Genomic DNA, 41,966 nt, shown 5'->3' on the forward strand with positions numbered 1-41,966 from the left:
CTCCACAGTAGGGGTAGAGAAGAATGGGAAAAGGCGCGATCGCATCCTCCCTAAAGAGCACACGATCGCGCCTTCCGCTCAATCCTGTGGCGGGCTACGGTTTATAAATCACTGTTGATGGCGGTGCGCTATCACTGGAAAATGACGCTTCCAGTTCTCCCCGTTTGGGTTTCGGCATGAACCAGCGACCAAACCGCGCATAGAGCGCCGGAATCACCAGCAGCGTCAGGGCGGTGGAGGTGAACAAGCCCCCCAGCACCACGATCGCTAATGGCTGGAGGATTTCGTTACCCGCGCCGCTGGCGATCGCCAGCGGCAGCATTCCCAGCGCGGAGGTCAGGGCCGTCATTAGAATGGCGTTCACCCGCTCTAGGGAACCGTGGAACACCGCTTTCTTCAGGGGCAGCCCCTCAGCGAATTTGGCGTTGTAGTTGTCTACCAGCAGCAGGCCGTTGCGGACGGCAACCCCAAACAGGGTAATGAAGCCAATGAGGGAGGCCACCGACATCACCCCGCCCGTCAGCAAGATGGAGACAATGCCGCCCACCAGGGCCAGGGGCAGGTTGATCATGATTGCCGCCGTCGCAGGCAGTGACTTGACGGAGAAGAACATCAACACCGCGATCGCGATCGCCGCCACGATGCTGTACACCAGCAGGTTGTTCGTCGCGTTTTGCTCCGCCTCAAACTGGCCGCCGTACTGAATGAAGTACCCGTTGGGCAGTTGCACATTCTCCCGAATCTGGGCCTGAATGTCGCCGACGACGCTGCCCAGATCGCGATCGGCGACGTTGGCCGACACCACAATCAGGCGCGACACATCTTCCCGGTTCACTACGTTCGCCCCCCTGCCCTTCGGTCAGCGGGTGAGACGCTACGCCTTATTGAGCGTTCCCATTGGCGCGATCGCCACAGCCTTTGTCTGGGATGGCCAGGTCAGCCGCTTCGAGGGGGCTGTACTGGTGGGGTTCTACATTCTCTATGTAGCGGTGATCTGGATCGTTGAACGGCATCCGCCTACCCTGGGAGAAACCGAGGAAATTGAAGAGGCAGAAGCCAAACTGGCCCACGGTCAAATCGCTGATTCCCGTCGAGTCAGTCAGGACTTGCTGCTGGTGCTAGCTGGACTCGTAGCAATGGCGATTGGGGCGACGCTATTGGTAGAAGCGGTGCGCCAGATCAGTAGTGTCGAGGCAACCCAGACCAAGCTGGGACTGACCCTGGTGGGGTTTGCAACGGCCTTTGAACTGGTGGTGCTGGCCTGGTCATCGGCACGACGAGGCATTTCTGAAGCCGTGGTCGCCGGTGTAGTGGGCTCGTTTGCCTACAACGTCACCATGACCCTGGGGATGGCGGCGGTGATTCGTCCGCTGCAGGTGCTGGACGCGGCTCATTTGCATCTCCCCTTGCTGCTCATGATGGCTGCTCTGCTCCTGGTCATTGGTCTAGCCTTGCCACAAAGGGAATTGAATCGCATTACGGGCAGTATTTTGTTGGTTACTTATCCGGTGGTGGTGGTTATTTTCCTCCTTTAGGCAATCTCCTCGGTCTGCGTGTAGGCAAAACCAAATTTCAGCCACCTCATTAAAAGCAAAAAGGCAAAATATACAGGCTACCGCTAATTATGAAAGGATTATGAAACAAAGATACAATCTAGTAAGCTGGAGATTATGAAATAATTATGAAAAGCAATGAATTGGCATGGACAGCGGCGATCGCTACTTGGGGCAGGACTTTTAGGTGTCGGCACCTGGTTGGGGCAGCGATTTAGCCAGACCGATTTAGCCCAAACGAGTGCGTCCACCATTTCGGCTGCGATGCACCAGGGAATGACCACTTTAGGCGAGGTCGATTACCACCAGAATGGCTTTAATCCCCATACATTACTAACCCAATGGGATGGTGGTGAGGTGTCGCAGTTGCCGACAGGGCAACGGCTACGGGAATACACTATTACAGCCATTGAGCGAGAGATCGAGGTGGCTCCTGGGGTCATGTATCCCGCCTGGACTTATAACGGCCAGGTACCAGGGCCGACGATTCGCGCGACCGAGGGCGATCGCATTCGGATTCGCTTTACCAATCGGGGCTCGCATCTGCACACCCTGCATTTTCATGGCATCCACGGCGCTAAGCAGGATGGTATTCCTGGCATTTTAGAGGCGGCACCGGGGCAAACGGTAACCTATGAATTTGACGCGAAGCCCTTTGGCTGTCACCTCTATCACTGTCATTCCGTGCCGTTTAAGCGCCACCTGCATAAGGGTTTATATGGCGCATTCATTGTCGATCCAGACCCGTCGCGGCATCCAGAGCAGGTAGAAATGGCGCGATCGCGGGTTTTGGGTACGCCAGAAAACCAGCGCTGGCAAGAGTTCCTGATGGTGATGAACGGCTTCGATACCAATTTTGATGAGGAAAACGAAGTCTATGCGGTCAACACCATTCCCCATGCCTATATGAAGCAGCCCATTCAGGTGCAGCGCGATCGCCCCATTCGCATTTATTTAATTAACGTCACTGAGTTCGACCCAATCAACTCCTTTCATCTGCACGCTAACTTTTTCGACTACTACGACCACGGCACTACCTTGACTCCAACTTTGCGCATGGTCGATACGGTGATGCTGTGCCAGGGGCAACGGGGAATCATCGAGTGCTCCTTTGCAGACTTTGCTCCCGGCATCTATATGTTTCATGCCCATCAGGCTGAATTCGCCGAACTTGGTTGGATGAGTGCGTTTGAGGTGGTGGCATGAAAATCTTCTCAAAGACGTTCCCCTGGCGCTGGGTTTTACCCCCAGTGCTGCTAGGCGGACTGCTGGCCCTGCTGCTAACGGTCAATCCAGCGCGCTTGCTCAATGTCAATGCTCCGCCGCTGGAATCCCTCACCGTTGAGCGTACCGTTCTCAACCAGGACGGCATTACACTCCAGGTGCGGGCTGAAGGATCAGAGCCCATAAACCTAGCTCAAGTGCAAGTCGATGGCGCGTACTGGGCTTTCACCCAGCATCCCTCCGGTACGATTCCACGACTGGCAACGGCAACCGTCCAAATTCCCTACCCCTGGGTCGAGGGAGAAGCCCATCACCTTACGTTGCTTACAAACACAGGCATCACATTTGCTCACACGGTTGACGTGGCCCTGCCCACCCCTGAATTCTCCCTAGCAACCCTGCTGAGCTACGGTTGGCTGGGGCTTTATGTGGGGCTGATACCTGTCGGGTTGGGCATGTTGTGCTATCCCTATTTGCGAGTGTTGGGGCAGCGGGGACTGGCATTCGTGCTGACCCTGACGCTGGGAATGCTAGCATTTCTCCTAGTCGATACTTTGCAAGAGGGGCTGGAACTGGCCGCGAGAGCTGCGATCGCATTTCAAGGTCAAGCGCTAGTCTGGTTGTCTGCAACGGTTGCATTTTTGACCTTACTGGCTGTGGGTCGTCGCCAGGGCAAGGCTCCTGAAGGTACCGCCCTATCTACCTACATGGCGCTGGGCATTGGTTTGCACAATCTGGGGGAGGGGTTAGCCATTGGTACTGCCTTTGCCCTGGGCGAGCTGGCATTGGGCTCGTTTCTAGTGATTGGCTTCACGCTCCACAACCTGACGGAAGGCTTGGGGATTATCGTACCCCTACTGAAGCAAAAATTACGCTGGCCAACTTTCGTCATGCTGGCGGCCCTGGCAGGACTACCCGCTGTAGTGGGTCTTTGGATCGGAGCCTTTGCGTTTTCGCCCCATTGGGCCGCCCTGTTTCTCGGAATTGGTGCGGGCTCCATTCTGCAAGTTATTGTCGAAGTGGGCAGCTACCTGCAACGACAATTGCGCCAGTCAGCTCTTTTGGGATGGTCAGGGTTAAGCTTAATCGGTTTCACCACTGGACTCCTGGTCATGTACAGCACCGCCCTACTCGTGAAGTTTTAGCTCCCAATCAACGACCGCCCTGACTCTGATGATTGGCCCCCTGCTAAAGCTACCGATTTTGGTTCTGGTGTCCCAGGGACTCTTACGGCTCTGGCCTCAGACTTCACCGTAAACCTTCGAGCACATAGCCAGGAGCGCTGCTGCTTCAACAGCATGAACTGAAATGAATCAGCGAAAGCGGTCTGAGGAGCAATCTTCCGGGTGATGGATGTCTCCTGGTGGGATGTCGGTGAAGATTAACCTTTCTGGCGGGAACCCAAAGTTGACCTCAGCGGCTTGCAACCCGCAGATCTTTTCTGAGAATTAGGCAGTCATGAATAGCCAACTCATCCAAGTTATTGGCTTGGCACTCCTACCAGCGATCGGCAACTTTGGGGGAGGCGTGCTGGCAGAATGGCTACGCCCATCCAAAAGAACCTTGAACTATGCCCTCCACGCTGCTGCCGGGATTGTCATCGCAGTGATAGCCGTGGAGGTAATGCCCGAGGCATTGCAGGACACATCCACCTGGTTACTGGCACTGGCGTTTTTGCTGGGCGGACTCGCCTATTTGATGGTCAAAGGCCGGATTGAGCGATGGCAGCAGAAGCAACCGGAGGGGGCTGGGGCCGGGGCCTGGATGGTTTATGTGGCTGTCGCCACCGACCTGGTGGGAGATGGCCTGTTGATTGGCAGCGGCTCTGCGGTGTCGAGTAGTTTGGCCCTGGTGCTGGCCCTGGGGCAGGTGCTAGCCGACATTCCCGAAGGCTTTGCAGTCAATGCCAATTTTCGCAACAAGGGAGTGGGTCGAGCCAGAAGGCTGCTGATCTCGGCCTCTTTTGTCATTCCGGTGGTGGGTACCGCTCTGATTGCCTATTTCGGCCTGCGGGGACAGGCCGAGTCTCTCCAGATGGCCGCATTAGTCTTTGTGGCGGGGCTCTATACCCTGGCGGCAGTGGAGGATATGTTGGAGGAAGCCCACGAGTCGAACGAAGACACCCAATGGTCAGCGATTAGTTTTCTGGTGGGGTTTGCCCTTTTTTTGCTGGTTTCAGGCGGGTTAGGCTAGCTGGAGACACTTTGACCTAAAGCTCTTGTTGCACGTACTGCAAGATACTGGAAGCGATCGCCCCTAAACCTAACACCATCTGAACAAGCTTTCAGGTGGTAATGATTCTCAGTATTATAGGAGGAATGCTGAGAGCAAATGATTCATGGCTAAGTCCCGTCCCGCTAAAGAACCGCCGATGCACAATACCGATGCTCCGGCGTGTGAAGAGTCCCTGGTGCATTTGGAGAATGTGCGGCTGGTGCAGTCTCTGGTGCTGGAGACGGACAGAGCTCAGCGCATGGCGGAGTTTTTCAGTGCCCTGGCTGACCCCCACCGCCTGAAGCTGCTCTCGGCCCTGGCCCAGCAGGAACTGTGCGTCTGCGATCTGGCGGCGGCGGTGAAAATGGGGGAGTCAGCCGTATCCCATCAGTTGCGGGTGCTGCGATCGCAGCGTCTGGTCACCTATCGTCGCCAGGGCCGCAACGTCTACTACGGCTTGGCAGACGACCACATCATGTCTCTCTATCGAGAAGTGGCCGCGCACCTGGATGAGTGAGAGTCAGCCCACCGCCGATACTGCCATTACCCCCCACACCACATCAAACCGGACTCGCTGGGTACGGTCGATGCAAAACCCCGCAGCCTGGAACAGCCCACGCAGCTCCGCCTCGGTGTAGCACTGCTGATAGGCCGGGTCCAGGCGTTTAAGTACCCAGTCGCACACCCGGCACAGCAGAAAATCCTTACTCCAGTCCAGTATCACCACAGTGCCCCCCGGTTTTAGCACCCGCTTCATTTCCTGGAGAGCCACCCCCGGTTGAGGAAAGTAGTGAAAGGCATTGGCCGATACCACTACCTCAAAAGACTGGTCGGGGAATGGTAGCTGCGAGGCGGTCGCCTGGTGAAAGCTCACGTTCTTATAGCCGGACAGTTTTTGTCGAGCCTTCGACAGCATTTGCTCTGAAAGATCAACGCCAACAATAACCTGAGCCGGATTGTCGTTGAGTAGCAATCGCTCCAGTTCCCCTGTGCCACAAGCGACATCCAGTACCGCAGCAGTGGGCGGAATGTCGGCCCAAGCTTTGAAGAAGGCCAGGGTGTTGGCAATGTACCGACCCCAGCGCCAGTCATAGATTTGTGCTAGCTGGTTGTACTGTTCTTGAATGGTCGATTCATGGGGATGCATAGGGCAACAGTTCGCGGGAAGATCTGAGGGCAGGGCTCTAGGTTCAAGCTAGCACTTGGAGGGCCTGTTGCTGTCTCCCCACTGCAACACAGTCGCAATGGCACACAAAAAGACTACACCTGCAACGCCAGCCAGGGGGTTTTGATTAATTCCCGTAACCCAGTCGGGTACTACCTGGGTGTAGCGGGCTAAGTCTCCCACCCCCACCAGGTAGTAGCCCCACACCAACCCCCCATGCAAACCAATAGCCATCCCCAGGCGACCCCGGGTGCGCTGGCGTGCCCATCCTAGGGTCAACCCTAACAACAAAAGTCCTGGAAAACTCGGCAGCTCGTTTACAATAGCCTGCCAGGGCTTGATGAAATGGAGCGCAGCGTAGACAACACTGCTAGCCCACAGCGCCCTTGAACAACCCCAGTCATAGCGCAACTCATCCCATAACCAGCCTCGAAACACAAGTTCCTCAGCCAGACCAACCCCTAACCCCACCAGCAATCCTTCATGCAAGATACGCCAGACGTTTGGGGGAAATGTCTGCCACTCCAGCCAGCCCAGCCAGCCTTCCAGCCAAAAGAGTAAGCCTAAACTCACTAGCCCCAGCGTGGTCCCCGCGCATAGTTCTCGTCCATTTTGAACAGATTTAACCAGTCCGTGGGCTTGCAGAGGATTGGGAATCCGGTGAACTTGTTTACCCCACACCTGGAGCCATGCAACAAAAAGACCGTACAACAAAATCAGCGGCACCACACTTAGCGATGTCGTGGTGCCCAACCATACGTATAGCGGCAGCGCAATCGGCAGCCAGAACAACGCCAAAACCACCAGAAAGCCCAGCACCCGAATTAGAGCCGCAGCGCCAGACAATTGAGCCACAATCCGATAAAGCTGATTAATCTGTTTGCTGGGTTTCATACCTCGCTCTCACTAGCTGGGTTTTTACACATCGCTTTCACTACCAGGTCCAGCCCAACTGAGTTGCCATTGTCCCACTTGTGGCAGACCAATCACTATCATGTATCATCTGAATAGTATTTCAGATGTTCAGTCAGTATTGCAGGGGACTTCAAATGGCAGACTCCCACTCCCACGGCGCTCATGCCCACAAATCCACTGGGTGCTGCTGCGGCAACGAATTATCCCCCCGTCCGACAGTGACGACTCCGCCAGTAGAAACTCAGGGTGGGTGCTGCGGTCACGACCACGGGCACACCCACGATCGCGACAATTTTGACCTGCGGAAGGAGCTAACGCCGATTGTCATTGCGGCGGTGCTGTTTCTGATCGGATTCATTTTTAACGAACCGCTGCACAATACTCCCTTCGCCATCGCTGAGTATGCTGTCCTAATACCGGCTTATCTGATCAGCGGCTGGGGGGTGCTCACCACCGCCGGACGCAACATTGTGCGAGGGCGCATCTTTGATGAGAATTTTTTGATGACCATCGCGACATTGGGGGCGATCGCCATCCACGAAATTCCCGAAGCGGTGGCGGTGATGCTGTTCTTCCAGGTGGGGGAACTGTTTCAGGGCTATTCTGTGGGGCGATCGCGCCGCTCCATCAAGGCCCTGCTGGAGGTGCGCCCCGATACCGCCAACCTGAAGGTGGATGGAGACGTGCGGGAAGTATCGCCAGAATCTGTCAGCGTCGGCGATTTAATTCTGGTGCGCCCCGGCGAAAAGGTGCCCCTGGATGGTGACATTCTGGAGGGCAAGTCCCTGGTGGATACCTCCGCCCTGACGGGGGAATCGGTGCCCCGCACGGTGAATACTGGAGACACCGTGCTGGCGGGCATGATCAACCAGTCGGGTGCCCTCACAGTGCAGGTCACGAAACCCTTCGCCGAGTCATCCATTTCCCGCATTCTGGAACTGGTGGAAAACGCCAGCAGCAAAAAAGCCGACACCGAAAAATTTATTACCCGCTTTGCCCGCTACTACACCCCGGTGGTGGTGTTTCTGTCCCTGGCGGTGGCCATTCTGCCGCCGCTGCTGTTGCCAGGGGCGACCCAGGCCGTATGGCAACTACCGAGCGCTGGTGCTGCTGGTCATTTCCTGCCCCTGCGGGCTGGTGATTAGCATTCCCCTAGGCTACTTTGGCGGCGTCGGGGGGGCAGCTAAGCGCGGCATTCTGGTGAAAGGATCGACGTTTCTGGATGCCCTGACCCAGGTGAAAACGGTAGTCTTCGACAAAACGGGTACCCTCACCCAGGGCAATTTCCGCGTGACGAATGTCGTCACCCACAACGGTTTGAGCCAGCCTCAACTGCTGGAGTTGGCCGCCCAGGTCGAATCGCAGTCTAACCATCCGGTGGCTCAATCCATTCGCCAAGCTTACGGTCAGTCTATCGATACCTCTGGGGTGGAGGACTATGAAGAAATTTCGGGCCACGGCATTCGGGCTCAGGTAAATGGCCGTACCGTGCTGGCCGGGAACGATCGCCTACTGCACCGAGAGAATATCCCCCACGATGTCTGCAGCGTAGACGGCACGGTTGCCCACGTTGCCGTGGATGGCACCTATAGTGGACGCATCCTGATTGCCGATGAGCTGAAGGAAGATGCAGCTGAGGCGATTTGCGCTCTCCATGCTCAGGGAATTCAGACGGCGATGCTGACTGGGGATAGCCAATCGGTAGCGGATAGTATTGCCCGCAAACTGGGTTTAGACCAGTATCGGGCTGAACTGCTGCCAGAGGACAAAGTCGATGCACTAGAGGAATTCCTCAATCGTGCGAATCGGGGCAAGGTCGCCTTTGTCGGCGATGGCATTAACGATGCCCCGGTTATTGCCCGCGCTGATGTAGGGATGGCCATGGGCGGCCTGGGGTCTGATGCGGCGATTGAAACCGCCGATGTGGTGATCATGACCGATGCTCCGTCGAAAGTGGCCGAAGCCATTCAGATTGCCCACAAAACGCTGCGCGTGGTCTGGCAGAACATCATTTTTGCCATGGTAATTAAGGCTGTCTTCATTGCCCTGGGGGCGATTGGGGTTGCCACCCTCTGGGAAGCGGTGTTTGCCGATGTAGGCGTAGCGCTGCTCGCCATCCTGAATGCTGGGCGGATTATCCGCAATCCACGATAGATGGATGAGCGTTAGCTACCAACACCCACCATATCCACCGTGATGGGTGCCGCCGTGATGCCAGAGCAGTATGTTACTGGCGATTTCTGGAGAGTTCAAAACAGTTGAGTTGTCGTGACTCCACGAGATCGCTGGAGTGAGCAGTACCAGTCCGGTTGCCAGAGCGGTACTAATCAAAGAAGTCCGTTTCATCAGAACCCCCTTATTACTGAGTATTTATACTCTGATCCTAGCTCTCTGATTTTGGCTCAGCCCTACCCGTTACAGGATTTCACACTCCTCGCTGTATTTAGGAGCATCTCCCAAAACATGGCTGCTACCATCCAAATCTTGTTGGGCACGTTGGCCTTCAGCCTGATTCACATCCTCATTCCGACCCACTGGGTGCCGTTGGTCGCCATCGGCAAGGCCGAAGCCTGGTCTCGCCAGGAGACCCTGTGGACGACCGCCATCACCGGGTTAACACACACGATCAGCACCCTGCTACTGGGTATCGTGGTCGGCCTGCTGAGCTATCACCTGTCCGACCACTACGAAGCCCTCACCCAGTTGCTCACGCCGCTGGTGCTAGTGGGGCTGGGCGCGTTTTATCTCAGTCAGGGGCAGGGGCAGGCTGACACAACCCATGACCATGCCATGCTCGAACCAGTTGCCCGCCAGCCCGACCGGAGCAAGTGGGCCGTGATCCTACCGTTGGTCACGGCGATGTTTTTCTCCCCCTGCCTGGAGGTCGGCGCGTTTTATTTATCCGCTGGTAGCCTCGGCTGGCTGGAAATTGCCCTGGTTTCTGCCGTATATCTCGGGGTGACGGTGCTGGGCATGGTGCTGATGGTGAACTGGGGCTGGTGCCAGACCGAACAGCTTTCTACTGCTGGCCACTCCCTGGGACGGTTCGATGGTCATACATTAACCGGGGCGATTTTGATCGCTTTGGGTTGTTTCAATGTTGTTTATCAGGTGTTAGGAAATGCCGCGTCGTAAAAAGGAAAGTCCCTGGATTTACCGCTATACCCGCCCCCTGCTGGCCGGGTTAGCTACCATCGGGGCTGTCGTTACTGCTTACTTAACGATCAGTAAGCTCACAGGCAGTTCCACCGCCTGCCCCACTAAAGGCTGTGATATTGTCCTCTCCAGCCCCTACGCCACGGTGTTCGGGCAGCCCCTGGCACTGTTCGGCTTCCTGGCTTATGTAGGCATGATAGTGCTGGCGATCGCGCCTCTCCTCCTAAGAGGATCTGAGCAGAAAGAGCTACGCACCAAAATCACCACCTGGACCCAACCGCTGCTCCTGATTGGTGGCACCGCCATGATGGTCTTCAGCGGCTACCTGATGTATCTGCTCACAGCAGAAATCCAGGCCGCCTGTCTGTACTGCATTGGGTCAGCGCTCCTATCAACCGCACTGTTTGTGCTGGCCCTAATTGGGCAAGACTGGTCGGATCGCTCACAACCGCTGTTTATCGGCCTCATCACCGCCGTGGTGATTTTCGTTAGTACCCTGGGCGTTTACGCTAACGTCAACAATTCCACCACGGCAACCGGATCTGATGGGCAACCCACCATTGAAATCACGACCCAGTCTGGCCCTGCCGAAATTGCCCTGGCTCAACACTTAGCAGACACTGGCGCAATCTTTTACGGAGCCTGGTGGTGCCCCCACTGTCATGACCAGAAGCAGCTCTTTGGGAAAGAAGCGGCCCAAATCATCAACTATGTCGAATGCTCCCAAGCCGACGGGCAGGGCCAAACCCCTGAATGCCAGGAAGCAGGCATTACGGGCTATCCCACCTGGGAAATTAATGGCGAACGACTATCGGGAACTCAATCCCTGGAAGAGTTAGCCCAACTTACAGGTTATGACGGCCCGATGAATTTCCAAAATTCGATTTAGTAAAGGATAAACATTGAAACGCATGGATAAGGTATTGAGTCCGCTCGGTTTGGTCATGGGGGGCCTTTTGGTTTTCGCATCCCCGGTTTTAGCCCACACCCCTGGGCAATCGCTGAGTGATCAGGCTCGACTAAATGAACTGACCGACTTATTAGAGTCTGGAGAAGAGCTAGTTGAGTCAGGCAGTCTGGCAGAAGCGCTATCCCGGTATCAGCACGCCGTCAGTTTGGATAGCGAAAATCCAAAAATCTTCTCTGCCATCGGCTACTTGCAGGCCCGTCAGGGCAATTTTCAAGAATCCATTGCTGCGTTCCAAACAGCCCTTGAATTAGATCCAAAAAATTTACCGTTTCTCTTCGGCTTAGCCTATGCCCAAAGCCAACTCAGTGACTACGAGGCGACCGCAAACACCTATCGTCAGATTCTTCGCTTACAAGCCGATAATTTAGAAGCGCAGATGGGTTTGGGGGCGATGTTGTTTCAACTGGAAGCCTTTGAGGAGGCATCAGAGGTTTATGCCAATATTCTGGAAGCCAATCCAGAGAACCTGCAAGCGGCTGAGTCATTAGGGCTGCTCCTGCTTCAACAGGGAAAAGTTGACGCCGCTATTACAGCCTTAGAACAGGCTGCTGAACTTGCTCCTCAAACCAGCCAAATCCAAATGAATTTAGGCATTGCCTATCTCAAAGCAGGAAATACAGATGCTGGACTTGCTGTGTTAGAAGCAGCTGCTCAGGTCGATCTTCTCAATGCAGATTTGCGGCTGCAAATTGGTGCTGTCCTTTGGCAGCAGGGCTATCGAGAGGCTGCATTACAGCGCTATCGGGAAGTTACTCGTTTGCAACCTGATTCAGTGATTGCTCGCGATGCGATCGCAGATCTCTACTTCGAGCAGCAAAATTTAATGATGACTATCGTGGCTCACCGGGAACTGTTGGAGTTAGACCCAGATCATGCTTCCGGCTACTACCATCTTGGTATTGCCTTAGATGCATGGGGTCACACTCCAGAAGCTGTTGAGGCTTTACAAAAAGCAAAATTTTTATTCTTGGCACAAGAAAATATTAAAGATGCAAAGGTGGTCAACACTTTACTCCAGGAACTAAATTCTACATAGCCTGGTCAGATCGAAAAGCTTAAGAGAAAAAATCTCACCTGAAGAAGAGGGTAGGATTCAAGCTAGTAGGGAGAGTGAAAAAAGTGGGGGAATGGCTGAAAATTCATTCTGGATCAGCACACGAAAAAATGCTCCGGCAACTAGCCGGAGCATCATCAAACTCATTTGTGTATGGGATAGCGCCTACGGATGACTATAAATCACACCATCCTTGAAGCCTTGAAACTCCGCTTTAAGCTGCTGATGCTCCAACGATTGCTGCTCTGCCATCCATCGTGATCGCTCTTGCTGGAGTAGTGCGTCAACCTGAGATTGGGTTAGGGTGGGCTCTTGCGGCTTCGTTTTGAATGACTGAATGAGCAGAAGTAGCGCTACAAAAAAGCAGGTTGCTGAGATCGCAGCTCTCAACGTATCCAAATTGATGCCAGATTTTGGAACGGTAAACACTCCGACTTGTTCATGTGGCTCTATCAGTTCAGCTTGAATCGGCTGCGACGATCGCGCCAGCGGCTGCACTGCAACAACTGGAGTAGAGGTGGGCAGTTGCTTCTGATTGCCGTCGAGATTGATGTTGATATTGATAGGGTTCATAATGTCCTCGTCTCTGTTACTGGAGATAGGGCAGGGGCTACTTTTGCGGGTTCCCCTGCCTGCTAACTACTGACTCGTTAATTTGATAATGATGGCTGCGATCGCAAGCCCGATAATCAGTTCACACATGGGATAGTCCTCAGTGGTTTACGGCAGCCAGCCACATGCCAGCCATTAATGCAGGGATGAGTAACAGGGCAGAATATCCACTCATGCCAACTGCGATCGCACATCCGACCGGGATAATCGCAACCAGCAGTCCATAAAGTAGGGTGCGACCGATGAACCGCAGTCGCTCGTCGAGCCGAACGATGGCGATGTGTTCACCCAAATAACGGCTCATGGCTTCATCACTGGCCTGCGTCAGGCAAAAGCCTTTGTAGTTCTGATCGAGCCGCTGCGAGTAACTAGACTCAGCCACATCGAACTGAAGATCGGCCATGTGCTCACCAATTGCGATCGCAAGGGTTGGGTCGAACTTGTCAGGGATTTGCTCAATGTCGTTATTCATCAGCTTCACCCTCGTCTGGAGCGGTGATGTAGGCGCTGCGGATACTGCCTGCTTTAACCGCCATTCCGTTGAACAGTGTCGCCATCATGTAGTTAGTGCGCTTCACCAGCTGCTGGCCCCGTTCTTTGAACCGCACCTCCATTCCGTGTTCAGCCGCATCAAAGGCAGCATCAACTAATTCAGTTCCACCCTGGACAAGCTGAGCGGGTTCAAACTGTTCAACGTCTACGTTCACATTTGGGTTCTCAGTCTGGACGGCTGGAGGGCGATACGGCTTTGATGTGGTCTGCGATCGCGCCATCTTGCCAGCGCTGGAGGTATCGACGGAACGGGCTAGGCTGGCCTGCTGGTCTGCGGTCTTAGCGGGTTTGTTGTCGTTCGTGGTCATGGATCAAAGTCTCCTATGCGACGGTGCTAGATACATTGATGGTTTCTTGCTGGATACGGCGCTGGTTGCGCTTGATGAGCATTTCCTCGATCCCGGCGTTGCAGTCTTCCTGCGAGCCACCGGCTAACGTGACAACTGCCCAGATCTCCTCATCCGTGCTGTTGTTGATGAAGTCGAGGATTTCACTCGTCAAGACCTGATATCGTCCCCTGGCATACTGCACATGGCGAAACATGGCGACGCAGTACAGAGTTCTAACCTGCGTCTCGGTGAGCAGTGAGAAGGAGTGACGGTCAGGCCAGAGGGCGTTACAGTCACGGCTCAATTGGTGCTGAGATGCCCCCAGCATTTGCGCTACTTCAACCTGCCGGAATCCCTCTACAAGGTTGGTCGGCTGGGGGACTCGCGTTGTCGCTGGTCTTCTGTGTCTAGGCATGGAATTCAATCTCCGTAAGGCTTTTGCAACGTTTCGATTTTTATCGCAAGTCAATCGGCTTTTGGGGGAGAAATTGCAACGATTAGAACGTATGCTTCAGGTTTGCAACGATACTTCCCTTTGACTTGCAATTCAGAATGGTTCCGACAAAGCTCGAAACAGGCTTTTAGGTTGAGGTTCAGCGACTTATCGCAACTCTCGACTTGCTATAGCAACTCAATCAGGGAAATTGCCGCTGTCGCCAAAATCGGTATTGGGGGAATGATTTTCAGGGTGTTCTTGAATAGTCAGCTCTAGAAGCTCCTTCGTTATCTCTAGAAACTCCTGTTGTGCGGCTGCCCATCCCTCATCACCTTCAGTCACGTTCCAGACGCGACTAATGATGTAGGTGGGCGATCTCCCCTTGTTGCGTAACTCACAGATGCGATCGCGTTTCTGCTCTCGCGTGAGTTTGGCGATTTTTGGAAAGCACCATTCTTTCAGGTCACTGATGGAGGTGTCATAGGCTTGCAATCGCACGGGCTCCTCTCCACCGCGACGGGCCAGCATGTCACCTTTACCGAGCAGCCGTTCACAGCCTGCCTGCTGGATGACCAGCTCAGAGTCTTTATCCCGCTGGAGCAACAGGCCAATCCTATGGCCGATTTTGGCATCGACCTGGCGATGGATGGTTTTGCGATCGGGCGCTTGGGTGCAGAACAGAATCAGCCAGCCAAAGGTAGCCGCAACGGACATGACGTCTGATAAACGTTTCACCTGTGTGGGTTTACCGTCGATGACCATGCTCTCTTTCCGCATATCAGGGAAGCCGATGTGGGACTCATCGAGAATCCACACCTTGTAGTCAGCTTTGGTGACGCCTTCAAGATGGTTAAAGTCCTCAATGTTGGACACTCCCTGATAGGCGAATAGGCTGCGACGGTTTTCAATGTCCTGCTCGACCCACTGGAGCTGGAGTTCTGCGTCCTCCTCTGAATGTCCGACCAGTCGGTTAGCCGTCGATGGCCATTCCGCCAGATAGGGAGAGTTTTTAAGCGGGTTCAGTTCTGTGCCTTTGCCGTCGAAGACGAGGAACTGAATGTGACGGTACGAGTAGTTTTTGGCGGCAAAGCCGATCATCTGTCGAATCAGATTGGTCTTACCCGCCACACGGGGCAGACCACCGATTAGAACGGCCTCCATCTGTTTACCGTCGAGGTGGATGTAATGACGAATCTCTTTCAGGTCAACGCCCAAAAATAGTGACGGTCGTTTGGGGACTGGGATCTCGTCGATTTCCTCTGCCAGCTTTCGCAGCTCCCGATCGGGACGGGCCAGTGATAGGGATAAGAACCCATGCTCGTTATCCGACATCGGCAGTTTGGGCAGGTGCAAACTGGCCTGGACAATCGACGGAGTTCGATCAATGGCTTCCGGTAATTTCTTGGGATCTCGCATCTCCAGAATGAACTGGATAAACGATGGGCCTTTGAAACAGGTCACGTAGTCAGTGTAGTAATTCGCCTTGTGAATTGCCTTCAGCGTCGCCTGCAAAAGTCCGTGCACGGTTGGATCGTCGGGCGGATTCGGTATCCGTGGCTCAGAGGTATCGTTCTCCCGTGACACGGCTTGAGCGGGTAACGCTTCCGGTTGTGGAGTGCTCAACGCTTTTAGTTCAGCCACGTCAATGCCGAGAATTGCCGCGATTTCATCATCACCCTTTTCTTCAGCTCGTAGGTTTTCGACAACTTGAGCTATTTTCAGCATCTCAGAACTGGCCAGCAGCTGCCGCTGGAGTTCTTCCTGCTCTCGAACCGCGCGCAGTCGTAGTTCATGATTGAGCTGGCGCAACAGTTCCCGCTCATCTTTTTCGGCTAACTTACTGGTTTGGTATGCCTTACCAAAACCTGCGATCGCAATCATGATGCCAGCCATCTTCGACCAGCTATCCGGTGCATAAATGGCCGCAATTTGAGCACGATTCGTGATCGCCCAATGCGGCAACCGCTGACCAGCCGGGGTGACGACGGTTGGATCAAGCCGTCCCCAGGAAGCAATTAGCAGACCAAATACGCCTGCCGCTTGATAGATCAAGATGGATTGTCGGTGGATTGAGAAGTCCATTGTTGTAAGTACGCTTGCCACGCAGCGTCATAGGCTTTTTCGGATTGGGATTGCTGCGACTCGACCTGAGGTTGCTGCTGCGCTTTGGGCCGTCGAGCATTGAAGAACACTCGAAATAGCCCAGCACTGAGCACAAACCCAATCGCAACAATGGCGACTTTTCCTAATGCCGTCCCCTGGTGATAGAACAGGCCCAGCAGTAAATCCCAACTGGCCAGCAGCGTCGCGATGATGACGCCAAAAGCGGTGATACCCACCAACGTGAACAGGTTGGGATGACCTGCGATCGCAACGTAGAAACAGGCCAGCAATCCGGCTCCAGCCAGAATCAGGTAGATAAACGCGAAGTCAGGCAGGAGCCGAGCTAAGAACGTCAAGAACATCCAACTGCCGACCAGCAGACCAAACATCGAACCCGCTCGGTTAATGGTGTGAAAGTTCCAAGTGGGAACTTCAGGGTGAGGAGCGACTGCGATCGCAGATTCTTGCAGCGCTCGAAGCCGCTCTAGTTCAGGATTATGTTGCTCTGCATACATAAGCAACTCCCTATGCAACCAAATTCAGAATACGCTGGAATGGGCCTGGAGCTTTGCTCGTGTTGGGCGTATAGTCATCAGCTCGGATGTAGTGCTTAAGGGCAATTTCTTCCTGTTTTTGCAGCTCTTTAGCAGCAGCCTTCTGCCGAGCATCGTCGAGCTTCATCTGGGTCTCCTTGCCCGCGCTAGTGCCCATCTGCTGGAGCTTTGAGGCTTGGAGCTGTCGAGCCTGTTGTGCTTTTAACTGATACTTGGTCGTGAGCGTATCGCGTTCCATCTGACCTTGTTCTGCGATCGCACTTAAGCCCAACTGGGTGGCATGAGCAGTAGTTTGCAAGCCTTGCATGTACTGGCCCGTTTGCAGCTGGGCACGGCTGACCAGGTTATCGACCGCTTTTGCACCTTCTAATCCCTTAGCAAGCAGGTCAGTACGCAGTTCTTCAATCGTCACCTTGCTCTTAATCACGTCCTCGCTAGCCGTCTTGTATTGTTTGGCCAGCACAACCTGCTGACGGAGATCCTTAGCCAGTTGGGACTGGGCACGAACCTCAGACGGGGTAAGGCGACCAAGCTTATTGGTATCAACGCGAAATTCATCATTGACGCGAGCTGCGCCACCCGATGAAACGCCAGTTTGTCCGACTCTCCAATTCATCTGCGGAGGGCTACCTGTTGCGAGTGCCATAAATCCTGTTCCTCATGTTGCGATTTGTAGCGATAGACGCAAGATCTGCAAAAGCTGCAAATCTGTTCGAGCAAATGCTAACATATCGCTAAGCGATTGCATAGCGATAACTTAGTTTCACTAGATTTAAACTATGTAGCGCTTATTGATGGCTTATGATTGAGGCGAGCCAGTATGAGAGAAGAAGATCCAGTGAGTAAGAAGACGCTGGTTACATTGCCAGACGCTGTTTATGACGAACTCAAGGAATGGGCAGACCAGCAAGGGAGGCCACTAGCCAACCTTTGTTCTTATTTGCTTGAAAAGTCGTTAGAGCAGGCTAAAAAGGATAAAGATTTTGAGCCATTGTCCAGCTCTGATAAGAAGTGAGGCGCGATCGCAGATGCCAGAAGCAAGCCGAGATTACATACAGAGTTCGATTGAGATGTTCGATTCGCGCATTCAGGTGATGGATCGCCACATGGAATCCCTCACCGAAAAAGTTGAAGCGTTAACCGAGCAAGTCGGCAAATTGTCCGAGCACACCATCGAGACACAAAACATCATGCGCCAGCAAGGTGATCGCATGGACAGAGCAATGGATCGGATGGATGCGACGCTGAACCGGATTGAAACGTTGATTCAGCAGCAAGGTCAACAGCAGGTCGCGCTGATGCAACAACTTGACTCGACGATAAAACAGCAGGGTCAACAGCAGCATCAGTTAATGCTGCAACAACTTTCGATTATTCAAGCTCTGATTACAGGACGATTAAATGGAGAAGCGGTTTAGCGATCGCAGCCGTTGCGAGTTCCGATCGCACTTAATATTTATCCAGCCGATACCGCTACAATGATCGGCTATACAGGCTTTGACCGATTCCGACAGGAGGTGATGAAGATGTGAAACTAACCCAGAAAGTCAAAACCCCCGATTGCGCGAACAACCGAGGGATTTAAAGACTTTCGTTTTATTTGGAAATTAAACCGGGAACCTAACTACTTGCTTTGGACGGCGACAAGTTAGGACTCCATAGAGTTGTGCGCTCTTCGCGCATCTGTGTTTATGCTAGCACAGGTTTTTGCGGAATCAACATTTTTTGCGCATAACTCTCTAACGCTTACCACCACAAGCGTAGAGAGCTTTTAAATGCTCTCTGTTTTCCTCCCTCTACAGTTTTAGGAAATAGAGAACTATGAATGACACCCCCCCTTCATCGTCCCGCTCAAACCGTGTTCAACCTTCATCACAAGCCGTCTTACCCGCCGATGCCAACGGTCAGTGGCTGTGCCAGACCTTTAACTATTCCTGGTGTTTTCTATACGCCGATGCCGTTGACCCCACCAGCAAGATCAACTGGGAAACCATTTCACGCTATCCCCTACGCCCCAGAGCACTCTGGGAGAGATGGAGCGATCCAGAGCAGCTAATCGGCGTCCGCTTTGATCACACCACCCACTATGGACTGCTCGATATCGATCAAGGTAGCAGCTACCTCAACCTCGACTCCATCACCGAGATCAAAATCGCCCTCGAAACCATCGGCATCTGCCGCATCCTCCCCACCCAATCCAGCTGGAGCGGCGGCCTCCACCTGTACCTGCCCCTACCCGAAGCCGTCAACACCTTCAACCTGGCCTGTGCGCTCAAATACTGCCTCGAAGCGCACGGATTTGAACTCAAAGCCGGACAGCTGGAAATCCTGCCCAACATCAAAACCTGGGGCAATCATCATCAAGGCCAATTCACCCACTACCAAGGCCATCGTCTGCCCCTGCAACCCAACAGCGGCTCCCTGCTCCTCGACGCCGACCTGAACCCCCAACCCTACGGCGACTCGCTCAGCCAACTGCGCCATCAATGGGAACAAACCGCCCACTGCCAAGACATCGATCTGCTCACCAGCGCCCTCAGCAAAGGCCGCCAGCATCAGAGCAAACGCCAGCGCAAGCGTAGCGCCACCCGAACCAAGCTCAGCGAATGGCAAGCCGACCTCGAAAGCGAAATCCGAGACGGCTGGAGCGGCCCCAGCCAAACCAATGCCCTCTTAAAAGCAATCGGCTGCTACGGCGTCGTCTTTGAAGGACTGAGCGGAGACGAACTCGCCGACTACATCGAACGCACTGCCACCAGCCGCCCCGGCTACGAGCGCTGGTGTCGCCATCAACACGAAATCAAAATCCGTGCCCGCGCCTGGGCTCGCGCCGCCGAAAACTACTACTGGCCCATTGGCCATCACCCCAAACGAACCCACACCCTCCATCACCTCGACGGCCAAAACAACATCCTCAACTTCAACGACCAACGTGCCCAAGACGCCCAGGAGCGCATCCAAAACGCCGTCACCACCCTCAGCCAAAGTCATCAACTGCCCGAGAGCGTCACCGCCCGAGCCGCCCTCCTCACCCAGCAGGCCAACACCAGTCGAAAAACCCTCTACAAACCCGACAACCTTCCCCTATGGCATCCCCATCATCAACCTGACAGCGATCCCCCAACCGAAGAAACAGCCGACCGAATCAATCTTCCCTCCCAAAGGTGTAAACCACCCGAGCCCATAAGCGATTCAGCCATTTTAGAGTCCCCAGCTAACCCAACCCCTGAACCGCCAGAACAACCGAATATCAAGAAATTACACACCAATCCCCAAAATATGAAATGTAGAGAGCCCTCAGATGAAGCTTCTCCGAACAAAGAAAATTTATCTCCGGAAAAAGGGGGGGATGCAAGGGGGGGAGATTGTCGTTTTCCACAGGCTGTGCGGTTGGATTGGACGGATGAGATTGCCTTGATTCAGGTGCACTTGAGATTGCTGCGATGGACACCTGCTGAAATCAAACAGCAGATCGCCAACTGGTTCAACGGTAAGCAGCTATCGCAGTTGCTAGATAGCGAACTAGAAGCACTGCTGTCGTTTCTTCAGTGCCGGTTACAGGAGTAGGTCAAGATCATCTGCTGGATGTCATTGTGGCCAGACTAGGTGCAATCTCAGAAGTAGCTAATAACAGTATCAACCTCTCAACTAGGACACAGTTTTATCTGTTCTAGCTCCTTTTGGTAAAAGCTTCTTGGAACCAAGCAAGAATGGCACTTTGCATACCTTAAACCAAATTTTGATGGGTCTCTTTGATTGCCTTTTCCATTAGCTTTAATCTTAGGCAATTTTTCTTCTGCTTATATTTCACTTTCTACTCCCAAATAGTTATCTATTTGGGAGTAGAAAGTGATGTCTATATTGTCCATGAAACCGTGCTGTTTACTAAACTTAATATTTAGTACATAAGGTGTGAATAAGCAGTTTTTACCCTCTATTGACTTTTCCTAGTACTGGATCTAACTTCTTTCTATGCCTGTGACACATTTAGTTTTGTCGTTTAGCTTAGTGAGTATTTCAGGTGGCAGTAAATTCTCCAGAACTCATTTCAGTTCGTTTGGATAAGGATAATTTTCAGAAGCTTCAGCTTGCTAGATGTAGCAGAGCACCTAATCGTAATCGTTTAATTAATCATGCTATTGCAGAGTATTTTAGGAGGCATGAAGATTTGATAGATGCTAAGAAAACCCCAGCTCAATAGGTGCGCTAACACCTTGAACTGAGGTTTTCTCGTTCTATGTATATCTGAATATGGTTCCGCAGCTTAGGAAACCATATTCAGGCTAATGTGCCACGTTAACGTGGCATGAATTTGCTATGGATATTTTAACCTCTGAATTGTGGTTTGACCAGAGGATCAATTCAACGATCCGTGTTTGTTTTTTAGCCGCACAGCTTGAGGAGGGAGATGTATGACTGACTATTTCCCTTCCCGGATTTCGTATGTTCAGACATTCTCTGAATCAATTCAGGTTCAAAGAGATCTGTTGGATTGGATTGAGGAAGAACGTATTAAAAGCGCAATCTCCAAGTCATTGTGGGATGCCAATATTGAGTTTTTACATGGCGACATGGCGCAAGAATACTTGCTCGGCGATAAGCTGGCTAGTTTTGGAGGCCATAGCGATCAATACGCCACAAAGCCAGTGCGAGATTTGCTGAAGCGCTATGAAAATCTGCGTGATGGCATTTGGGCTTTTCGTGGCGAGGGTGTACCCTACTGTAAGCCGATTAACCCACGTCCAGACTGGAAGAAGCCTGGGAAATTGATTAAGTATGAAACAGCACCCGGCGCGATCGCCTCTCCTATCCTCCCTGTAATCGACGAGGAAACAGCAGCGCGTTACGATGTCGAACCTAGTGATTACTGGCATGGGGTGCTGAGAACCAATCGGCCCTTAGTGATTACCGAGGGGCTGAAAAAAGCGCTTGCACTAATTGCTCATGGTATTCCTGCGATCGCAATTCGAGGTATTACCCAATGGCATCTAAAAGGAAGTCTAGAGCTACATCCTGAGATCGCCCAGTTTGTCACCAAAGGGAGGCCAATCTACATCATCTTTGACCAAGATACTAAGCCTAAAACGATTGCCAATGTGCATAAGCAAATTCGCAAGCTAGGCAACGTATTAAATGAGAAAGGCTGTAAGGTTTTCGTCCCGGTATGGTCAGCTAGTGAAGGTAAGGGCATTGATGATTGCTTGTATACACAAGGCGACAATGCTCAATCTTGGCTGGATGGGGTGCTGAAAACCGCTCTCACTTTGAAGCAGTACAAGCGCAATGGGCAGATTATCGCGGCGCTAAATACCATCAAGCGCTATAACTCGCTTTCATTTCCTATCAAGAGAAATACCGAAGGCAGGTATATACCAGAGTTGCCAACCCTTACCCCAGATGCAATCCATGTTGTCACGGCAAACATGAACAGCGGTAAAACTGTTCGAATTGGTGCTGATTGGGTACAGGCTGCTCTAGATGATGGCTGGTGTGTTTTGGGGTTGGCTCCCCTCAATGCACTAGGCCAGCAAACTGCAAAGGATTGGGGCATTGAACATATTCACAATCAAGGCACAAGAGCCAGCGAACAACGCCAGTTCTGGGAAGCTGTACGTAAACGACCTGCGGTTATTCTGTGTCCTGACTCAATTGGCAAAATTCCACAGTGGTTTTGGCAGAAGCCTGTGCTGTTGGTGATCGATGAAGCCAACCAAGTTACTCAGCACATCGCACAAGGCGATACACTCAAATCGCGGTACTCTCCGGTTTTAGAGGCCATCAAGAGCGTTGCAAAACATGCGATCACAAGTGGTGGAGCGATCGTCCTCAGTGAAGATGGCATTCCCGATCGCTGCGTTAAGTTCTGGCAAGCTGTCAGTGGTGCGACAGCCGTTCGATGTTTTCGGCATCAGAAACAGGGTATCCCTTGGGAAGTGACGGTATATGATGGCCATCATTCAGGCTTTAGAGGAGTTTTACTGGCTCAGATTCAAAGGGGCGAAAAGATTCTATTTGTAACTTCATCTCAGCGTGAAGCCAAGCGACTAGAGCACATCGTTAACGAGCAATGCCAAGTTCTAGACACTGAAACTGACGACGGCCCACGACGCAGCGTAAGAGTTGCTCGCATTGATTCAGAAACTAATGAGGGGGGAACCTACAAGCTCTTTTTCGAGAATCCTGATCAATGGCTCCAGCTCAATCAGCCTGATGTGTTGATTCTCTCTCCCAGTGCAAAATCAGGAGTGAGTATTGAAGGGGGAATATCGGCTGATGATGCCTACTTCTCTCAGGTGTGGGGATACTTTCCTTCACTGGCCACTGACACCCACATGCAGCTACTGGGGCGTTACCGTCCACCCGTTCCACGTCACGTTTTCGTGCCCCCTTTCATCCTGGGAAATGCTGACGAGGAACAGTACTCCGTTCATGCAGCCAGAAAGCGATTAAAAAGCAATGTTGAAACGGTCGCCAAAGTGCTTGGAGTGGCTGATGAGAAACGTGAGCTATCCAAGATTGAATTGGCTGTGATAGATTACCTTGCAGAATCGGCTGTGGTATCTGGTAGCCAGAAAGCGATCGCGAGCGTGGCATTAATTGATCAGCTTGAATTGGCTGGCCATATCGTGAGCCTTGTTAAGGTTGCTAGTAATCAAGCTATCTCCGAAATCTGGAAACAGGCCCAAGAGGATATTTGGCAGGATGAAGCGCTAGAGATTGCCCAGGCTCAAATCGAAGATGGGCATACTCCAGACTGGGCACATCGCACCCTCGACTCGATGGAGGCCACCCGAACTGATCGCATCCTTGCCCATAAAGTACTATGGCGTGATGAGTTCCCTGGTGTGCTATTCGATAACCAAGATGAAGTATACAAGGCCATCAGCAAAGATTACGGTATGATGCGGCGTGGCGTGTTGCTACAGGCACGAGCCCAAAATCTGAATGCTGTACGAGAAAGCGATCGCATAGCTACCGAGCAAATCCTGAGCGGTAAAGTGCGAGCTGGCCACCGGCTGCCCAGAAACTACATCAAAGCCGCAATGATTGATCATCTGGGTGTGTTGACGTTGCTGGATGGCAAATCCTACAGCAACAGCGACCAGCGGTGTGTCTCGATCAAGAAAAAAGCCCTGCACTTTGCTAACGAGATTCGCTACTGGTTACGGCTCCAAATCAAGCCGTCTCAAACCCCAGTGGAAATTTGCAACAAACTACTCCGCAAGCTGGGATTGAAGGCTGAAGCCATCGCCCGACCGGGCAGACGTGGCGAACAGAACGACCGGATTTGGGCTATCCCAGATTTACAAAACCCACTCAGAATACGATTACTGCAAGCCGCTTCCAATAAGCTTTCTGGTTCCGTATCCACGATTTGTAATAAAGGGAAGAATACTATACAAATTATGGATACCAGTAGCCCCCAGCCCCAGAGCACCGCGAGTGAAGGAAGAGAAATCGGCTCCAATATAGTAGGGGGGCTGGCTGAATATGGCATTTCTCTTCCCTATCAAGTTGGCTATTCACAGCCATCGAAAGTGAATCGCAACAGTTGAGCATCCATGCCTACGGCTTTCAGCAGGACTCTGTTGCCGTCAGTGAACTGGATGTGGTGGAATGATCCCATTCGTGAGTTCTCCGAACAAACTCTGCGCTGATTGTATCGATCTGTTCAATCGGCTTTATGGCCATAGGTACAGTATGAAATTGCTGTTGATAGCGCAGTGGGTATTGCAAAATTTCGCAGGTTGCAAAGTGAATCAACTAACCCCCGTTTTGGCAGTTCTACAGCCGTTGCAAGAGGATGAAAAGAGTAATGCTTAGTTGGGTAAAAAAGCAAAGGTAGTGGCATATAGGTCATGATTTTTCGTCGTGTGGGCGGTGCCCACACGACGAAAAATCATGACCTTTTGAAGACTGTTGAAATAGAATGCCTAACATCAGGTGCTGAACGACTATTCGGTGTGTTGTTCAGTCTTGATTATTTTGGCTTTTCAATTGTTTAGCCTCCTTCTTCCATCTCCGCACCGTATCAGCAGAAACGCCTAGCGCTCGTTCAATCTGAGTTGCCGTTTGTCCGTTAGCTAACAGTTGTAAACAGTGCTCTCGGAATTCCAGAGAATAGATTTTCTGACGACCGCCACCAAAGATTTTGGGTCGCTTCACACCAGCGCGTTTGAGCCAAGAGTTAATTTTTTTCGCTGGAATTCCGGTGACCGTAGCAACGGTCTGGCATGAGTTACCCTCTAGATAAAGGTCAATACAGCGTTGTTTATCTTCCTCTGAATAGGAATGGACAGTTTTAGGACGATAACAACCCGCTTGAGCTACCCAGTCCGAAACCACATCAGCAGGAATGCGGGTTTGCGCTTCCACTGCTTGGGGGGTAAGTCCACTGTTGTACAGTGCTAAGCAGCGGTGCTTCTCCTCAGCAGAGTAATCGGCACAGCCGCCAATGAGGCCAGCGTCTCGTAGCCAGCGCCGAATATCCTTGAGATTGTTACCTGATATCCATCGAATCTCTGCGACTGAGTAGCCATTGGCGTATAGCTCACAGTAGCGCTGCCGATCTTCGTCTGATACGAGTTGTGCGGGCTGAGGAGGAATGAGCTTTGGTACGCAAGCGGGCTTTTCCTCAGGAGAAACGTGTTCCTGCATCTGCTTAACCAGAAGTCGATAACTGGGACAGGTGATACACGCCAAGCGCGTTCCAGGATTCTCGCACTGACAAACCGGAACCCAATCTGGAAGTGCCTTTGCCTTTAAAGCCAAAAACTGATCAGCAGCGGCTTCAAAACTAGAAAAAACTGAAGATGGTGCCATCGGAATTTCTCCTGAGGAAACGTCAGTCATTAATCAAACTTTCAAATCGATTGAGACGATCTCGCGATCGCAGATATTCACTTTTTGGATCAGCTTGTCGTAGAACAGTTCACGCTCTTGATACGTTCGGGTATGCCAGAAGCCAAGGTCACGAGCCTGGGGATGAGAGATAATCTCTGCCGCAGTGGCCTTCTCAAAATTCAGCAGTTCGACATCCCGGCTGCGCTGCTCAATACTCATTTGAATTTCGTGCTGAGCCCGCTTAAGGGCTTCGCTAGGAGCTGCTTTTAGTGCTGCTTCAATAGCGGCTAGCTGTTGTCGGAGTTCTCGTAACTCCTTCGATTCAGTTGGCTGATCTGATGGAAGATCTTGAATTTGGGCAAGTTGTAGAGCGTGTTTGAAGAGTTGGACGGCGATCGCTTCATCAATGATTTCGACCCGGACGCACTTGCGATTAGAGCAACCGACCGTTGAGTTGCGGCAGCCGTAGTAGCGATAGCTTTTGTTCCGCTTAAGAACCATCTTGTGACCACAGCGATCGCAGTAGACGAGGCCCGTCAGATTGAATTTTGTGTCGGGCGTCCCAACCTTGCGGGAATTGGCCTGAAGGGTCAGCTCAATTTCATGGAACTCGGCTTCAGTCAGTAAAGCGTTATCGAGATGGGTATTGTGATGCATCTCCCATTGCTCGACAGGAACTTTGCGTTTGCTGGGAGCATGCTTGCAATAGGCAGTATGGCCTCGTAGGACAGGATTCCTTATCCACTCGATTAAGCTACTCCCTGAACTCCAAAGCAGTAACTCGTCGGCCAATACTAAATTGGTACGTTTTCGTCGTTGTGGTCGGCTAGACTCGGCTGACGAGGATTGATACGAGTTATCTCGACTAACGTTGATAAAAGCTTTGCATTCAAGTCCATAGCGTTGATATAGCAGTCGGAGTGTTGTGCGTGGTCGCCGCACAGCCTGAAATGTTTGGATCGCATCGCGAGCAATATCGGAGCGGCTGAGACTCATGAGTGGATGAGGTGGTGGTTTTTGCCAATCTCTGGGGTCTGGGCTGAAATCTTGATAGTCGTCAGGTCGCTGTTCTAATAAGCAGATAATGGGTTCTGTGTCTAATACGTAACGATCGTCCTGAATCGCGTAGCCGAACGGTGCTCGCGTCCAAGCTACTTTTCGCTTGCGCCGGTAGCTATGTCCCCGCTTAACGCGCTCACGTAGCATCCGTCGTTCATGCACCGCGAAAATAGCTTGCATATCGGCGCTCAGTTCTCCAGAAGCCGTTGATAAATCGACTTCTCCTTGGTCGAGCAGATAGAGTCGAATTTGATTGCTTCTCAACGTTTCCTTAAAGCTTAAATACAGCAATTCATTGCGAGTGAGCCGATCCCATCGAGTTGCAATAATTAGCTCAACATTGCCTTTTTCAACTTCATCCATCATGCGAATAAAATTCGGTCGAGTCGTGCTATTACCCGAGTCAACATCAAAAAAAAGTTGGTCACATCCATAGGATATTAAGCGGTCTCGTTGTTGTTCTGCCGCGTGTTGATTTTCCTCTTGCTCACGGCTTGAAACTCTGCCATAGGCGATGGTTTGGCCTTTCGGTGGTAATTTCATTGGTTGTCTCCAAATTCTGAATGGCTAATTTTGTCTGTTGTTGAAGAGACACAGATTAAATCAGCTTTCTAGTTATTAGTTTGATAACTATCATAGCTGATATTTGTGCAATATTTATTCAGATAAAGCTTGCACATTTTTAATCAATAAACTATTTTTTTGTATTGCTTATTTCACGATTAAAGTCTGCATGAGCTTGACGAATATTTCTGTTGGTTTAGCTGATTGATATCCGGTTGAATGGAATAAAAAATGCTGTATGATGCCGACAAATTGGCTCATTGCTGTAGCAATGAACTGGAATCATTTAGGCTTAATCCAAACAACTGTTGTCTCTGCCAGTTTCCGGCATGGCAAGTAGATTGGAAGAAAATGTACTAAATATGTCGAAATATTAAGCGAACTGCCAGCCCAGGTATCCCTGTGGAGAAACAGCGCCTTGGATCGGTTTCCAGGTGCTTCTCCTGTCTTGCAGCTCGGTTTCAGGATCAAGTTGGTCTACTGATGGCTGACATTTATACTGAGGCTTTCCATGCAGCCAAAATATGGATTCCCAATAAGCGGGTGTGGCCTGCTTGATGGCTTGAATATAGGTTGACCATTCTGAATCCAGCTTGCGCTGTTCTAAGGCTTGTAGAGCAAGGATGAGTTGACCGTACAGTCCCTGTTGTTCAAAATACTGGGTTTGTTCTTCTACTTGAATTTTGTAGGGTTTGCGGTGGATGCGGCGTTTGATTGGTGATGTGTAGGTTGGGGATTGCCGCTTATCTAGCCAGGGAGATTGATCTAATAGGGGTGCGATGGTTGTAATTTCGTCTCGTTCTTCATGTACAGTTCGCGGTTGAAGCCGATCGCAGTTGTTGACGGTATATTCCCAGTCTTCTTGGAAGCGTTCTGTTTGCATTTCGACGAAGAATTGAAAGTGATCGTCAAAGCTGTGCTTCTCTGGTAGATTGGGTAGCCGATCGCGAAGCTCATCAAATCCGGCTGCGATGAGTTGTATTGTCTTATGGCTGACATCGACGAAGTGTTTGATGCGTTCAAATTCTCCGTCAGATAGATTGTTCTGAAGTAAATGTTGATCGTCGTCGTGGAGGGGGTTGGGATCGAGTGGGTAGAGCTGTTGTGCGAGGAGCAGACCTCTGGCTTGGTAGAAGTAGTGTGAGATTTTTAGCCAGTAAGCCTGGTCTAGGCTCTTGGGAATGACGTTTGCGTTAAGCGGAATTTGTCCGATCGCACTTGCGACCTGATGAAATTGGCGTCCGGCTGGTGTATCGGGGATATAGATTTCAATGTAGGGAATCCAGTGCCGCTCAATGCCGAGCCGAATGTCATCGAGAGCGGCTGTGGCGAACCAATCCTGAAGCTGTTGCTGAACAATGGGAGATTGAACCCGGAGTGGGCGAGGCAAATTGAGGAGAGCTTTCGGTACTAAAATCAGCGGCAAGGCTTGCCAGTTCTTCATTCGTAGAGCTGGATTGTTGGCCCACAGGATGATTTGTTCTTTGGTCAGGGTGGCGGGGTTTGATGTGAGAGGGGAGTGGATGTCAGCCATCGATGGATTGAGAGGTTCTGGATACTAAATGTTAGCGCTCTAGCTTGAATTTTGCTGAAGGATTCTAGGCTCATGTCCAAAGAACGTGCAAACGATTTTGAAGTGCCCTTGTTTAGGCGGCTTCAGATCTGGATTTCACATTGTCTGAACATGAGCCAAAAATCCTTCAAAAGCACTGGGCAAATCAACATTGCAAGTCTCAAAATAAAATAATTATGGTTTTTTTGCATAACCCCTCGAAAAGGTATATTCCACAAAGAGACATCTGAGTCTCAATCTGGTGATTGCGCAACTTTCGTACCCTCCAGATATGAGAGTGAAAGAAGTGGGGGGAACGCCTGACCATTCATTCTGGATCGGTAGAGGGCTGTTAATGGAAGTCATGGTGTTGACAAATACTTTTAGGCGCAGATTAACTGCGGACGCTGGCAGCTAGTCACCTGTTCAACAATAGCCTTTATTACACGAAGCGTTGCGCTGTCTCTGTCCACAAAACTGGACAGCTTAGCGTCTTTTTTGGTTCGGTTGCTATACATAGGCCTATTCGTGTTATTGTTCCCTATGAGCAGCAAAATGACATGAATACAGGCAGCCGGATCAGGCGCTGTTTATTTTGTACTCTTGTCTGTCTAAGTGCGATCGCTATCGTCTTCCAGCTCCTTAAGCGCGGTATTCATCTCAATTTCTAGCTGTTCTGGAGTTGGCAAATTATTTTGCAGCGATGGAGGGAGATCGCTACTGAGCTGATAGGTCGCCACACCGATTGGATTATGAACAGAGCCTAGAGCAAACTCCACTACCGTTTTTCGTTTGGAGCGGCACAACACAATCCCAATTGTTGGATTATCCATCTCGGTACGCAACATCGTATTGACGGCCTCAACATAGAAATTCATCTTTCCGGAGTATTCCGGCTCAAATTCGCCCATCTTGAGGTCAATCACGACATAACAGTGAAGCCGAGTGTGATAGTTAGCCTAAGTAGGGTGATCACTCACCCTACTCGGCTCCAGAACCGTACATGACCCTTTCGACTCATACGGCTCCTCAGTGATCCGGTGTTTGTCATACACACCTTTGCCATGAATGGAATCATGACAATGCCCATGTAGGAGCGCTAAGTTTGAGGCGCGATTGTTGTGGTGATTACCATCGAGATGATGAATTTCCAGAACATCCTCTAGCCTGAAATAACGTCTACAGTAATGGCATCGTCCGTGTTGCACTTTGAGCAACTTGGCCACTCTACGCGGCAACATTGGATGTCGTCCTAGGCGAGTACTCCAGTAAATTTGGTCTCCATCAAACGGACTGCGGCAGCCTTGCACTTTGATATGACGTCGGATTGGATGATCCGTATGTCGAATCAAGAAGGAACCTTCCGGGGTCATGAACCGCCAGTTATCCAATCCATTGCGGCGGAAATACTTGCGGATGACCCAGACGTTGCTCTTGTGTGGGTGTCGCCGTTTTGCCCATCGCCACAGCTTGAGAAACAGCAGATGACCCAGTGCCTCAAAGGTTTTCCGAGAGACCGCCGTTTGGTAGTACTGTGCCCACCCACGAATCAGGGTAGACAGAGACCAAATCACTGTGTCTTGCGGAGCATGTCTGAGGGTTCTGAGTCGAGTCTTCAACTCATGCAAATGCCTGAGAACCGCTTCTTTACTCGGTTTAATGAGCGTAACGTGACCCAGGTGCTGACCGGAACGCGGAGCTTTCATGCAGTGGTGTTTCCCCACTCGGTACTGCCGAATGTGGAATCCGAGGAAATTGAATCCGGGCGGTTGCCCTGCATGTGACTCCAACGTATGTCCAATCCGCGTTTTACTGGGCTTTAGGTTTAGTCCAATTTGACTCAGCCATGTTTCAATCAACTCTTGGCATCGTTGAACCACGCTCAAATCCTGATGTAGAACAACAAAATCGTCGCAGTATCGAATGATCTGGAGATTTTTATAGAAGACAAGCTTCTGTCCCCGAACGTCTGGATACGTTAGGGCTTTGATGTCTGTTTCTAATCCATGTAGCGCTACGTTTGCCAACAGTGGCGATAATATACCGCCTTGCGGGGTTCCACTCGGCGTTGGCTGAAAGTGGGATCCATCGAGGACACCTGCTTTGAGCCAGGCTCGAATGCTGCGGCGCAACTTGGGAAAGGTTTTGAGTTTATCCAGTAATGCCGAGTGATCAATTTCGTCGAAGCAATGGGTGATGTCGGCGTCTAAGACGTACTTAGCTTTATAGCGAACAGCATAGTAAATTGCTTCCACTGCATCATGGCAGGAGCGCCCGGGCCGAAAGCCATAACTATTTGGCTCGAATTTGGCTTCCCATTCTGGCTCTAATGCCAGTTTCACTAAGGCTTGCTGTGCCCGGTCGGCTATGGTTGGAATGCCCAACGGGCGTTTTTCTGCCTTTCCCGGCTTGTCTATCCAGACTCGCCGAGTAGGTAGAGGCTTTTGATTCAGCTTTAGCTTCGCGACCAGACTCAGCCGTTGCCGAGGAGTCAGGGCAGTTTGCCCATCTATCCCTGGCGTTTTCTTGCCTCGGTTGTCTTGGGTTACCTTTCGTACGGCCAAACATTTAGCCGACCAGGACTTCAAAAGTAGTCGTTGTAGCCGATGGACGAGTTGGATATCGCCACGGGTTGAGGCTTGGTAAATCCGTTTTTGCAGCTTAAACACTTTCCGCTCTAGCTTGCGCCAGGGGATGGTGTTCCATTCATACCTCAGCAATGCTTGGCTCATGACTTTTGACTGCGACTTACAGCTTTACCGTCCAGATCACCGAACCTCCGTCAGCCTATCCTCCAGCTTTCCTGGAGGCATTTGCTTCTGAGGTTATCCCTTCCCCACTTGGGTATATAGCTGACTACCCACTTGGAAGACATTCCAAGAACCCAGGTGGGGTTACTCCGTTCCGCTCTTCCGTTTGCCGCTGAATTTAGGTTCCTGCTTTCCACCGGGCTACTATCGGAGTATCACTAGCGTCCTGTTCAATACGCTAGCCCGCCTGTTCACCATTCCCTTTTGGGACGCAGCTTGTCAGCCTCTTTAGCTGCCTCGGACCATTACGGTGGGTCTATCACAGGTTTCTCGCGTAACCATATCCAGCTCTGCTCGATGGGGTTCCGGATGAGGCTTCCAGTTACCACCTTTTATCCCATGCGCTTCACCAGTTTGAGGGTCAGTCGCTCCGGTGTGGGATACGCTGTCACTCTGATACCGAGAGGGGTGGAATTGCACCACCACGAAAGAGTAGTTAAATGATTTAAGCCCTCACAGGAGATGCTCGAATCATTTGACCTCCACCCAATCTACGGAGATTGGTTTTGAGGTCAACGGGTCGCACAAAAAGCAAGTCCACCCGATATTCTTTATCTTCGACCACGAGCGGATACTGGCTGCCCAAAAAGGCAAAGCCAACGCCCAACTCCATCAGAAAAGCCTGGATATGCAGCAGCAAACCGCGCTCTAAATCGCGTTCCTGAGACGCTTCTGAAATAGTCAAAAACTCAAAATTATACGGATTTTTTAGTAATTTATGGCTCAAGTCCGACTGCTCTGGCGGTAACGTGCGCTCAAAATTGGTAATCGCACCACCTTGGCGCTGAAATAGATTACTCTCAATCTGGATTTCGAGGATGTTGCGACTCCATCCATTCTCAATAGTTTTCTGCGCATACCAAAGCCGCTGTTCTCGGTCGCTGAGCTTGTTCAGCAAAGACTGATTATGCCCCCAAGGAATTTGTGCTACGGTGCATAGCACAATTTGCTCATCGGGATAAGCTTCAGCAAACGCCCGCATATATTTGAGATTCCGAGGCGAAAATCCGCTCATATCCGGGAATTCTCGTCTCAGATCCTTTGAGATGCGATCGATGACTTTCGCTCCCCACCCCTGCTGCTGCTGACGCAAGAGAATATCCTGACCAATCTGCCAGTACAAAAACATAATCTCTTGGTTTACAGCAACTGCTGCTTTGATGCGAGCAGTTTGAATACGCTTCTTCAAACCGTTGAGCAGGTCAATGTAGTTTTCCTCTTCAGGAAACAAGGTTGGAGAATTCGGCATCAATCAAACCTGACCCATCTTTTTGAGCTGACTGTATAAGCGCCGCAGCTTTCCGGCTTCCTTTCGTTGCAGTAGACGTTCGGTAGCCTCTTGCAAGACGGCGGCTTTAAATTCAGGACTGCGATCGCAGATGAGGTAGCAGGCTTCCAAAAAAGTTTCAATCGTTATGTCTTCTTGGTTGCAGAGCTCCTGCATCGCTTCATCAATAGATTCTTCCAGCCGAATATTACGGCGTTGGGCCACTTTTGGCATTTGATCAAGCTGTTCTTCCAACTCCATGATGGGTTGCTGAGTGGCTGGTGAAGAAGCCTGTACGGTTTCGTCGTTGGAATCTGGTGCCCCTGTTGCAGGAGCTGAATTGTCTTTTTCTTGCGCGGTTAGCGAAGTGTCGCGTTGCACAGTGGGCCGCTGGCTTCGGTTTTTTATGCGGGCTAACATATCGCTCATACAGATCTCCCAAGCAGCTTTTGAAGACGGTGTGACAAAACCTCAAATGGATATTCCAAGCCCGGCATTCCTAAGTCTGATAAAGTAACACCTTTGCTGATTGCCTGTTTATATCGTTCTGATTCTCGAATAGACGGCAGCACTAAGTTTGCTCCGACTTCATTGGTCATGGCTTCAATGCACATCCGGCTTTCCTGAGTCTGGTTTGCGCCTACCCAGCGATCCCGAAATGGAATAATGCCCAGCAGGTCTGCCTGTGAAGCTCCAATCTCCCGTAACTCGTTAACTGCATCGACAGTACGGACTAGAGATCCATATCCTTTGACGGTGGCTTCACACGGAATCAAAATCTGATCTGCTGCACCAATTACAGATTTACAAATTTGGCTGCGCTGAGGCGGACAGTCAATCAGGCAAATATCAAATGAACCATGTGCAGGTTCAATCCGCTTCCGCAACAGCATGGCACCGACACCACTATTGCTGAGGTAGTCTTGAACACTGTCCAAACCATCATCCGAAGGAATCAAAAATAAATTTTCTGATTGTGTAGAATAAATTCCTTCCTCTAGAGAAACCTTACCTTTGAATACCTCCAGCAGTGTTGGAGCATCAGGAGCTACGTCGTGCCCCAAAAACGTTGTTAGGTTGCTTTGTGGATCAGCATCAATGGCAAGTACCGTATAGCCATTGCGTGCTAAGTATTTTCCTAGCAGAACAGAAGTAGTTGATTTACCCTGCCCTCCAGACAGACTCATGCATGCAACTGTAAGCATCTTTAGCTACTTAAGTCTTTATATCGTGAAGTCATAAAATAATAACTTTAATATGCAATTAGTTCAACAAATAAATGTTTACTCACCTAAACATATAAATGCCTAATTGTGTAATTACACAATTAGGCATTTATATGTTTAGGTTTTTATATTAATAAGCTAAATATAGTCCACTCGACTCCGTCGGATTGGCGGCTAGATAGTGGGCTGTCGTATTCAAACTGCTGTGCCCCAACGTTTGCTGCACCAAATCAATCGGCACTCCCCGCCGCACCGCATGGGTTGCATGAGTATGCCGCAGCATGTGCGGTGTCAGCTTTTCAATGCCAATCAATTTCCCAGTTCGCATCACCACGCGGCTCACGGTATCCCGGTTCATCGCCCCACCTCGCTCCGTGATAAACACTGGCTGCTTCGGTGGCTTCTCATCCGATAGCACAGCCAGCTTCTGCCACATCTTGACGCCGATTCTAATCCAGCGGTCTTTGTTGCCCTTCCCCCTAATATGAACGATTGCCCCCTCTTCCTGGGCTTGAATGTGCTGCCAACAGAGATTCACCGCTTCACTGACGCGACAGCCCGTATGTAGCAAAAACTGAATCAATGCCTCATCTCGCTGCTGGCATCTCGACTGCGGTGACGTTGCCGCCGCCTGAATCAGCTTCAGCGCCTGCGTTTCCGTCAGTACCCAGTCACTAAACTGCGGATTTACCTTCAGCCGCTTCACATCCACGGGATTGGTAAAGATGCCCGTCACCGCGCGCCGCTTTGGCTTCGCTGCCCAGTTATAGAGACTCGATAAGGCTGCAACTCGCCGATTCACCGTCGCCGCTGATAGCTCACCGAGTTCTGCTAGCTGCTTGAGCTGAACCACATAGGCATCAACTGCGATCGCATCGGCGTCTGCTAATGACTTATCCCCATACTCCAGCGACAGAAACGCCCGAAACTGATTCAAATCCCGATCATAAGCTTCTCGCGTATGAACCGAGTTTTCGCCTTTCTCCCGCAGAAACTCCTCCACCAGTTGCTCATCATCCCACTGCTGATCCGGGTTCACCCTCATCGGTGCCGACTCCACCAGCAGCTGCATCAGCATCGCCCTGTCTGATGGTGAAAGATGGTTAAGTAGATGGGATGTGTGGGGTGTACTTTGAGGTGCGATCGCAGATCTATTCGATAACTCGGTCGGCTCAAACATAAAATGATTCTCCTGCGGCTACAACTGGCTCTACAAATGGAAGACTCAGCTGCTGATACTCAATCGGTTGAGTAATGGTCAGATTAGAAATAGTAATGCCCAATAGTCGCACCTTCGCTCCCGGTTGCACATTCTCTAGCAGTAATGCTTTTGCCGTTTGATAGATCCGGGCTGCGTCCCGAAACGGAGTCGTTTGGGTACAGCTGCGCGTCATCTGCTGATAATCGGCATACTTGACCTTCAGCGTTAACGTATAGCCATAGCGCTGATGCCTCATTAACCGTTGCTCGACCTGATGGGCAATCTCATCCAGCTCGTGACACATCTGCTCCAGCTCACTCAGGTCTTCAAAGAACGACTGCTCCGCTCCAACTGATTTGCGGATGCGATTAGGATTGACGGGTCGATGATCCTGCCCCCGTGCCACCTGATAGTAGAAGCGGCCCACCTTGCCAAAGTGGCGTACCAGAGACTCTTCCGGCCACTGCTTCAAATCCGCTCCGGTATGGATACCTAGCACCTGCATCTTTTGAGCCGTCACTTGACCAATCCCATAGAACTGACGGATCGGAAGTGCTTCCACAAACGATGCCGCTTGCTCCGGTGGAATCAGCGATAACCCATCGGGCTTATCTAAATCGGATGCAATCTTGGCTAGGAATTTATTAACTGACACTCCCGCTGATGCCGTTAGCCGAGTTTCGCGCAGAATATCTCGCTTGATCTGTCGTGCGATCGCCATTGCCGACACGCAGTCGATTTTATTTTGTGTCACATCCAGATAGGCTTCATCCAGCGACAACGGCTCAATCAGATCGGTGTAGCGATGAAATACCTCCCGGATCTGCTGAGACACCTGACGATACACCTCAAAGCGAGGTTGGACAAAAATCAAATGGGGGCAGCGCTGCACTGCAATCCGAGACGGCAAAGCAGAATGAACGCCATAGCGACGTGCTTCATAACTCGCGGCGGCAACGGCTCCCCGCTGCTCGGGTCGTCCGCCCACTGCAATCGGGCGACCGCGATAGGCCGGATGGTCGCGCTGCTCAATGGAGGCAAAAAACGCATCCATATCTACATGAATAATTTTGCGAATCGGCTCCATACCCCGATCTCAACTGATGAAGCGGTGCCTCAGCTTAGCAGATGCCAAGCTCCCATTATTTTAGTTGATTTGTACTGAGATACAGTTGCGTTTGCCCAATGAACCGATTGAGTATCTCCCATCTAGGCCAATGCGGTTGCGATCAAGGCCGATATAGTTTGTCTGAATAACGTAGTGTAACTTTTAGCGTAATTTGCAACTAGCCGCGATTGTTGCAAAAGACATTTGTTTCTTATAGGTGCCCCCTCAAGTACTCAAAATACCGCACGCATAATCCCTGTTATGCCGAGTGTTTAGGGTGAGAATGGTGAGTCTTAAGTTTGATCTCACGGAAAGTTGCTTAAGACGCAAGTTGATAGAACAACTTAGACCAGTTGACGCGATGACTACCTTGATTGCACCAGTAAGTTATGCTCTTGGATATACTTGTCGAGTTAAGTCTTGAAAATTAGCAGTTTCGGCACTACTTCAAAACAAGATTTGAAGATGCTTTGTCATATCTGCTGATATCGCTTGGTGAATATCTCTTGCAGACTTATAATCTGTTTCTCGACCCTCTACTAGCTTTTCTAAAATTCTTTTGACCTCATTTTCTCTATCTTTGTCATCGAGCGATAAGAAGGCACCTGTTTTCTCGTCAGCCCTCTTTTCTTTCTTCACACCCTCTAATCTTCTTGCGGCTTGTCGTTGATTGTCTACTCTTTGTATAACAACGGCAATTTGAGACTTGGAATCTGAAGTGGCAGTAGTTTTGAGATAGTTATAAGTTGCTTCATAAAATCGATGAATATATTTTGCTGCTTTTGTAAGCATTTCGATTGAGTTTTCATTATCTGAGATATAGCTATTCATGACATGAATAACTCTTCCATAATGTTCAACCATACTGGCTTTATTTTCAGAGGCTGTGAGCTGTAAGCCCCTCGACTTTAGTACTATCTCTTCGTTTAATCGTGCTTTACGTAACCTTTGTTGTGGATCTTGTTGTGGATCGAGTGAGCCTAATTCTCTATGGAGTGGATGATCCGGAGAAATTTCGTCATTCCATTTGTGCATACGCTGCATGTTGCCGATTACCTGAGCAACGGCTCCACGGGTATACATTGCCTCATTAGCGTACAGATTTGCATATTCTAGTGATTGAATATAATCCCTGTAAGCATTCAAATCTTCTGGATTGTTTTGATACTTCTGTCGATAAAGAAGTACTCGACTTGAGATATCGGCAAATTTTTGGGTTTCCTCATGTAAGCGCTTGTTTTCATTTTTGTCTTTTGCGGCATTCACCATCATCTCTTTGCGCTCTTGAGACATATACTCGGCAGCTTCATATAACATCCATGTTTTTTTTGCTTTGGGCATACCGATCGCTTTCCAAGGTTGCCAATGTTTCAGCTCTTTCTGTAGCTCAGGAATTTTCCCAAATTTCATCATGCTCCATTGAAAATCGCTCAGATCTAGACGGACGTGAGCCCAGGCACTAACCAACTGGCTCTCATTAACGCCGGGATCATCCTTGAAGTTTGGATTATCTCGCCAGATCTCTCCTTTTGTATCTCTTAGAAATGGCCGATTCTTTACCGCCATGTTTTGTTCTCTATCAGGTACAAAGGAGGCGGGGTAGAAATTTACATCATACAAATATGCCAGGGCTGCTCCAGCTTTCCCTTCGGCGGTATTTTTCTGATACCAATCATTTAGAAATTGTGGTGCTAAATCAGTGCCGCTTCCTGATAATGCGCAGTCTATGTCTGAAGTTGGCTCTGTGCTGCCGTCTTTGCCATACTCTAAATCGTTTAATGCAGGTTCGGTAGTTTTAACATATGAAACCGCGTCCTTAACGATTTGCTGTCTTCTTTCATGGATTAGATTGAGACCTTCGCCTGGTCGTCCCCAGCTCAAGCCCTGACCTTTTTTATAAACCTTTTTGATGAGTTGATCCCATCCCCATCCGGTTTCAACAAAGGAGAGTGAAAAAAAGTGGGGGGAAGCCTGACATTGATTCTGGATCAGCAGGGGGCTGTCAACGGAAGTCACAGTGTTAATCAAAGACTTTTCAGGAGCAGATTAACTGCCGAATCGTGCAACTAATCCAACTGTTTTACACGGTTCTACAGAAACCGCTGAACGAGAATATAAGGGGTTCAGACCATAACTGATCAGCGATGTAGGCCAATCCCAGTCCATTGCCTCAGAAGCGTAACGTTCTGTATCACTTTAGCCCCTGGTTTCTTCTCCAAGTTGCACCTCTCAGCTCAAGCCGCTGGTTTCGCTAATTCTGGATACCATCGCTCAAAGGTGGCTCGCCAGTCTCCATCGAGGACGCGCGTCCTGACTTGCAAGAGCAAATGCGCCCCTTTCGGTGTCCATCTCATCTGCTGCTTTTTCACCATCCGCTTGCTGATCACCTGGTTGACGGTAGACTCAACAAATCCAGTTGAGATCCGTTCGTCGTTCCGATAGCGCTCGCCATAGTTGGCAATGAACGATTGGTTGTTGGAAATATAGGTCTCAAACTCCTCAGCTTTTTTCAATAGCTTGGTTTGCTCAAGGCTCATCTCGTCCATATAGAGCGAGGAGGTCAGCGACTCAATCTCTTGCAATGCTCGAAAAACGTTGCCATGCCAAAGATACCACTTGATGCTGTCTAAGGTTTCGGCAATCTCTTCGCTCAGCCAGTCTGCCGGGTAGTTGACACCTTTAGCCATCTGCTTCATCACGGTAATGCGCATGGTGATATGGAACCAATCCAGGAGATGTTCGGCTTGGGGATTGAGATACAGCTGTAGATCTCGCACGGTGTCACCACCATCAGAGAGGAAGGTAACCTGCTGATTCATCTGCATTCCCTGTGACTTCAACATTTCAAATAGCCGTCGTTTGGGCTTCTGGTCGTAGCTGTTGACCAAGCCAAAGCACTTGGAGGTTCCGTCATCAGCAAAGCTCTTGCCGGTGATCACTTCAAAGCAGCGGGATGGTTGCTTCGCTTGAGCGCTAATCGCACGGACGTAGCCGCCATCCATTCCCACCGTCAGGGGCATATTGGGTCTGGGCAGGGCGGCCCAGTCGTATTCACAACCGTCCACAAACATAAATTGTTCATCACCAAGCTCAGCTTCCAGTCGCTCGGCTATCTGTTGGGTGTGGTTACGTACGGTCGCAGCATTGAGTTGTTCATCGACTGGCAAGACTTCGGCTAACAGCTTGGCGCTTTGGCCGTAGGACATCTGTGCGGCAAACGTGGACTCCAGATAGAGTCGCTCCGGCGACGTGCGCTCTGTCAGCAGGTTGGCCAGTGGACTGAAGCTCTGAGTCTCATGAGGTTGGCAGTCACAGTGAAAGAGCCGAGTATTGTGCAGGTAAAGTTTGCCGAAGAGGCTACGATAGACCAGCTGGCGTTGATCTTTAATGCGGTGCAGTTGTTGACAGTGGGGGCAAACCTGTTGCTGTTGATGATAGGCCGCGACCTGATGCTCAACCAGGTGGATTTGGAGAGTATGGAGCAGTGTTTTGGCTTCAGCTAGTGTCAATCCAAAGGTGGCTGGCGAAAGCGTATCACGCTCTAGGTGGGCAATCTCCTGCATAACGGGTGCCCCATCGCTCTGATCATCGAACACCAGTTGAACTCGAATACCCATATCCTATTTCCTCAGCGAACAACCAATCTCGCTCTCCATCGGCGTGTTGCTGAAGCCGACGATTGACAGCACGGCGATCAAAGTGTTCGAGGCTGAACCACGTCTGAAGCCGACAGATTTCGTCATCAGCGATCGCACAATGTCTCTGCACCGCCCTCGCGGATATCGGCCAAAACCTCTAGGGCGTAGCCGACTGAATAATGTTGCCGCTTAGCTAAAAAGGCCCAAGAGCCACCGCAATCTTCTGGTGGGGCAGAGCGTTTTCCGGCAATGCAGACGGGCACGATTAGGGGATGCGCGGGATACTGGATGGCTTCAACCCGCAGCTGATGCTGCCAGCAATCAGTGAAGTCATAGTCATAGCGGAATTTCTCTCGCTCCCTTAGTTGCAAATCTTTCAACTGGATGGTGTTGGGATCGTCACTGAAGCTAATCCCGCCTGAGTGATAAACACCGTACGATTTACCGTGAATGATGAAGCGATTCAGGTGGGCATCGCTCCAGCCCATGACAATTTGTAGAATGTAGTGCAGGTCTGCAATTGTACTGTCACCGCTCACGAGCAAGCGCCGCCAAATCATTGGGCTGATGTCCAGGAGAACAACTTTGAGCTGGTAGACAGCAGGCACTAAAGGTTGGTTCATCGTCCTATGCTATCGCCTGCGCGGCGAAGCGAATCAATTTCAGCGTTCCCCCACTTTTTTTCACTCTCCTCCACAGTAGCAGGGCTGATTTATTGAAGGAAGGAAAATAGACGGGGGATATCGTGAGCTAAATGCCGCAGTCCTTTGGTGATGGAAGCAAATCCAGCTTGGCGAAACAGATTGACCGCAATCGTTCGCACAATCGCAAAATTGGTCGGTGCATGACCATCACACAAAGGGGCGTGATCTTCATGAAGCACGACATCCTTCGGCCAATGCAATCGATTCTCAATGTGCCAATGAGACCGAATGTGCTGAGCAAACCCTGTGGCATCCAACTGGAGTGAACTGATATAGAACATCGTCTGGCAGTAAGGCTGGTTGTCACGAGTTCCGACTCGTTCGACTCGAACCATGCGCTCGACTCCAACCCAACCGGGGTCAATGCCTGCAGTCACGTCCAAGACACTGACGGTACGACTTGTTTGGCGCTCACGCGTTCGTTCAACCTGGCAATCTGAACTGGTGGGTAACGATTGCGCAAACTGGGTTCGCAGATGCTCAAACAGCTTAGGTTGATTCGGCTTGACGGCCATCAGGTAGTCATTGCCACTGGCAATGATCTGCTCAACGGTTTTTTTGAGTGTGCAACGCATCAAAACTGAAGCAAACTCCTTCGAATTGCAAGACCTCTAACAAGGTCTGCACGGTGACAATCTCACTTTGCTGTTGGTTTCGCATCGATTGGAGTCCAACCACGACCCCTTGTTGCACACTGAAGGCAGAGACGACACTGACGAAGTCTTGATAACGTTGGTCATAGTCTGTGACGGTTGCCTTGATACTCTTGCCATCGGTGGCCAGTTGTTCTCCGGTTTGGGGCGCAAATGCCGTTGTTGCCCAGTCATTGAAGGCTTGACTCAGGTGTTCAAAGTTGGTTCGCACGATCACCTTGCGGATCGTTGAGTAGGCGGGCAGTCGGGTGTGAGGTAGCTCTAAACGCTCCAGCAACACCGTTTGATGCCGTTCGACGAAATCTTCAATCGCTCGGTAACCCAAGCACCCACTCATCGTTGCCATGATGATCAAAAGCAGCACGACCCACAAGGGATATCGCGGTTGAGTTCGAAAGTCTGGAATTTGCTTGAGATGGCTGATGAGGCTCATGGTTTAGTTGTTGTGCAAGAATGGTTACCTATCTCATTATCTTTTTTCTCTCATCAATAAATCAGCCCTG

At 51.0% G+C, this 41,966-nt stretch carries 36 protein-coding genes and 2 pseudogenes; 14 read left to right on the top strand and 24 right to left on the bottom strand.

Going from position 1 to position 41,966, the window contains the following annotated elements; all coding sequences use genetic code 11:
• Positions 1 to 94 precede the first annotated feature (94 nt).
• Positions 95 to 835, bottom strand: coding sequence for an efflux RND transporter permease subunit (locus AC286M_RS01365; protein WP_488202680.1), 741 nt, complete (start codon positions 833 to 835; stop codon positions 95 to 97).
• 49 nt (positions 836 to 884) lie between these two features.
• Here AC286M_RS01365 and AC286M_RS01370 point away from each other — a divergent pair, with 49 nt between their 5' ends.
• The 5 genes from AC286M_RS01370 to AC286M_RS01390 all read left to right on the top strand — a co-directional run bounded on the left by AC286M_RS01370 (position 885) and on the right by AC286M_RS01390 (position 5,508).
• Positions 885 to 1,535: a calcium:cation antiporter family protein gene (locus AC286M_RS01370; RefSeq protein WP_488202681.1), complete on the top strand. Its 651-nt coding sequence runs from the start codon at positions 885 to 887 to the stop codon at positions 1,533 to 1,535.
• Between the two features lie 156 nt (positions 1,536 to 1,691).
• The gene (locus tag AC286M_RS01375) at positions 1,692 to 2,759 is read left to right on the top strand and encodes a multicopper oxidase domain-containing protein (protein ID WP_488202682.1); all 1,068 of its coding nucleotides are present in this window, start codon (positions 1,692 to 1,694) and stop codon (positions 2,757 to 2,759) included.
• Positions 2,756 to 3,922: a ZIP family metal transporter gene (locus AC286M_RS01380; RefSeq protein ID WP_488202683.1), complete on the top strand. Its 1,167-nt coding sequence runs from the start codon at positions 2,756 to 2,758 to the stop codon at positions 3,920 to 3,922. The genes AC286M_RS01375 and AC286M_RS01380 overlap by 4 nt, the downstream gene beginning before the upstream one ends.
• A 313-nt stretch (positions 3,923 to 4,235) precedes the next feature.
• Positions 4,236 to 4,970 (top strand): ZIP family metal transporter, encoded by a 735-nt coding sequence (locus AC286M_RS01385; protein ID WP_488202684.1) that lies wholly within the window; start codon positions 4,236 to 4,238, stop codon positions 4,968 to 4,970.
• Positions 4,971 to 5,115: 145 nt separating this feature from the next.
• On the top strand, positions 5,116 to 5,508 hold the full coding sequence (locus AC286M_RS01390) for an ArsR/SmtB family transcription factor (RefSeq protein ID WP_488202685.1): 393 nt from the start codon (positions 5,116 to 5,118) through the stop codon (positions 5,506 to 5,508).
• Positions 5,509 to 5,511: 3 nt separating this feature from the next.
• Here the strand turns inward: AC286M_RS01390 and AC286M_RS01395 are convergent, their stop codons facing one another.
• On the bottom strand, positions 5,512 to 6,138 hold the full coding sequence (locus AC286M_RS01395; protein ID WP_488202686.1) for a class I SAM-dependent methyltransferase: 627 nt from the start codon (positions 6,136 to 6,138) through the stop codon (positions 5,512 to 5,514).
• Between the two features lie 48 nt (positions 6,139 to 6,186).
• Positions 6,187 to 7,050, bottom strand: coding sequence for a CPBP family glutamic-type intramembrane protease (locus AC286M_RS01400; protein ID WP_488202687.1), 864 nt, complete (start codon positions 7,048 to 7,050; stop codon positions 6,187 to 6,189).
• Between the two features lie 155 nt (positions 7,051 to 7,205).
• Between AC286M_RS01400 and AC286M_RS01405 the strand changes: the two genes are divergently transcribed.
• The 5 genes from AC286M_RS01405 to AC286M_RS01425 all read left to right on the top strand — a co-directional run bounded on the left by AC286M_RS01405 (position 7,206) and on the right by AC286M_RS01425 (position 12,233).
• On the top strand, positions 7,206 to 8,216 hold the full coding sequence (locus AC286M_RS01405; RefSeq protein WP_488202688.1) for an HAD-IC family P-type ATPase: 1,011 nt from the start codon (positions 7,206 to 7,208) through the stop codon (positions 8,214 to 8,216).
• On the top strand, positions 8,176 to 9,225 hold the full coding sequence (locus AC286M_RS01410; RefSeq protein WP_488202689.1) for a heavy metal translocating P-type ATPase: 1,050 nt from the start codon (positions 8,176 to 8,178) through the stop codon (positions 9,223 to 9,225). The genes AC286M_RS01405 and AC286M_RS01410 overlap by 41 nt, the downstream gene beginning before the upstream one ends.
• A 114-nt stretch (positions 9,226 to 9,339) precedes the next feature.
• The gene (locus AC286M_RS01415) at positions 9,340 to 10,206 is read left to right on the top strand and encodes a hypothetical protein (RefSeq protein ID WP_488202690.1); all 867 of its coding nucleotides are present in this window, start codon (positions 9,340 to 9,342) and stop codon (positions 10,204 to 10,206) included.
• Positions 10,193 to 11,116, top strand: coding sequence for a vitamin K epoxide reductase family protein (locus AC286M_RS01420; RefSeq protein WP_488202691.1), 924 nt, complete (start codon positions 10,193 to 10,195; stop codon positions 11,114 to 11,116). Before AC286M_RS01415 ends, AC286M_RS01420 begins: the two co-directional genes overlap by 14 nt.
• Before the next feature lie 22 nt (positions 11,117 to 11,138).
• Complete coding sequence (locus AC286M_RS01425) at positions 11,139 to 12,233, top strand: tetratricopeptide repeat protein (RefSeq protein ID WP_488202692.1); 1,095 nt, start codon at positions 11,139 to 11,141, stop codon at positions 12,231 to 12,233.
• Between the two features lie 183 nt (positions 12,234 to 12,416).
• On the opposite strand, the gene AC286M_RS01430 is transcribed toward AC286M_RS01425, so the two are convergent.
• The 7 genes from AC286M_RS01430 to AC286M_RS01460 form a co-directional block, all read right to left on the bottom strand.
• Positions 12,417 to 12,824 carry a hypothetical protein gene (locus AC286M_RS01430; RefSeq protein WP_488202693.1) on the bottom strand — a complete coding sequence of 136 codons (408 nt, stop codon included), beginning with the start codon at positions 12,822 to 12,824 and terminating at the stop codon, positions 12,417 to 12,419.
• A gap of 139 nt (positions 12,825 to 12,963) precedes the next feature.
• A complete protein-coding gene (locus AC286M_RS01435; protein WP_488202694.1) occupies positions 12,964 to 13,335 on the bottom strand; it encodes a hypothetical protein in 372 nt (123 codons plus the stop codon).
• A complete protein-coding gene (locus AC286M_RS01440; RefSeq protein ID WP_488202695.1) occupies positions 13,328 to 13,723 on the bottom strand; it encodes a hypothetical protein in 396 nt (131 codons plus the stop codon). The genes AC286M_RS01435 and AC286M_RS01440 overlap by 8 nt, the downstream gene beginning before the upstream one ends.
• 13 nt (positions 13,724 to 13,736) lie before the next feature.
• The gene (locus AC286M_RS01445; RefSeq protein ID WP_488202696.1) at positions 13,737 to 14,159 is read right to left on the bottom strand and encodes a hypothetical protein; all 423 of its coding nucleotides are present in this window, start codon (positions 14,157 to 14,159) and stop codon (positions 13,737 to 13,739) included.
• Positions 14,160 to 14,375: 216 nt separating this feature from the next.
• Positions 14,376 to 16,262 (bottom strand): FtsK/SpoIIIE domain-containing protein, encoded by a 1,887-nt coding sequence (locus AC286M_RS01450; RefSeq protein ID WP_488202697.1) that lies wholly within the window; start codon positions 16,260 to 16,262, stop codon positions 14,376 to 14,378.
• A complete protein-coding gene (locus tag AC286M_RS01455; protein WP_488202698.1) occupies positions 16,229 to 16,798 on the bottom strand; it encodes a hypothetical protein in 570 nt (189 codons plus the stop codon). Before AC286M_RS01455 ends, AC286M_RS01450 begins: the two co-directional genes overlap by 34 nt.
• Before the next feature lie 10 nt (positions 16,799 to 16,808).
• Positions 16,809 to 17,483 carry a hypothetical protein gene (locus AC286M_RS01460; protein WP_488202699.1) on the bottom strand — a complete coding sequence of 225 codons (675 nt, stop codon included), beginning with the start codon at positions 17,481 to 17,483 and terminating at the stop codon, positions 16,809 to 16,811.
• 174 nt (positions 17,484 to 17,657) lie between these two features.
• Here AC286M_RS01460 and AC286M_RS01465 point away from each other — a divergent pair, with 174 nt between their 5' ends.
• The 4 genes from AC286M_RS01465 (at position 17,658) to AC286M_RS01480 (ending at position 24,393) form a co-directional block, all read left to right on the top strand.
• Positions 17,658 to 17,852 carry a ribbon-helix-helix domain-containing protein gene (locus AC286M_RS01465; protein WP_488202700.1) on the top strand — a complete coding sequence of 65 codons (195 nt, stop codon included), beginning with the start codon at positions 17,658 to 17,660 and terminating at the stop codon, positions 17,850 to 17,852.
• Positions 17,853 to 17,907: 55 nt separating this feature from the next.
• Positions 17,908 to 18,255, top strand: a complete 348-nt coding sequence (locus AC286M_RS01470) for a hypothetical protein (protein WP_488202701.1) — start codon at positions 17,908 to 17,910, stop codon at positions 18,253 to 18,255.
• 403 nt (positions 18,256 to 18,658) lie between these two features.
• Positions 18,659 to 20,404: a hypothetical protein gene (locus AC286M_RS01475; protein ID WP_488202702.1), complete on the top strand. Its 1,746-nt coding sequence runs from the start codon at positions 18,659 to 18,661 to the stop codon at positions 20,402 to 20,404.
• An 845-nt stretch (positions 20,405 to 21,249) separates the two neighbouring features.
• Positions 21,250 to 24,393, top strand: a complete 3,144-nt coding sequence (locus AC286M_RS01480; protein WP_488202703.1) for a DUF3854 domain-containing protein — start codon at positions 21,250 to 21,252, stop codon at positions 24,391 to 24,393.
• Positions 24,394 to 24,808: 415 nt separating this feature from the next.
• Here the strand turns inward: AC286M_RS01480 and AC286M_RS01485 are convergent, their stop codons facing one another.
• From AC286M_RS01485 to AC286M_RS01550, 14 genes and pseudogenes are all read right to left on the bottom strand, one after another.
• Positions 24,809 to 25,660 (bottom strand): helix-turn-helix domain-containing protein, encoded by an 852-nt coding sequence (locus AC286M_RS01485; RefSeq protein WP_488202704.1) that lies wholly within the window; start codon positions 25,658 to 25,660, stop codon positions 24,809 to 24,811.
• 33 nt (positions 25,661 to 25,693) lie between these two features.
• Positions 25,694 to 27,283, bottom strand: coding sequence for a recombinase family protein (locus AC286M_RS01490; RefSeq protein WP_488202705.1), 1,590 nt, complete (start codon positions 27,281 to 27,283; stop codon positions 25,694 to 25,696).
• 394 nt (positions 27,284 to 27,677) lie between these two features.
• Positions 27,678 to 28,838, bottom strand: coding sequence for a hypothetical protein (locus AC286M_RS01495; RefSeq protein ID WP_488202706.1), 1,161 nt, complete (start codon positions 28,836 to 28,838; stop codon positions 27,678 to 27,680).
• A 629-nt stretch (positions 28,839 to 29,467) separates the two neighbouring features.
• Positions 29,468 to 29,797, bottom strand: a pseudogene (locus AC286M_RS01500) (PDDEXK nuclease domain-containing protein); the annotation flags it as partial.
• A gap of 18 nt (positions 29,798 to 29,815) precedes the next feature.
• On the bottom strand, positions 29,816 to 31,588 hold the full coding sequence (gene ltrA, locus AC286M_RS01505; protein ID WP_488202707.1) for a group II intron reverse transcriptase/maturase: 1,773 nt from the start codon (positions 31,586 to 31,588) through the stop codon (positions 29,816 to 29,818).
• Between the two features lie 523 nt (positions 31,589 to 32,111).
• Positions 32,112 to 32,915, bottom strand: a complete 804-nt coding sequence (locus tag AC286M_RS01510; protein ID WP_488202708.1) for a PDDEXK nuclease domain-containing protein — start codon at positions 32,913 to 32,915, stop codon at positions 32,112 to 32,114.
• A gap of 3 nt (positions 32,916 to 32,918) precedes the next feature.
• On the bottom strand, positions 32,919 to 33,314 hold the full coding sequence (locus tag AC286M_RS01515) for a carboxysome distribution maintenance protein McdB (RefSeq protein ID WP_488202709.1): 396 nt from the start codon (positions 33,312 to 33,314) through the stop codon (positions 32,919 to 32,921).
• A 44-nt stretch (positions 33,315 to 33,358) separates the two neighbouring features.
• Positions 33,359 to 34,138, bottom strand: a complete 780-nt coding sequence (locus AC286M_RS01520; protein WP_488202710.1) for a ParA family protein — start codon at positions 34,136 to 34,138, stop codon at positions 33,359 to 33,361.
• Between the two features lie 151 nt (positions 34,139 to 34,289).
• Positions 34,290 to 35,339: a tyrosine-type recombinase/integrase gene (locus AC286M_RS01525; protein ID WP_488202711.1), complete on the bottom strand. Its 1,050-nt coding sequence runs from the start codon at positions 35,337 to 35,339 to the stop codon at positions 34,290 to 34,292.
• The gene (gene dinB / locus AC286M_RS01530) at positions 35,332 to 36,447 is read right to left on the bottom strand and encodes a DNA polymerase IV (RefSeq protein WP_488202712.1); all 1,116 of its coding nucleotides are present in this window, start codon (positions 36,445 to 36,447) and stop codon (positions 35,332 to 35,334) included. The genes AC286M_RS01525 and dinB overlap by 8 nt, the downstream gene beginning before the upstream one ends.
• A 468-nt stretch (positions 36,448 to 36,915) precedes the next feature.
• A complete protein-coding gene (locus AC286M_RS01535) occupies positions 36,916 to 38,484 on the bottom strand; it encodes a hypothetical protein (RefSeq protein ID WP_488202713.1) in 1,569 nt (522 codons plus the stop codon).
• 218 nt (positions 38,485 to 38,702) lie between these two features.
• Complete coding sequence (locus tag AC286M_RS01540; RefSeq protein ID WP_488202714.1) at positions 38,703 to 40,085, bottom strand: ISKra4 family transposase; 1,383 nt, start codon at positions 40,083 to 40,085, stop codon at positions 38,703 to 38,705.
• A 125-nt stretch (positions 40,086 to 40,210) separates the two neighbouring features.
• Positions 40,211 to 40,729, bottom strand: coding sequence for a plasmid pRiA4b ORF-3 family protein (locus AC286M_RS01545; protein ID WP_488202715.1), 519 nt, complete (start codon positions 40,727 to 40,729; stop codon positions 40,211 to 40,213).
• An 89-nt stretch (positions 40,730 to 40,818) separates the two neighbouring features.
• A pseudogene (locus tag AC286M_RS01550) lies at positions 40,819 to 41,896 on the bottom strand (ISAs1 family transposase).
• Positions 41,897 to 41,966 lie beyond the last annotated feature (70 nt).

This window comes from Thainema salinarum CENA647, assembly GCF_057732415.1.

Bases quoted from the DNA above. Each gene is read 5' to 3' on its own strand.
- AC286M_RS01375 (WP_488202682.1), top strand. From the start codon at position 1,692: ATGAATTGGCATGGACAGCGGCGATCGCTACTTGGGGCAGGACTTTTA.
- AC286M_RS01380 (WP_488202683.1), top strand. From the start codon at position 2,756: ATGAAAATCTTCTCAAAGACGTTCCCCTGGCGCTGGGTTTTACCCCCA.
- AC286M_RS01385 (WP_488202684.1), top strand. From the start codon at position 4,236: ATGAATAGCCAACTCATCCAAGTTATTGGCTTGGCACTCCTACCAGCG.
- AC286M_RS01390 (WP_488202685.1), top strand. From the start codon at position 5,116: ATGGCTAAGTCCCGTCCCGCTAAAGAACCGCCGATGCACAATACCGAT.
- AC286M_RS01395 (WP_488202686.1), bottom strand. From the start codon at position 6,138: ATGCATCCCCATGAATCGACCATTCAAGAACAGTACAACCAGCTAGCA.
- AC286M_RS01400 (WP_488202687.1), bottom strand. From the start codon at position 7,050: ATGAAACCCAGCAAACAGATTAATCAGCTTTATCGGATTGTGGCTCAA.
- AC286M_RS01405 (WP_488202688.1), top strand. From the start codon at position 7,206: ATGGCAGACTCCCACTCCCACGGCGCTCATGCCCACAAATCCACTGGG.
- AC286M_RS01420 (WP_488202691.1), top strand. From the start codon at position 10,193: ATGCCGCGTCGTAAAAAGGAAAGTCCCTGGATTTACCGCTATACCCGC.
- AC286M_RS01425 (WP_488202692.1), top strand. From the start codon at position 11,139: ATGGATAAGGTATTGAGTCCGCTCGGTTTGGTCATGGGGGGCCTTTTG.
- AC286M_RS01430 (WP_488202693.1), bottom strand. From the start codon at position 12,824: ATGAACCCTATCAATATCAACATCAATCTCGACGGCAATCAGAAGCAA.
- AC286M_RS01435 (WP_488202694.1), bottom strand. From the start codon at position 13,335: ATGAATAACGACATTGAGCAAATCCCTGACAAGTTCGACCCAACCCTT.
- AC286M_RS01440 (WP_488202695.1), bottom strand. From the start codon at position 13,723: ATGACCACGAACGACAACAAACCCGCTAAGACCGCAGACCAGCAGGCC.
- AC286M_RS01445 (WP_488202696.1), bottom strand. From the start codon at position 14,159: ATGCCTAGACACAGAAGACCAGCGACAACGCGAGTCCCCCAGCCGACC.
- AC286M_RS01450 (WP_488202697.1), bottom strand. From the start codon at position 16,262: ATGGACTTCTCAATCCACCGACAATCCATCTTGATCTATCAAGCGGCA.
- AC286M_RS01455 (WP_488202698.1), bottom strand. From the start codon at position 16,798: ATGTATGCAGAGCAACATAATCCTGAACTAGAGCGGCTTCGAGCGCTG.
- AC286M_RS01460 (WP_488202699.1), bottom strand. From the start codon at position 17,483: ATGGCACTCGCAACAGGTAGCCCTCCGCAGATGAATTGGAGAGTCGGA.
- AC286M_RS01465 (WP_488202700.1), top strand. From the start codon at position 17,658: ATGAGAGAAGAAGATCCAGTGAGTAAGAAGACGCTGGTTACATTGCCA.
- AC286M_RS01470 (WP_488202701.1), top strand. From the start codon at position 17,908: ATGTTCGATTCGCGCATTCAGGTGATGGATCGCCACATGGAATCCCTC.
- AC286M_RS01475 (WP_488202702.1), top strand. From the start codon at position 18,659: ATGAATGACACCCCCCCTTCATCGTCCCGCTCAAACCGTGTTCAACCT.
- AC286M_RS01480 (WP_488202703.1), top strand. From the start codon at position 21,250: ATGACTGACTATTTCCCTTCCCGGATTTCGTATGTTCAGACATTCTCT.
- AC286M_RS01485 (WP_488202704.1), bottom strand. From the start codon at position 25,660: ATGGCACCATCTTCAGTTTTTTCTAGTTTTGAAGCCGCTGCTGATCAG.
- AC286M_RS01490 (WP_488202705.1), bottom strand. From the start codon at position 27,283: ATGAAATTACCACCGAAAGGCCAAACCATCGCCTATGGCAGAGTTTCA.
- AC286M_RS01495 (WP_488202706.1), bottom strand. From the start codon at position 28,838: ATGGCTGACATCCACTCCCCTCTCACATCAAACCCCGCCACCCTGACC.
- ltrA (WP_488202707.1), bottom strand. From the start codon at position 31,588: ATGAGCCAAGCATTGCTGAGGTATGAATGGAACACCATCCCCTGGCGC.
- AC286M_RS01510 (WP_488202708.1), bottom strand. From the start codon at position 32,915: ATGCCGAATTCTCCAACCTTGTTTCCTGAAGAGGAAAACTACATTGAC.
- AC286M_RS01520 (WP_488202710.1), bottom strand. From the start codon at position 34,138: ATGCTTACAGTTGCATGCATGAGTCTGTCTGGAGGGCAGGGTAAATCA.
- AC286M_RS01525 (WP_488202711.1), bottom strand. From the start codon at position 35,339: ATGTTTGAGCCGACCGAGTTATCGAATAGATCTGCGATCGCACCTCAA.
- dinB (WP_488202712.1), bottom strand. From the start codon at position 36,447: ATGGAGCCGATTCGCAAAATTATTCATGTAGATATGGATGCGTTTTTT.
- AC286M_RS01540 (WP_488202714.1), bottom strand. From the start codon at position 40,085: ATGGGTATTCGAGTTCAACTGGTGTTCGATGATCAGAGCGATGGGGCA.
- AC286M_RS01545 (WP_488202715.1), bottom strand. From the start codon at position 40,729: ATGAACCAACCTTTAGTGCCTGCTGTCTACCAGCTCAAAGTTGTTCTC.